Source organism: Mycolicibacterium sp. P4_G11 (assembly GCF_056555145.1).
This window is the reverse complement of sequence record NZ_JBFUJW010000001.1, coordinates 284505-342175: the sequence shown is the minus strand read 5'-3', so window position 1 is coordinate 342175 and position 57671 is coordinate 284505. Positions and strand designations below refer to the sequence as shown.

Sequence of the window (57671 nt, the reverse complement as noted above, 5' to 3'; positions counted from 1 at the left end):
TCGACTGCTCGCGCCTCTTCGGCGGCCGCCGTCGTCTCGCTCCGGTCGACGTGCTCGACGTCGAACATCGGCTCCTGCTGGGCATTGTGGAAGCGGTCTTCCAGTTCGGCCAGCTCGGCCAGCGTGCGGCCGCGCCCGGCCTCCAGCTCGTCGCGCTGCCGCGTCAGCTGCTGCCATTCCGCGTCAGCAGTCCGGGCCACGTGACCCAACCGACCCAGCTGTTCGTAGATCGCCGAGATGGCGGCGTCGGATTCGTGCAACGCCGCCAGCGCATGTTCGACCGAATCCCGCCGGGACGACTGTTCCGCGAGGGCGCCCGACAGTGCGGCAGCGTATTCGACGGTCTGGCGCTCCGCGTCGATCAACGCGGACTGGGCCTTGTCGATCTCCGCGGTGATCTCCAGCGCGCTGGGTTTGCGATCGGATCCGCCGCTGATCCAGCCGGCGCCCACGAGGTCGCCGTCGGCGGTGACCGCCTGCAACTCCGGACGTGCCGCCACCAGGTCCAGTGCGGCCTGCAGCTCACCGACCACAACGACCCTGGCCAGCATGGCGGTCATCGCGCCCGTCAGCCGCTTCGGTACCTCGACCAGATCCAGCGCCCACTGCGCGCCGGACGGCAATTCTCCACGCGGCGAAGCGGTTTCGCCGGGCCAGTCGCCCAGCACGATGGCCGCCCGGCCGCCGTCGCCTTTCTTCAGCGCGTCGACCGCGGACCGGGCCGCCTCGAAACTCTCGGCCGCCAGCGCGTCGGCGGCGGCGCCCAACACCGCGGCGATTGCCGTCTCATGCCCCGACCGCACCCGCAGCAGTTCCGCAATCGAACCGAAAAGCCCTGCGCCATCATGGTTTTCCTGCAGCCATGCCGAGCCGTCTTTGAGATCCAGCGTGACAGACAGCGCCTCTATCCGGGCCCGCAGCGAAGCCACTTGCCGTTCTGCGGCCCGCTCGGCGGCCTGCAGTTCGTCGACCCGTTCGTCGGCCTGACGCAGCGCGGTCGTGGTGCGGTGGTGATGCTCGTCCAGACCGACTTCGCCGGCGTCCAGCTCACCGACCTGCCCCTGCACGGTTTCGAACTCGGCCCACGTCTGTTGCGCGCGGGCGGCCGCCTCCTCGATGCTGCCGGTCAGCCGGGCCGCGCCCTCGTCGATCGATTCGATCCGGGTGCGCATGTTGTCGACCTGACCGGAAAGCCGGGCCAGTCCTTCACGACGGTCCGCCTCGGCTCGGGCCGCGGCCATCTGGGCCCGCTCCGCGTCGGCCGCGGCGCGTTCGCATTCGGCCAGCGCGCCACGGGCGGCCTCCAGCCGGGTCCGCGATTCGGCAAGTTCGGCGAGCAGTTGTTCTTCGTGCTCGGCGACGGCTTCGGCCTCGGCGTCCAGCGCGTCCGGGTCCGGCCCGGTCGACACCTCCAGATCCGAGTCCAGCAGATTGGTCCGCTCGGTGGCGATACGCACTGTGGCGCTGACCCGTTCGGCCAGCGCGGACAACCGGAACCAGGTCTGCTGGGCAGCTTCGGCCCGACCGGACAAACCCGACACCGCGGCTTCGTGTCCGGCCAGTTCCGCGGCGGCCGCTTCCAGACGCTCGGTCACCTCGCCGTGCTCGCGACGCAGCGCGGTCTCGGTCTGGTTGGTGTCGTCGAACTCGGCCTGCCGGGTCACCAGGTCGTCGGCGGCCAGCCGCAGCCGGGCGTCACGCAGATCGGCCTGGATGGTCTGCGCACGGCGGGCCATCTCGGCTTGCCGGCCCAACGGTTTGAGCTGACGACGCAGTTCGGTGGTCAGGTCGGTGAGGCGGGCCAGGTTGGCCTGCATGGCGTCGAGCTTGCGGACCGCTTTTTCCTTGCGGCGCCGGTGCTTGAGCACGCCGGCGGCTTCCTCGATGAAGGCGCGACGATCCTCGGGACGCGACTCCAGAATCTCCGAGAGCTTGCCCTGGCCGACGATGACGTGCATTTCGCGGCCGATGCCGGAGTCGGACAGCAGTTCCTGCACGTCCATGAGCCGGCAACTGCTGCCGTTGATCTCGTACTCACTGGCACCGTCGCGGAACACGCGGCGGGTGATCGACACCTCGGCGTATTCGATCGGCAGCGCGTTGTCCGAGTTGTCGATGGTCAGGGTCACCTCGGCCCGGCCCAGTGGGGCCCGCGTCGAGGTGCCGGCAAAGATGACGTCTTCCATCTTGCCGCCGCGCAGGGTTTTGGCGCCCTGCTCGCCCATCACCCAGGTCAGGGCGTCGACGACGTTCGACTTGCCCGAACCGTTCGGCCCCACCACACAGGTGATGCCGGGTTCGAAGCGAAGAGTCGTCGGCGACGCGAAGGACTTGAAGCCCTTCAGCGTCAGACTCTTCAGATGCATGGGGTGAAACCCTACCGTCGAGCCGGTTAAATGCAGGGGACCCCTGGGCTTCTATCTCTCGGAAAAACCCTCGATCGGGTCGCCAACCGCGGCCCAATCGTCAACGACGGTCGTCACCGTGCCCGGGGTGGTGCCGCCGCGCAGGAGGGCCAGCAGCTGTTCGCAGTCGGCGCGCGAACCCTGCGCCACGACGTGCACGCGGCCATCCGGCTTGTTACTGGCGTAGCCGGTGAGACCCAGCTCCAGCGCCCGGGCCCGGGTCCACCACCGGAACCCGACCCCCTGCACCTGGCCGTGCACCCAGGCCGACAGCCGGACTGTTTCGGTCACTTGTCGGCGAACTCGAAGGTGACCTCGGTCCCCGCCTTGAGCGTGCGGCCGACGGTGCAGACCTTGTCGATGGCCCGCTCGACGACGATCTTGAGTCGCTTGATCTCGTCCTCGGACAGGCTGGAGAGATCGAGTTCCATGGACTCCTGCAGCAGCGGGTAGACCTCGTTCTCCCGGTCCGGCGGTCCCGACACCCGGATGGTGGTCTGGTAGTCGTCGCCGAGTCGGGTACGCAGCGGCGCATCGCTGCTCATCCCGCTGCAGGCCGCCAACGCGATCTTGAGCAGTTCACCGGGAGTGAAGACGCCGTCGACATCCTCGGATCCGACGAGGACCTCTGCTCCTCGCGAGCTGTGCCCGCTGTAGCGGCGCACCCCGGTCCGTTCGACCCACAGTTCCGTCATGGCTCATTTGTACCGCGCCGACGCGCAATGTTCTGCGGGAACCCTGCTGGGCCCCAGGTAAACTCGGCATTCACGCACGACTCTCGGGGGGAGAGCTCAGATGACGTACCCACCTCAAGGTCCATACCCAGGCCCGCCCGGGTACCCACAGCAGGGTCCGTACGGCGCCGGCCAACCGGTTGTTCCTGGCTATCCCGGATACGGCCCGCCTGGATACGGTCCGGTACCCGGTCAGCCGATGCCTTACGGGTATCCCGGTGCCACACCGCCGAGCTCCGGCGGCCCGGGCAAGTGGCTTCTCATCGTCGGCGCGGTGGTGCTGGTACTGGTCCTCGGCGTCGTGGGGCTCTACGCGTTGGGCACTTCCTCGGATGACGACAAATCGACCTCCGCGAGCAGTGAGCCCGGAAGTAAGCGCAAGGGCGGAGCGGGCAGCACAGGTTCGACCGACGAGGCCGAAAAGCCTGGAGCGTCGAGTGGCGACGGCTCCGACGAGGATGAGATTCGCCAGTTTCTGGCCACTTTCGGTGGGGGCGACATCGCCTCGATCTCGTGCGCCAACGACCGCAAGTTCTTCGGGCAGGCGGGCGGCAACGCATTCGGCACCATGCCGGTGCCGAAGGTCGCAGGCGACCCGGAGAGCCTCAACGGTCTCGACATCACCGTCACCGGCGACCGGGCCACGGTGAAACCCCCCTCGTCGTCGCAGGTTGCGATCTGGCTGCGTAAAGAAGGCGGCGAGTGGAAGTTCTGCTCCACCGACAACCCGGTGTTCAAGAATCTGCCCGGCACCCGCTGAGCCGACGGCGCTGCTTGCCACCGCCCCGCCCGCCTGAGGTCGACCGACCCTCCTGCGCTAGCCGACGTATGGCGCCAACTTCGACGTCACGCACCACTTCACAAGGAGCGACCAGACCATGACCTATCCACCCTCCAACCCTGGGCCGGGGGCCCAGCCGTGGCAGCCGCCGCAGCAACCCGGATTCCCGCCGCCCGGGTATGGACAGGCACCGGGCTATGGGCAACCAGCCGGCTATGGCCCGGCACCTGGTTACGGACAGGCACCCGGTTACGGGCAGCCTCCTGGCTATCCAATGGGACCCGGCTGCGGGCAAGCACCGGGGTTTCCCCCGGGACCCGGCTATCCGGGCGCACCCACGCCGAACAACAACAAGAAGCTGCTGATCGGCGGGCTGGCATTGCTCGCGGTCATCGGCATCGTGCTCGGCGTGGTGCTGTGGACCTCGGATTCCGGTGGCGGGCTGAGCGCGTTGGGCGGCAACTCCGACGAGGACCAGATTCGCAGCCTGATGAGCGACCCGACGTCGTTGAAGGACCACCGGTGCGAGGCCGACAACAAATTCTTCAGCAAGTTTCCCGGCGGCGGCGATGGCAAGAAAGCCCCAGTCGGCCCCAAGGTGAAGGTCACTGTCAACAGCGTCGATGTGACGGGTGACCGCGCCACCGTGAACGTCACCACGCACGCGGAAAGCGGCAAAGAGGCAACCACCACCATCTACTTCCGCAAGGAAGGCGATGGGTGGAAGTACTGCCTCACCGACTCGCCGGAGATGAAGAAGCTGCAGCAGCTCCCCGGGATGAAGTAACGCCCGAGGCTGACCGGCGTTTCCGGTGGTAGGCGGCCCAACGGTGTTAACTTGGATTGCAAGCACAGTTCACAGGGAGCGACCAGACATGACCTATCCCCCGCTCGGGCCGCAGCCAGGCGGTCAGCCGTGGCAGCAGCCGCAGCAGCCTGCACCCGGGTTCCCGCCGAGCGGCTACGGCCAGCCGGGATACGGCCAACCCCAGCCCGCCTACGGACAACCCACGTACGGCCAGCCCGCCTACGGACAACCCACGTACGGCCAACCGGCCTACGGGCAGCCCGGGTACGGCCAGCCGCCGGGATATCCGACGGGACCCGGCTTCCCCGGCGCGCCGCAACCCAAATCCAACGGCCCGAAATGGGCGCTGATCGGTGGCCTGGCCGCCATCATCGTCGTCGGCATCGTGGTGGCCGTGGTGCTGGTCTCGAACTCCGGCGGTGGGCTCAGCGCCCTGGGCGGCAACTCCGACGAGGACCAGATTCGCAGCCTGATGAGCTCGGGACCGTCGGCGATCAAAGAACGGGCCTGCGCCAACGACCAGAAGTTCTTCAGCAAGTTCCCCGGCATCGCCGACAGCACGGGCACCAATCCGACGGGAGCCAAGGGCAAAGCCACCGTCGACAGTGTCAATGTGACTGGCGATACCGCCACCGCAGAAGTCACCGCGACGTCGAGCACCGGCCTGGAGCGTTCCGGCACGCTGTACTTCCGTAAAGAAAGCGGCGACTGGAAGATCTGCTTCACCGACTCACCGCAACTGAAGCAGCTACAGAACCTGCCCGGCATGAAGTGATCGACCTGTGACTTGCCCGCCCGCGGTTGGCATTTCGGGCAGTCGAGCCGGTGTTACGTTGGACACCAAGCACAGTTCACAGGGAGCGCGCAGACATGACCTATCCCCCGTCCGGCTCAGATCCGGGCGCTCAGCCCTGGCAGCCGCAGCAGCAGCCGCCCGAGGGATATGGCCAGCCTGCGTACGGTCAGCCCGCCTACGGCCAACCCGCTTACGGGCAGCCGGCTTACGGCCAACCCGCCTACGGGCAGCCCACGTACGGCCAACCTGAATATGGCCAACCCACCTACGGCCAACCCACCTACGGGCAGCCGGCGTACGGGCAGCCGGTTTATGGGCAGCCGACCTACGGGCAGACACCGGGTTTCCCGATGGGGCCCGGTTTCCCGGGCCAGCCCGGATTCCCGCCGCCGACTCCGCCCAACAACACCCGCAAGTTCGCGCTCATCGGTGCGGGGATATTCGCCGTCGTCCTCGTGATCGGGGTCGTCTTCGCCCTGGTGACGTCGCGCTCGGGCTCCGGCTCTGACTCGGCGTCCAGCGGTGGCGGGGTTACGATCGCCGGACCGGCGTCGGACGAGGAACAGATCCGCGACCTCATGACGGCGCAGATCGAGACCTTCGACGATTTCAAAGCGCACTCCTGCGCCAATGACGTGAAGCTGTATGACAAGGTGCCCTCGATCGCGGGCAAGTTCGGCAAGGGCAGCAGCACCGACGCCGGCCCCGGTTCGACCAAACGCGCCGAGATCACCGATATCAGCGTCAACGGAGATCGGGCGACGGTGAGCGTCAACTCGGCCTCCGGGGTCACGAGCGTTCCGCTCCGCAAAGAAGGCGGCGAGTGGAGGTTCTGCATGACCGATTCGCCGAAGTTCAAGGGCATCCCCGGGCTGAAGTAGCCCCGGGTGGTCAGACCCGACGCGGAATGCGTGGCCGCGGTTGGCATTTCGGGCAGTAGTACGACGAGCGGTTCATGAACTTCTCCCGCCGGATCGCCGTGCCGCMCCGGCGGCACGGCTCCCCCTCCTGGCCGTAGGCGTCCAGTGAACGGTCGAAGTATCCGGACTCGCCGTTGACATTGACGTACAGCGAGTCGAATGACGTACCGCCTTGCGCCAGAGCGGAATTCATCACATCGGCGGCGTGCGCAAGGAGTTCCCCGAGCTGACGCCTGGACAACGCCGATGCCGGCCGGAAGCCGTTGACCTGCGCCCGCCACAGCGATTCGTCGGCGTAGATATTGCCGACGCCGGACACCACCGTTTGATCCAGCAGCTGGCGCTTGATCTCAGAATCCTTGCGCCGCAATATCTTCACCACGGACTCCGGATCGAATTCGGGATCCAGCGGATCGCGGGCGATATGCGCCACCGGCACAGGCACGACGCTGCCGTCCACCTCGACCAGGTCGCAGACCTGCCAACCGCCGAAAGTCCGTTGGTCGACGAAACTCAGTTCAGTGCCGTCATCGAGCACTGCCGCGATGCGCAGGTGCGACGGCCGAGCGGGTGGCCCGATCAGCATCTGGCCGCTCATGCCCAGGTGCACCACCAGTGCCTCGTCACCGTCGAGGGTCAGCCACAGGTACTTTCCGCGGCGGCCCGTGCCGGTGATCCGGCGACCGGCCAGCCGGCCGGCCAGGTCCGCGGGACCGTTGTCGTGTCGCCGCACCGCGCGCGGATGCAGCACCCGTACGGTGGTGAAACCCTTTGCCACCACATGCGATTCGAGGCCACGGCGGACGACCTCGACTTCGGGGAGCTCAGGCATTGCTGACAGCGTCAGCGTCAGGGCCGACTGCGGGACTGGCCTCCAGCGCCTGGTACGCCGCCGCAGCAGCATGCTGTTCGGCTTCCTTCTTGGTGCGCCCAACGCCTTCGCCGTAGTCGACGCCGTTGACCACCGCGCGCGCGGTGAACTCTTTGTCGTGCTCCGGGCCGGTGGACGTCACCAGGTACGACGGGACACCGATCCGGCGGGCCGCGGACAGTTCCTGCAGGCTGGTTTTCCAGTCCAGACCCGCGCCCAGGCTGGCCGCGGTATCGAGCGCAGCGCTGAACAGTCCCATCACCACGGTTTGGGCCACCTCGTGCCCGTGCGCGACATACGTTGCACCCAGCAGTGATTCGAGTCCGTCGGCCAGCAGGTTGGCCTTCTGCGCGCCGCCACTGGCCATCTCGCCGCGCCCCAGCAGCAGGTAGCTACCCAGCCCGTCGGGCGGCAGACTGCGCGCGATCTCCGCCAACGCCTGAGTGTTGACGACCGCCGATTTGAGTTTGGCCAACTCGCCTTCGCTGCGGTCCGGGTAGCGCCGGAAGATCTCGGCGGTGATCACCAACCCGAGCACGGCGTCGCCCAGGAACTCCAGCCGTTCGTTGGTCGGCAGACCACCGGCTTCGTACGCGTAGCTGCGATGGGTCAGGGCCACAGTCAGCAGATCGTCGGGCAATGGCACGCCCAGCGCTGCCAGGAGCGGCGCACGATCTACCGTCACGTATGTTCCTCCGGCGCAATGCCGTCGGCCCCCGGGTTGTCCGACAGCATGGCCGACAACTTCGCCCACCGCGGATCGATCTTGTCGTGATGATGATCCGGCTCGGCATCGAGTAGGCGCACCCCACAGTCCGGGCACAGGCCCGGACAGTCCGGGGTGCACAGCGGCGCGAACGGCAACGTCAGCCCGACCTCGTCGATGATCGACTGCTCGATGTCGACGGTGTCGTCGATGACGTGGCCGACCTCGTCATCCTCGGTGGTGGCCTCGGTCGTGCTGTCGGGATAGGCAAACAGCTCGGTGAGGTCGACGGTGACGTCCCCGGTCAACGGGTTGAGGCACCGCGAGCACTCGCCGGTGGTCGGCGCGGACACCGACCCCGTCACCAGCACACCTTCGGACACCGACTGCAGTAGCAGGTCGAGGTCGATCGGCGCGCCGGGCGCGATCGCCATCAGATCCAGGCCGATGCGCGCGGGGCTGGGCACAGTTTCGACATGCGTGATCATCGACCCGGGCCGACGGCCCAATCGCGCAATGTCAATGATCAGCAGACCGGGACGAGACATTCGTCAATCCTACGTCGGCGCCGGTCACCGACCCGACGCCCTTCCGGCAAGTCGATTCAGCGCTGGGCGTAGTCGTGGGTGCCGGCCGCGGTACGCAGCTGGTGCCGGCCCCGGCTGACCGAACGCAGGGTGCCCTGGAGGTGCTCCTCGAACTCGGCGAGCTTGTTGTCGACGTAGATGTCGCATTCGCCCCGCAGGCGGTCGGCCTCGGCGTGCGCGGAATCGACCATGCGGGTGGCCTCGGCGTGGGCGGTCTGGACCACCTCGGTCTCCGACACCAGGCGCTGCTGCTCCTTGATGCCCTCCTGCACGGCCTTCTCGTAGGAGATGTTGCCGCTTTCCAGGAGCCGGTCGACCTCGGCTTTTGCCCGGTTGGTGCTGGCCTCGTACTCACGCTTGGCGGTGCTGGCGATCCGGTTGGCCTCTTCGCGGGCCTCACCGACCATGCGCTCGCTGTGCGCACGCGCCTCGGCGACCATGCGATCGGCCTGCGCCTTGGCATCGGCCAATAGCCGGTCCGCCTCGGAACGGGCGTGGTTGACCAGCGAATCCGCCTCGGCCGTGGCCGACGACACCATCGAGTCGGCGTGCTGCTTGGCCTCGCGCAGCATCCCGTCGCGGGCGTCCAAGACGTCCTGGGCATCGTCCAGTTCGCCTGGAATCGCGTCCTTGATGTCGTCGAGAAGTTCCAGGACATCACCCCGCGGCACCATGCAGCCTGCGGTCATCGGCACTCCGCGTGCCTCTTCCACGATCGCGCCGAGCTCGTCCAGCGCCTCAAATACTCGGTACACGGCAACACCCTCCAGGCGTAGTTGTTGTTACCAGTGTGCCTGTTGTTACTCGTGTGACTCCGCTTTGCCGGTCGGTGTGTCGCGCAGAACTATCCGGCGAGCTTTGCCTGCAGCCTCTTGTTCACCACCGCCGGGAGCAGGTCGGTGACGTCACCGCCGAGGGCCGCCACCTCCTTGGCCAACGACGACGACACGAACGAGAACTGCGGCTTGGTCGCCACGAAGAAGGTGTCGACGCCGGCGACGTGCCGGTTCATCTGCGCCATCTGCAGCTCGTACTCGAAGTCGGTGCCGGTGCGCAGGCCCTTGACGATGGCCGTCAGCCCACGGGACCGGGCGAAGTCAACGACGAGACCGGACCCGGCCTCGACCCGCAGGTTCGGCAGGTGCGACGTCGCCTCGGTGATCATCGCGATGCGCTCCTCGGCGGTGAACATCCCCTTCTTGTTGGGGTTCACCAGCACCGCCACCACGACCTCGTCGAACTGGGCCGCCGCCCGCTCGAAGACGTCGAGGTGACCAAGGGTTATCGGATCGAAGGATCCCGGGCAGACCGCACCACTCATAGCCAAAGACGGTACAAGGCGCGGCCGATTCGGACCCGACAGGTCAGCGGAGCCCGTTCAACCTGTCCACTCCGCCATTTCCAGCCGAGTGTCGCCGTACCGCCGCTCCCGCAGCACGGTCCAGCCGTCGGGCCAGACCAGTGCGGGGCCGGACGTCGGACGCTCGATCACCGCGATCGCGCCGTCGGCCAACCAGCCGCCCGAAACGAGTTGCCCGACAATGGCTTCCACGTCAGCGGCCGGCACGTCGTAGGGCGGGTCCGCGAACACCAGGTCCACCGGCCGGGGCGCCGACGTCCCCGCCACGCTGGACGCCGTGCCGCACCGCACCGTGGCGCCGTCGACCCCGAGCTCGGCGATGTTCCGTGAGATCACCGCCGCGGCGCGCCGATCGGCCTCGACGAACAGGGCCGACGCCGCACCGCGGGACAGCGCCTCCAGCCCGAGCGCACCCGATCCGGCGTACAGGTCGAGCACCCGCGCCCCGTCGAAGTCCAGCCGCGCTTCCAGCACGTTGAACAGCGATTCGCGCACTCGATCGGTGGTCGGCCGAGTCCCTTTGGCGGGCACCGAGATCCGGCGGCCGCCGTGGCGGCCGCCAATGATCCGGGTCAGCTGATCACCACGAGCAGATCGCCACCTTCCACACCCGCGGTGGGTGTGACGGCGATCCGCGCGACGGTACCGGCCTTGGGTGCGGTGATGGCCGCCTCCATCTTCATGGCCTCGATGGTCGCGATGGTCTGGCCTGCGTCGACCTCGTCACCGACCGCGACGCCGACGGTGACCACGCCCGCGAACGGGGCGGCAACATGGTCCGGGTTGTTGCGATCAGCCTTCTCGGCGGCCGGCACGTCCGCGGCGATGGCGCGGTCGCGCACCAACACCGGGCGCAACTGCCCGTTGATCAGGCACAGCACGGTACGCATGCCGCGTTCGTCGGGCTCGGAGATCGCTTCCAGTCCGATGAGTAGCTCGACGCCCTTCTCCAGGTGCACGCGATGCTCTTCCCCACGGCGCAGGCCGTAGAAGAACTGGTTGGCGCTGAGCCGCGACGTGTCTCCGTACTCCTCGCGGTGAGCCAGGAACTCCTTCGTCGGGCCGGGGAACAGCAGCCGGTTCAGCGCGCCCTGGCGCACCACACCGGGCTGCGCCAGCTGGGCCTCGTCCTCCTCGGTCAACTGCTGCTCCGGTCGGGCCGGGCCACGGCCCTCCAATGCCTTGGTGCGCAACGGCTCCGGCCAGCCGCCGGGCGGGTCACCCAGCTCGCCGCGGAAGAATCCGATGACGCTGTCCGGGATGTCGTAGCGGGCCGGGTCGGCCGCGAAGTCGTCGGCGGTGACGTGGGCGCCCACCAGCGACAGGGCCAGGTCACCGACCACCTTGCTGGACGGCGTCACCTTCACCAGGCGCCCCAGGATGCGGTCGGCGCCGGCGTAGGCGTCCTCGATCTCCTCGAACCGGTCCCCCAGGCCCAGCGCGATCGCCTGGGTGCGCAGGTTGCTGAGCTGACCACCCGGGATTTCGTGGGTGTAGACGCGGCCGGTCGGCGACGGCAGGCCGGACTCGAACGGCGCGTATACGCGGCGCAGCGCCTCCCAGTACGGCTCCAGGTCGCAGACCGCCTCCAGCGACAGCCCGGTGTCGTACTGGGTGTGTGCCGCCGCCGCGACGATGGACGAGAGCGCGGGCTGGCTGGTGGTGCCGGCCATCGGCGCGGAGGCGCCGTCGACCGCGTCCGCGCCGGCGTACCAGGCGGCCATGTAGGTCGCCAGCTGCCCACCTGGGGTGTCGTGGGTGTGCACGTGCACCGGCAGATCGAAGCGAGACTTCAACGCCGACACCAGCTTTGCCGCCGCCGGGGGCCGCAGCAGGCCGGCCATGTCCTTGATGGCCAGCACGTGCGCGCCGGCGTCGACGATCTCGTCGGCGAGCTTGAGCCAGTAGTCCAGCGTGTAGATCTTCTCGCCCGGGTTGGTCAGGTCGCCGGTGTAGGACATCGCGACTTCGGCTACCGCAGAACCGGTTTCACGCACCGCCTGGATCGCGGGGCGCATCGAGGACACATTGTTCAGCGCGTCGAAGATGCGGAAGATGTCGATACCGGTCGCCGTGGCTTCTTCGACGAACGCCGTCGTCACCAGTTCCGGGTACGGCGTGTAGCCGACGGTGTTGCGGCCGCGCAGCAGCATCTGCAGACAGATGTTGGGCAGCGCCTCGCGCAGTGCGGCCAGGCGCTCCCACGGGTCTTCCTTCAAAAAGCGAAGGCCCACATCGTAAGTGGCGCCGCCCCAGCACTCGACCGAGAGCAGCTGCGGGGTCGACCGGGCGATGTACGGGGCGATCTCCAGCAGGCCGGTGGACCGCACGCGGGTGGCCAGCAGCGACTGGTGCGCGTCGCGGAAGGTGGTGTCGGTGACCCCGACGGCCGGGGTGTCGCGCAGCCAGCGCGCGAAGCCTTCCGGTCCCAGTTCGACCAGCCGCTGCTTCGACCCGGCCGGCGGCGCCGCTTTGAGGTCGACGGCGGGCAGCTTGTCGCGCGGGTACACCGCCGACGGACGCGGCCCGTGCGGCTGATTGACCGTCACGTCGGCCAGGTAGTTGAGGATCTTGGTGCCGCGGTCGGCACTGCTGCGCGCGGTCAGCAGCTGCGGACGCTCGTCGATGAACGACGTGGTCACCTTGCCGGCGACGAAGTCGGGGTCGTCCAGCACCGCCTGCAGGAACGGGATGTTCGTCGAGACGCCGCGGATTCGGAACTCGGCCAGGGCACGCTTGGCGCGAGCCACCGCGGTCGTCAAATCCCTTCCGCGACAAGTCAATTTGACCAGCATGGAGTCGAAGTGCGCCGACACCTCGGCACCCAGGTTGGTGCCACCGTCGAGGCGGATGCCGGCGCCACCCGGGGTGCGGTACGCGGTGATCCGGCCGGTGTCCGGCCGGAAGCCGTTGGCCGGGTCCTCGGTGGTGATGCGGCACTGCAGCGCCGCGCCACGCGCCTGCATGGTCTCCTGGCTCAGTCCCAGCTGCTCGAGCGACCAGCCGGAGGCGATACACAACTGTGAGGCGACCAGGTCGACAGCGGTGATCTCCTCGGTCACCGTGTGCTCCACCTGGATGCGCGGGTTCATCTCGATGAACACATGCTGGCCGCGCTCATCGACGAGGAACTCGACGGTGCCGGCGCAGGTGTAGCCGATCTGCCGGGCGAAGGCCACGGCGTCGTTGCACATGCGTTCCCGCAGTGCGGGATCCAGATTCGGCGCGGGGGCCAGCTCGATGACCTTCTGGTGCCGGCGCTGGACGCTACAGTCGCGCTCGAACAGGTGCATGACGTTGCCGTGGGTGTCGGCGAGGATCTGCACCTCGATGTGCCGCGGGTTGACGACCGCCTGCTCCAGGAACACCGTCGGGTCACCGAAGGCCGAATCGGCTTCGCGGGACGCGGCTTCGATGGCCTCACGCAGGTCGGCCGGGTCGGCGACGCGGCGCATACCGCGACCGCCACCACCGGCGACGGCCTTGACGAACAACGGGAAATGCATCTGCTCAGCTGCCGCCAGCAGATCCGGGACCGACGACGACGGTTCCGACGAGGCCAGCACGGGCAGCCCCGCGGCGCGTGCCGACTCGATGGCCCGCGCCTTGTTGCCGGTCAGTTCGAGAATGTCGGAGCTGGGTCCGACGAATGTGATGCCCGCGGCGGCACACGCTGCCGCCAGTTCGGGGTTCTCCGACAGGAAGCCATAACCGGGGTAGATCGCGTCGGCGCCGCACGCCACGGCAGTGGCGACGATGTCGTCGATGTTCAGGTACGCCCGGACCGGATGGCCCTTCTCGCCGATCTGATACGACTCGTCAGCCTTGAGCCGATGCAGCGAATTGCGATCCTCGAACGGGTACACCGCCACGGTGGCGATACCGAGTTCGTTGGCCGCTCGAAAGGCCCGGATCGCGATCTCGCCGCGATTGGCCACCAGGAGTTTGGAAATCACCCAGTGACCCTAGCGGTTACGGCCAGATGAAGCACTAGATCAGCGTGGACCAATAACTCCAGAATCGATCAAGGATAAGCAAGGCTATCGCGGTGATCCACACGGCGTACAACGGCCACCGCCACTGGTACAGGGCGTCCACCACTTTGCTACCAGCAGCCAAGGGCCGCAACGCAATTGACGCCACGACGATCAGCAGGGCCATGGTGACGACCCAGACCACCATGCAGTACGGGCACAGGGCGCCGATCTCGTACAGGCTCTGGTAGATCAGCCAGTGCACGAACACCACGCCCAGCAGCGTGCCACCGGCCAGACCCGCCCAGTACCACCGCGGCAGCCGAACTCCGGCCACTGCCAGCACACCCGTCACGATCACCACGCTGAAGGCGGCGATGCCCAAGAACGGGTTCGGAAATCCGAACGCCGAGGCCTGCTTGCTCAGCATCACCGACCCGCACGCCAGCACCGGGTTGATGCTGCACGACGGGACGTACGACGGGTTCTGCAGTTGCCGGACCTTCTCGACCGCCAGCACGAATGCGGCGACCTCGCCGATGATGCCGGCGAGCAGGATCCAGACGGCTGCGGGGCGGCTGACCGCCACCCCCGCCCGCCGTTCGGAGGTCTCGACGTCGGTCACTGGTGCGGTGCCGGAGCGGGCTGCGGTGCCGGAGCGCCCGGGGCAGGAGCGGCGGGGGCCGCCGGGGCCGCGGGCAGGTTCGGCAGATCGGGAGCGATGGCCTTGATCTTCTCGATCAGGCTGTTCGGATCGCCGTTCGGGACCAGGCTGGTCTCGGTGCCGTTGATCTTGATGGTCGGGGTGCCCTGGATCTCCGAGTTGCGGGCCATGTTGTTGACCATCTCGGTGTAGACGCCGTTCTCGACGCACTTGCTGAGCGGGTCGTTCGGGCCGACGGCAACGCCGGACTGACGCGCGTACTCGAGCAGCTTGGCGTTGTCCGGGAAGCTGGCCGCGGTTTCCTCGGGCTGGTTCTTGTACAGCGCTTCGTGGAAGCGCCGGAACGCGGCCTTGTCCTCGTCGGCGACGCAGTACGCGATGGCGCCGGCGCGCGTCGAGTACGACTTCGGGTCACCACGGCCGATGATCGAGACGATGTTGTAGTCGACGGCGATGTCGCCGTTGTCGATCAGCTTGGCGATGGTCGGGCCGTAGGTCTTCTCGAAGACGCCGCAGACCGGGCAGAGAAAGTCCTCGTAGATCGCCAGGGTGACCTTCGGATCCTTGGTGCCGGGATTGGTGACGACGTTGCTCGCCGCGATCTGCACCGCCTGCACCTTGTGCGGGTCGGCCTTCGGCTTGCCGTTCATGACGATGTACGCCACCAGCACCACCGCGAAAACGATGACAAGCGCGGTCAGCCCGCCCTTGACCACCCAGTCGCGCTTGCGGTCCGCAGCCTTCAGGTCATAGCTGGCGTTCTTCGATGACTTCGACGATTTCGACGGCACGGCGTCAAGGGTACCGACGCCGACGGCGCAATCGGCCGGACCCGTGCCTCAGCGCGTGAGGTGGGCCCGAAATGCCGATACGAAGTCCGCCGTGGCGGTCGCGCTGTCGCCGCCGAGCGGGAAGAAATTCGCGAAGGCGTGAACCAGAGACCCATATCGGCGGTGATCGACCGGGACTCCGGCGGCGGCCAGTGCGACAGCGTAGGCCTCCCCCTCGTCGCGCAGCGGATCGAACCCACCGGTGAGCACGAGCGCAGGCGGCAGCCCCGACAGATCGTCGGCCAATAGTGGCGACACCCGAGGGTCCGACGGGGCGAGTGCCGATTCGGCCAGGTAGTTCGCCCGGAACCAGTCCATGTCGATCTTGCTCAGGAAGTAGCCCTCGGCGAACAGCACCTTCGACCGAGTGTCCCCGGCGAAGTTGGTCACGGGATAGATCAGCAGCTGCAGGGCCGGCAGTGGCGCGTGGTTGTCGCGGGCCCGCTGCGACACGACAGCCGCCAGGTTGCCGCCGGCGCTGTCGCCGCCGACCGCGATCTTCGTCGGGTCCGCGCCCAGGCGGCCGGCGTTGTCCACACACCAGAGGTAGGTGGCGTAGCAGTCGTCGGCAGCAGCCGGAGCCGGGTGTTCGGGAGCCAATCGGTACTCGACGGACACCACCTGCACTCCGGCGTCGCGGCAGATCAATCGGCACAACCCGTCATGCGACTCGATACCGCCGACGACGAATCCGCCGCCGTGGAAGAAGACCAGCATCGGGGTAGGGCCTGTGACGTCCGGCTGATAGTGCCGGGCACGCAGCGGTTCGGTCGGACCGGGCACGGTGAAGTCCGTCGTCGTCACGGCGATGGCCGGGTCGAGGTACCGCGACAGCGCGTTGAGTTGAGCCCGCGCGACCTCGATGTCACTGCTGACGATCAGGCCGCCGGCGCCACTGGCGTTCTGCGCCGTCAGCATCAGCTGAAGGGTGGTGTCCAGCGTGTTGCCGTCGATGGTCACCCGGCGTCCGCCGAGCAGCACCCGCTTCACCCGGTCGGGAATCTTGGGCAGCACTCGGAGGGCGACGCCGCCGATCTTGGTCAGAACCGTCAAGCGCAGCCGGCTGGGCCGTCCCGCAACCGGATGCTCCGGTCGGACGACCAGCTCGGTGTCACTCGTCGCCGCGGACTGGACCGCATCGCCTGGCATGCTCATGGTCATGGCTGATCCTTCAGGTGCTCCGAATCCGACACTGACGCTCAACGACGGTACGTCCATCCCCGTGGTCGGGCTCGGGGTGTGGCAGACACCGGCCGAGGACACCGAACGCGCCGTCACTGCAGCATTGCACGCCGGATATCGCCATATCGACACTGCCGCGGCTTACGGCAACGAAGCCGGTGTCGGGCGGGCGGTGGCCGCCTCCGGCATCCCGCGTGAAGACGTCTACGTCGTCACGAAGTTGTGGAACTCCGAACAGGGCTATGAGAAGACCCTCGCCGCGTTCGACGCGAGCATCGCGCAGCTGGGGCTCGACTATCTGGATCTGTATCTGATCCATTGGCCGACACCTGCGCAGAACCTGTTCGTCGACACCTTCAAAGCGTTCGCCCACCTGCGCGATCAGGGCCGCATCCGCGCTATCGGGGTCAGCAACTTCGAGCCCGAGCATCTCAAATTGCTCATCGACGCCACCGGGATCGTGCCCGCGGTGAACCAGATCGAGCTCCATCCGCGCCTGCCGCAGGCCGAGCTGCGCGAGACCCATGCCAGGTACGGCATCGCCACCGAGGCGTGGAGTCCGCTGGGACAGGGTTCCATGCTGCAGGACCCGATCATCACCGCGATCGCGGAGCGACACGGAAAAACGCCAGCGCAGGTGCTGATTAGGTGGCATATCCAGCTGGGTAATATCGTCATCCCGAAATCGGTGAACCCAGACCGGATTGCGAGCAATTTCCACGTGTTTGATTTCGAGCTGAGCGAAGCGGACATCGCGTCCATCGCGACCCTCGACAACGGCACCCGCCTGGGCCCCGATCCACGAACGTTCAACTTCACAGGGTAGGTGACATGGCCTCCGCAGAGATTCCCAATCTGGCGCTCCACGACGACAACACGATTCCGGCGCTCGGCCTCGGTGTCGGGGAACTGTCGGACGCCGACACCGAGCGGGCCGTCTCGGCCGCGCTCGAGATGGGCATCCGGCTGATCGACACCGCAGCCGTCTACGGCAACGAGGAAGCAGTCGGCCGGGCCATCGCCGCCTCGGGCATCCCGCGCGCCGAGATCTTCGTCACCACCAAGCTGGCCAATGCCGACCAGGGCTTCCAGGGCGGCCAGGACGCCCTCAAGGTGAGCCTGGACAAACTCGGTATGGAGTACGTGGACCTCTACCTGATCCACTGGCCGGCCGGCGACATCAGCAAGTACGTGGACAGCTGGGGCGCCCTGATCAAGGTGCACAACGACGGCACCGCCAAGTCGATCGGCGTCTGCAACTTCTCCGACGAAGACCTGTCGACCATCATCGACCTGAGCTACGTCAGCCCCGTGGTCAACCAGATCGAGCTGCATCCGCTACTCAACCAGGCGGCGCTGCGGGCGGTGCACGCCGAGCGCGGCATCGTCACGCAGGCCTACAGCCCGCTCGGTATCGGCGCCCTGCTGAGCAACCCGACCGTGGCGTCGATCGCCGCCGAGTACGGCAAGACCCCGGCGCAGGTGCTGATCCGGTGGAGCCTGCAGCTGGGCAACTCGGTCATCCCCCGCTCGTCCTCGCCCGAGCGCATCGCCGAGAACCTCGACGTGTTCGGCTTCGAGTTGGCCGCTGAACACATGGACGCCCTCGGCAGCCTCGACGACGGCACCCGCTACCGCCCGGACCCCGCCACCTACACGGGCATCTGAGGCCGGCTGCGGTTCAACTGATACAAGGCCCAAATGGCCGTTCTCCCATCAGGGAGGACGGCCATTTGTGTTTGGCGCGAGCGATTTCGGGTAGGCGGCGACTCCCCTGCCACAGATGTGTCCAGTGGGTCACGTGTGCCGATTGTCGACCAACTCGCAGCAATTGATTCGTGTTAACTATCCCACTATTACCTCTGGTGCGTTAATTTGGTATTGCGTCCTTTTATTCCGACGCAACCAGACATCATCGAGCAGGGGGTTCGAGAAATGGTTCATCCATTCGGAAGCAGTTCACAATTAACGATGCCGACAATTGGTCGCCTCTCCCAGCGCTTGCTATTGGGCGCGGCAACAATTGGACTGGGTGCATTGCTATTCACATTCGGAGCGGGCACCGCGCAGGCCGACACATCCACTTCCGGGGTCACCAGCCACGCCAACGCGCCCACCTCGAGCAGCCCGGTGGGCGGCATCGCGGGCGCGCTCGACGGCACGGTGAAAACGGTGGCCGGCGGCCTCCACAACACCACCAAGACCGTGGCCGGTGCACTCAACGGCACCACCAAGACCGTCGCCGCCGACCTCGACGGCACCACCAAGACCGTCGCCGGTGGACTGCACAACACCACCAAGACGGCCGCCGGCGCGCTCAACGGCACCACCAAGACGCTCGCCGCCGACCTCCACGGCACCTTGAAGACCATCGGCGGCATTTTCGGACGCCGCTGAACGGACCCCACGACGGGCAGGAGCGAATTTGGCATCAGGCTGCGGCGAAATATCGACAGTTCACTGAATCGACGGCATTCCGGCATCTAATTCAGTCGCCCCGCTATCGGTTATTTCGCCGTGGTCGCCGAATGGGATGAACAGATATTGGTTGCCGAGTTGCGATAGCTCGGCAACCAATATTTGCGCAATTTGCGCACTGCGCGCTCAAAATTAGCGGTGTCACCAACCCGAGGCATTCCAGCAAACATTCCAGCACCGGTTGTTGTGCGGCATTGTCGATACGGGCAACAAAATCGCCGAGATTCGGTTCTGTACTGACGATCAAGGTCGGCGTCGACCGCGTCGCGGAGCTCGCCCCGTCCGGCTCCTAGCCCCTCGGACAGGTGGCCGCCGCATCCCGGAGCACGGGTACCGACGGCTCGTCGACGGGAAGCCCATAACCCCGCAGCACCGCGATGTACTGCACGGCGTACTGGCACCAGAAGCCGTGGTTCGGCGGCATCCAGTCCGAGGGCTGCTTGTCCCCCTTGTCCTGGTTGGCCTTCCCGGACACCGCGAGCAGGTTCGCCGGATCGTTGGCGAACCTGAGCCGAAGCTCGTCATTCCAATCCTTCGCCCCGAGGTCCCAGGCCAGCGCCAATGGCACGATGTGGTCGATCTGCACCGCCGCGCCGATCTGGTTGCCGCGGGTGAACGCGATGGTGTCGCCCGAGTACGGGTCGCGCAGCACCCCGGTCTTCACCGCCTGCGGGCAGCGTTTGAGCGACACGATGGTCTTGTCGGTCAGGTCTCGGTTCAGGATGTCGTTGCGGGTGTCGCAGCCGTTGTGGCCGTCGGGCGCGGAGTTGTCGTCGGTCCAGGATTCGCCGTACGCCGCGCGCCGGTAGTTGGGGTCACGCACCCGCCGCGGAATGACGGCGACCCCGGCGAGGATGTCGGTACCGGGCGCGACCGTCGGTACGACAGCACCGTCGGCGCCATCGGCGACCGCTGCGGGTTCATCGGCCGTCCCCACTTGGATGGCGACCACCACCGCCAGCACCACAGCTGCGACGAGCCACAGCAGGCGCTTCACGCCTTGTCCAGGTACTCGACGCGATCGGTGTCGACGAACTGGGCGGCCAGCGCGGACATCCCCGGATCGTCCGGATTCTGCGCGTAGGCCGCCTGACAGAACGCGCGGGCCGACTCGATGACTTCCTGATGGTCGGCCAGCGACAGGAACCGCAGATACCCGGCCCGCCCAGACTGGTTGAGCCCCAGCACATCGCCCTCGCGGCGCTCCTGCAGATCCAGATCGGCCAGTTCGAAACCGTCGAGGGTGCCGGCCACGGCCTGCAGCCGGGCACCGGCCTTCGACCCTTCCGGCAGCTTGGTCGCGAGCAGGCAGAGGCTGGCGTGCGAGCCACGGCCGATACGGCCCCGCAGCTGGTGCAGCTGGCTGATCCCGAAGCGGTCCGCATCCATCACCACCATGACCGTCGAGTTGGGCACGTCGACGCCGACCTCGATGACGGTGGTGCACACCAGCACGTCGATCTGCCCGGCCCGGAAGGCCGACATGATGGCGTCCTTCTCATCGCCGGGCAGCCGGCCGTGCATGAGCCCGAGGCGCAGGTTCGTCAGCGGCCCGGCGCGCAGCTTGTCGTACAGCTCGACGACCGTCACCGGCGGCGGACCGGCCTCTTTGTTCTCGGTCTGCTTGTCGTTCTCGTCGATCCGGGAGGCCACCACGTAGGCCTGCCGTCCGGCTTGGACCTCTTCGCGGATACGGGCCCAGGCGCGGTCGAGCCAGGCCGGTTTCTGGCTGACGAAGATGGTCTTGGTGTCGATGGGCTGCCGGCCGCGCGGCAGCTCCCGCATGGTCGAGGTCTCCAGATCGCCGTACACGGTCAGCGCGACGGTGCGCGGGATCGGCGTGGCCGTCATCACCAGCAGGTGCGGCGTCAGTCCGTCAGGGGCCTTGGCGCGCAACCGGTCTCGCTGCTCCACGCCGAACCGGTGCTGCTCGTCGACCACCACCATGCCGAGCCGGTCGAACTCCACGGCGTCCTGCAGCAGGGCATGGGTGCCGATGACGATGCCGGCCCGCCCGCTCGACACTTCCTCGCGCACCTGCCGTTTCTGTTGCGCGGTCATGGATCCGGTCAGCAACGCAACCGCGGTCGCATCGTCGGGCGCACCGAGCTGGCCCGCCATAGCCAGCGGCCCCAGCACGTCGCGAACGGACCGCGCATGTTGCACGGCAAGCACTTCCGTCGGCGCGAGCAGCGCGCACTGGTAGCCGGCGTCGACCATCTGCAGCATGGCCAGCACCGAGACGATGGTCTTGCCCGAGCCGACCTCGCCCTGCAGCATCCGGTTCATCGGCCGAGGCTCGGACAGCTCAGCCGACAACACCTCGAGCACATCACGTTGGCCCGCAGTCAATTCGAACGGCAACCGGTCGCGCAGCGCGGCGGCCAGACCGTCGTCGATCGGCGGCGCCGGCGGACCGGATTGCGACTGCGCGCCGTGCCGACGGGCGGCCAGCGCCCATTGCAGCCCAGCGGCCTCGTCGAAAGTCAGGCGCTCCCTGGCCTGTTCGCGATCCGCTTCTCGCTCACCGAGGTGGATGTCACGCAGCGCCTGATCCTCGGAGATCAGACCACGCTGCGCCAGAATCGATTCCGGCAGCGGGTCGGATACCGGGTCCAGCACTGCGAGCACCTGCAGGATGCACGCGTAGATGTCCCAGCTCTGCACCTTGGCGCACGCCGAGTAGATCGGGAAGAACTCCCGCTCGAACGCCGACATCTGCAGTTCGCCGTGCATCTTCTCGGAGGCGTCGGCGATCTTCTTCAGCGCCGGGGACCCGAACGTGCGGCCCGCGCCGGAATCGAGGACCAGGTGCGCGGGATGCGTCAATTGCATTGTGCGCCCGTAGAATCCGACAACACCTGACAGCATCACGCGAGTCCCCTCGACGAGGGACTTCTTGAGGAATTTGGCGTTGAAGAAGGTTGCGGTGACCTTCGGATTGCGGTTGCCGAGCGTGACCACCAGGTATTCGCGTTTGGGCGCCCGATTGGTCCACCGCGTCTCCGCCTTGGTGATGACGTCTACGAACGTCACGTGGTCGCCTTCTTCCGGCAGCTCGGTGTCTTCACCCAGCACCGTCATACCCTGGCTGTACTTGCGCGGATAGTGCCGCAACAGATCGTTGACGGTGCGGATACCGAAGAATTCCTCCAGTGGTGCAGCGGATTTCGCACCCAGTACGTGCACCAGCGAGTCGGTCAGCGCGACCACCGCTACTCCACCCCGATCAGTAGTGCGTCCCCACGGTGGCCGGTGTGATAGGTCACCAACTCGGCCGCCAGATGCTCCTGGCGCACATGTTCGGCCAGCGCGACACCCACCTCCGGATCGACGCCTGCGCCGGTCAGCACCGTCACCAGTTCACCGCCCGACGACAGGAGCAGGTCGATCAACCCGCTGGCGGCACTGACCAGATCGTGGCCGACGATCAGCACCTCGTCACCGGCAATGCCCAAACCGTCGCCCGGACGGCACCTACCGGCCCAGGTCAACGCCGCCTCGGTGGCGATCCGCACCGATCCGTGCCGGGCGCCCGCCGCGGCACGGGCCATGGTGTAGCCGTCGTCGACGGCCTGGCGGTTGGCATCGTGCACGGCCAGCGCCGCCAATCCCTGCACCATGGATCCGGCCGGTACCGGCACCACGTCCATGCCCCAGCTGATTGCTGTGGCGCAGCCGGCCACCAATTCCTCCGCGGCCAGAAAACCGTTGGGCAGCACCATGATCTGCGCGGCACCGGTGCCGACGAGCCCGGCCAGGAACTGCTGCGCACTGATCGGTCCGTCGTCAGGCCGCAGCACGTGCGCGCCTTCGCTGCCGAACAACTCCCCGGCACCGTCACCGTCGACGATCGCCAGCACGGCGCGGTCCCGGCTCCAGCCGCCGGACGGCCGGGCGCCGGCAGCCCCGATCAGCGCGGTGACCTGAATCCTGCTGACCGTGCCGAGATCGAGGGCAGCCTCGATCGCGGCGCCGGCATCGTCGGCGTGTACGTGCACGCTGTACTGACCGCCGGCGATCGCCGCGGCGATCGCCACCGATTCACCGAGCCGCAGCAGCCGGGCGCGCAACACCTCGACGTTGTCGGGGTGGCAATCGCCGAGCAGGTACATCACCTCGAATTGTGGTGGCGTGCCGCTGATTTCGTGGTTGTTGTGGTTGTGTTCATGGTCGGCCCGGGGGTACGTGGCACCCGGTTGGTACTGGGGCCGGGGAGTCGAACCGCCCGAGAGCGTCGCGGTCAGCGCGTCGAGCAGGACCAGCAGGCCGCGCCCGCCGGCGTCGACGACGCCCGCCTCTGCGAGCACGTCGAGCTGATCGGGGGTGCGCTCGAGCGCCACTGCGGCGGCGTCCGAGACCGCGGCCGCCATGGTCGCGAGGTCGGTCACCCCGTTCTGGTTCTCGGCTTCCAGCGCGGCCGCCTGCAGCACCGACACGATGGTTCCGGGCACGGTCTGCCCGACGGACGCGACCGCGAGCACCTGGGCGTGATGCAGAGCCGCGGTGAACTCCGGCGCGGTGATCTCACCGCACTCTCTGTCCTCACCGCGTTGCGACGCGGCCTCGGCGACGACGTCGGCCACACCACGCAGGATCTGCGACAGGATGACGCCCGAGTTGCCTCGGGCGCCGTGCAACGCCCCGGCCGACAATGCGGCAGACACCGCCACCACGTCGTTGCCCGCCGCCTTCACGGCCTCGTCGGCCTGTGCCGCGGCGGCACGCATGGTGAACAGCATGTTGGTGCCGGTGTCGGAGTCGGCGACGGGATAGACGTTCAGCCGATTGATCTCGTCGGTATGGGCGATCAGATGCAGGACCGCGGTGTGAGCCCAGTCACGTAAGGCGATCCCATCCAGCGGACGGGGGATGCGACCCACGCCAGCTGACATGTGACCTCCATCGCGTTCGCCCGGGTTCTCCCCGATTCTCCAGTCGCCCGCCCGGTAACCCCTCGGTGCCCCGCCAGCCTAGCCAGTGGCCCCGACAAATCTCCTGACCAACTCCCATGGAACACCAGCCACCAGACCCATTTTGGTGATCGTCGGGCCGCCCGGTATCCTGGTCAGGTTGTCTGTTCGCGCCGCACAAGGCTGTGGCCGTCGGACTCAGACCCCAAGTACTGATTTCGAGGAGTTCTTCATGGCCGCCGTGTGCGACATCTGCGGAAAGGGACCGGGCTTCGGTATGTCCGTCTCGCACTCCCACCGTCGGACCAACCGCCGCTGGGATCCGAACATTCAGACCGTGCGTGCGGTCGACCGTCCGGGTGGCAACCGCAAGCGGATCAACGCCTGCACCTCCTGCATCAAGGCCGGCAAAGTCAGCCGTTAGTTCCGGCTCTCGGGTGGATTTACTCCGCCTACAACTGAAGTCTTACTCGAAAGCGCTGCGCGAAACCCGCGCAGCGCTTTCGTGTGTCTTCAGGTAGTGGCTGCGGCCGCTCACCAGCGGCGAGCGGCCGCACAAGGCACACCAAAACGGGCGTGTCGCCGTACAAACACGGCCTCTGGCGGGATTAGGGCAGGCGCCAGTCGATGGGGTCCGCACCGAGGCGGGTCAGCAGCTCGTTGGCCCGGCTGAACGGCCGGGACCCGAAGAATCCGCGGGATGCCGACAGTGGTGACGGATGCACCGATTCGATGCTCGCGCACCGCTCGCCGGTGAGCATGGGCTTGAGGGTCTGCGCGTCTCGGCCCCACAGCACGGCCACCAAGGGCTGTGGCCGGGCGATGAGCGCCTTGATGGCGCATTCGGTGACGGCCTCCCAGCCCTTCCCGCGATGCGAGGCGGGATTGCCCGGCCGGACCGTCAGCACCCTGTTCAGCATCATGACGCCCTGCTTCGACCACGGGCTCAGATCCCCGCAGCCCGGCTGCTCGTACCCCAGGTCTGCGGTGTACTCGGTGAAGATGTTGGAGAGGCTGCGCGGCAGCGGTCGCACGTCGGGCGCCACCGAGAAACTCAGGCCGACGGCATGCCCCGGGGTCGGATACGGGTCCTGGCCGACAATCAGCACCCGCACCTCGTCGAAAGGGAAGGTGAAGGCGCGCAACACATTCTCCCCGGCCGGCAGATAGCCGTGGCCGGCCGCGTTCTCGGCGCGCAGGAATTCGCCCATCGCAGCGATCTCGGAGGCGACTGGTTCCAGGGCCAGGGCCCAGCCGGGGTCGATCAGGTCTTGCAGGGGTCGGGCAGTCACGCCAGTACCTTACTGACCGAACGATTCCCAGCCGCCGGCTCCATGCCACGACGCGCCGTCGACGGTGACGCGCGGCGCTCCGGACAGCACGGTCCCGATGGCCCGCCAGCCGGCCGGCAGCGCGCCACCGAAGGTGCCGACCAGCACGTGGTCCTCGCCGCCGCCGAGCACCCAGTCGCGGGCGTCGCCGCCGACCATCGCGGCCGCCGGTGTCAGCGTGGCCACGTCGGCATCGAGCGCCACCGTCGACAGGTCGACGGCGACGCCCGAGGCCTCCGCAATGTGGCCGAGGTCGGCCACCAATCCGTCGGACACGTCGGTCATGGCCGTCGCACCGGCTGCCGCGGCMGCCGCCCCCTGCCCGTAGTGGACCCGCGGCACCAGGTGCCGCCTCCGCAGCTCGTCGAACTCGTGGATACCGCCGCGCCACAAGGAATATCCAGCACCGGACCAGCCCAGGTCACCAACCACCGCCACGGTGTCCCCCGGTTGCGCACCGGACAACAGCACGGGTGGACGGCCACCGAGGTCGCCCAGTACGGTCACCGAGATCACCCACTGCGGCGCGGCCACCAGGTCGCCGCCGACAATTCCGGCTCCGAATTTCGTTGCCTCCGACCACATTCCGTCGGACAGTCGCTGCGCATCCGCGGCCGCGGTGTCGGACGGTGCGCCGAAGCCGACGACGAACGCATACGCCCGCGCCCCCATCGCCTCGATGTCCGCGGCGTTCTGCGCAATTGCCTTGCGCCCCACGTCATGCGGCGTGGACCAGTCCAGCCGGAAATGACGCCCCTCGACCAGCATGTCGGTGGACACCACGACCCGGCCATCGGCGGCCGTCAGGAGTGCGGCATCGTCACCCGGGCCGACGACGACCTCGGCGGGCTGCCGGCGGCGGGCGGTCAACCGCCCGATCACCGCGAACTCGCCGAGCCCCGCCAGGGTCTCCCCGGATTCAGCGCTGGTCATGGTGGTGGAGTCTATGCAGGGTGACCGCTCTCGGCCTCCCGGGGCGAGCGGCGCTCTAGAGTTGCCGTCATGACCGAACCCGGTGACCATCGCGATCTGACGGGTGATCCAGATGGCCCACCCCGCGGCGCCATCATCGCGGCCATCGTGGTGGCGGTCGCGGCGATCGTCGGCCTGCTCGCATATGCGGCGCTGCGCCAAGCGCCTGAGGACAAACCGGTCGCGATCCCGCTGGCGAGCGCCCCGGCGCCGCAGGCCGACAGCGAGCAGTGCCGCGCGCTGCTCGCCGCACTGCCCGACACCATGGGCGACTTCCGCCGGGCGACGCTCGCCGACCCCGCCCCTGCGGGTGCCGCTGCCTGGCTGGGCCCGACCGGCATCGACGCGGTGGTGCTGCGCTGCGGCGTCGAGCGACCCGACGGTTTCGTCGTCGGAGCACCGCTGCAGATGGTCAACGCGGTGTCGTGGTTCGAGGCCAGCGGCCCGAGCGCCAGCACCTGGTACGCCGTCGATCACGGTGTGGTCGGCGACGGCAAAGGGACCACCTACGTGGCGCTGACGCTGCCGCAGGGTTCCGGCCCGACACCGATCCAGACCGTCTCCGAGCTCATCGAAAAGGTGATGCCGGCCCGTCCGCTGGACCCGGCGCCGGCCCGCTAGCGCAGGTCGGTCTTCCCCTGCGCGTCAGCGCAAACCAGTGCCTCTGCCGAGCGCGGTGTCCACCATGACGCTCAGCAGGGTGGCGTAGTCGACTCCGCTGGCAGCCCACATCTGCGGGTACATCGAGATGGTCGTGAACCCGGGCATGGTGTTGATCTCATTGATCACCGGCCCGTTCTCGGTCAGGAAGAAGTCGACGCGGGCCAGGCCCTGGCAGTCCAGCGCCTTGAACGCGCGGATGGCCAATTGCCTTATCTCATCGGCGATTTCGTCATCGACCTTGGCCGGCACATCGAGCTCGGCCGCGTCCTCGAGATACTTGGTGGCGAAGTCGTAGAACCCGCCACCGACGCGAATCTCGCCCAGCTCGCTGGCCGCGATGCGGCCGTCCGGGTACTCCAGCACACCGCATTCCACTTCACGGCCGGGCATCGCGGCTTCGACGATCACCTTCGGATCATGTTGGCGCGCATAGGCGATGGCCTGATCCAGCTCGTCCCACGAAGCGACCCGGCTCACGCCGATGGACGAGCCACCGCGGGCCGGCTTGACGAACACCGGCAGGCCCAGGCGCTCGCGGTCATCGAGGCTCAGCGTCACGTCGCGCGGCCGCAGCACCACCTGATCGCCGATCGGCAGCCCGTCGGCGGCCAGCAGCTTCTTGGTGAATTCCTTGTCCATCCCCGCCGCGCTGGCCAGCACACCCGCACCGACATACGGCACGCCGGCGAGTTCCAGCAGGCCCTGGATGGTGCCGTCCTCGCCGTAGGGGCCGTGCAGCACCGGGAAGACGACGTCGACGGCCGTCAGCACCTGTGCGACATCGTCCTGCAACGACAGCAGTTCACCGCGGCGGTTCGGGTCGGCGGCCAGCGTCAGCGCGGTGCCGGATGCGGCGGTGACGCCGGGCAGCTGCCCGTCGGTGATGGCCAGGGTCTCCGGACGGCCGTCACCGAGCACCCAGGAACCCTCCGGGGTGATACCGACGGCGACGACCTCGTAGCGGGCCGGGTCCAGGTTGCGCAGGATGCTCCCGGCCGAAACACAGGAGATGGCGTGCTCGGAGCTGCGTCCGCCGTAAACGACGGCGACCCGGGTACGACCGGCGGCTGCTGAGGATTGAGGGGCAGTCACAACCTAGAGAGGCTACCCGGCTACCCGAGCGCACCCGTGATGTCGGCCAGTAGGTCGTCGACGTCCTCGATGCCGAGTGAAATCCGCGCGAAGCCCGGCGACACCGCATCGCCCCAGCGTGCACGCCGGTCGACCGAGGTGTGGATGCCACCGAAACTGGTCGCCGCGACCAACAGCTGACTGCGGTTGACCAGGTCGTGCACGGCGGCGGCGTCCGCCAGCTCGATCGCGACGAGGCCACCGAAACGCCGCATCTGGTCCCGCGCCACGGGATGCGCGCGGTCGGTCGGCAGCCCGGGATAGCGCACGGACCGCACGGCCGGATGGGCATCGAGCGTCATGGCGAGCGCGAGGGCGTTGCCGCACTGCCGTTCGAACCGCAGACCGGCGGTGCCCAGGCTGCGCAGCGCCAGCCAGGCCTCGAAGTGCCCGAGGATCGCGCCGGCCAGCACCCGCTCGCGCTCGATGGCGGCCATCAGTTCCCGGTGACACCCCGCGACGTAGCCGGCCAGCAGATCGCTGTGCCCGGACAGCCCCTTGGTCGCGCTGGCCACCACCAGGTCGGCGCCAAGTGACAGCGGCTGCTGGCCGAGCGGGGTGGCAGCGGTGTTGTCCACCACCAGGGTCGCGCCGCGGGACCGGCAGATCGTGGACAACCGGTGCAGGTCGACGACGTCCAGCGTCGGGTTGACCGGCGATTCGGCGACCACCACGTCGGCATGGGAGAGATGCTCGGCCGCGCCGCAGATTTCCGCGGCGCTCGCCTCGATGACGGTGACACCGCGGGCCGCGAGATGCTCAGCCGCGTACCGGCGTACCTGGTAGTAGCCGTCGGCCGGGACCACCAGGGTGGTGCCCGGAGTCGCCAGCACCCGCAGCGCCGAGGAAATTGCGGCCATACCCGACGAGAACGTCAGCGCCGAGATGGCACCTTCCAGTTCCGCCAGCGCCGATTCCAGTTGGCGCCAGGCCGGATTCGAGTTGCGGCCGTAGAAGTCCAGACCGTCCGATTCGTCGTCGGACAGGTGATAGGCGGCCACCGGGACCGGGGGCGGCGCCACCGGCTGCCCTGGAACCCGTTGCGATGCAGTCGCTTTGACGCTACGAGTGGAATCGCCGAGCTGGCCGTCCATGGCTCACTCCGGCTTGGTGCTGCGGCCGAGCAACAGCGCGAACGCCTGGTCCACCGATAAACCCTTGTGGCACACCCGGTTCACCGCGTCGGTCAGCGGCATCTCGACGTCGTAGCTCTCGGCCAGCGCCAGCACCGACTGGCAGGACGTGACGCCCTCGGCGACCTTGCCGCTGGCCGCGGCCATCGCCGATTCCATGGTGCCGCCGCGCGCCAGGCGCTCGCCGAAACTGCGATTGCGGGACTGCGGCGAGGTGCAGGTGGCAACCAGATCGCCGACGCCGGCCAGCCCGGCCAGCGTTACGCCCTTGGCGCCGAGCGCGATTCCCAATCGCATGATCTCCGCCAGGCCTCGGGTGATGATCGCGGCGGCGGTGTTCTCGCCGAACCCGGCACCCGCCGCCATCCCGCAGGCCAAGGCGATGACGTTCTTGCACGCCCCGCCGACTTCGGCGCCGATCACGTCGGCGTTGGTGTACGGCCGGAAGTAGCCGGTCGCGAATGCGCGCTGCAACGCGACCGCACGTCCGGAATCGGTGCACGCGATCAGGGTGGCGGCCGGCTGCTCGTCGACCACTTCGCTGGCCAGGTTGGGCCCGCTGAGCACGGCAACCCGGCTCGGATCGGCACCCGTCACCTGGACGATGACCTGGCTCATGCGCAACAGGCTGTCGAGTTCGATGCCCTTGGCCACGCTGACCAACGTGGCGTCGGCACCGAGATGTCCGGTCCAGTCGGTCAGGTTGGTACGCAGCGTCTGGGACGGCACCGCCAACAACACGGTGCAGGCGCCGGTCAGCGCCTCGGCGGGGTCCGCGGTTGCCTTGATGGCCGCCGGAAGCGCCCGGTCACCGAGATATTTCGAGTTCCGGTGGGTCTCGTTGATCTCGCGCGCCACCTCCGCACTGCGCGCCCACAACGTCACGTTGCTGCCCGCGTCCGCCAGGACTTTCGCCAGTGCCGTCCCCCACGCGCCGGCACCCATCACCGCTGCCTCCACCACGGCGTCAAGACTAGTCCCGCCCAGGCTTTGGCAGTATGGCGGTCATGAGCAGCGACCCGAGTGTGGAGACGGTCGGCGATGCCGCCGGTGTCGGGTTGATCATCGCGGTGAAACGGCTGGCCGCGGCCAAGACCCGACTGGCCCCGGTTTTCGCCGGCGACCTGCGCGAGCAGGTGGTGTTGGCGATGCTCCTCGACACCATCACCGCCGCCCTGGCAGTGCCGGCCGTCGGCTCCGTGACTGTCGTCACCCCGGACGCGGACGCCGCCGCCGCGGTGCGCGAGCTCGGTGCCGACGTACTGCTGGACCCCACTCCGGCCGGACACCCCGATCCGTTGAATCACGCACTCGCCGCCACGGAGCAGGCCCTGCGGGGCCGGGTGACGAACATCGCGGTGTTGCAAGGCGACCTGCCCGCGCTCCGCACCGCGGAACTGGCCGAGGCCATCGCCGGTGCGCGTCAGCATGCCCGCAGTTTCATCGCCGACCGGCACCGCACCGGCACTGCGGCACTCTTCGCCTTCGCCGCGCCGCTCGGCCCCGAGTTCGGTGTCGATTCCGCACGGCGCCATGCCGATTCGGGCGCGGTGGAGCTGTCGGGCGAGTGGCCGGGGCTGCGCTGCGACATCGATACGCCGGATGATCTGGAGGCGGCGCGCAGACTTGGCGTCGGCCCCGCGACGACCCTGATCGTCGGCGCGTAGCGGTGAGGTCCCGACGCCGGTGTCCGGCGATCCGGGTTCACCAACCGTGTGGCCTGCGCCCTGTCGATAGGGAATGATCGTCGGGGTGACCGAAGCCGACACCAGATCAATACAGACCGAGCGGGCCTCAGTCGGCGGCCCGCCTGCGCGGGCGGCTGCCGACTCCGACCCGGAACCGCTGCCCGCGGCCACCGCGGATCCGACGGACAGCGCGCTCCCCGATGACCGGTACCTCAACCGGGAGCTGAGCTGGCTGGACTTCAATGCCAGGGTGTTGGCACTGGCCGCCGATACGTCACTGCCGCTGTTGGAGCAGGCCAAGTTCCTGGCGATCTTCGCATCGAATCTCGACGAGTTCTACATGGTTCGGGTGGCCGGGCTGAAGCGCCGCGACGAGACCGGCCTGTCGGTGCGGTCGGCGGACGGCCTGTCGCCGCGCGAACAGCTGCGCCGGATCGGTGAACGCACCCAGCAGATTTCCAGCCGGCAGGCCGCCGTGTTCGGTGATGTGGTGCGGCCCGCGCTGGCCGAGCAGGGCATCACCATCGTCAACTGGAGCGAGCTCGACGAGCACGAGCAGTCCAAGCTGTCCACCTATTTCCACGAGCAGGTGTTCCCGGTGTTGACGCCGCTGGCGGTCGACCCGGCGCACCCGTTCCCGTTCGTCAGCGGCCTGAGCATCAACCTGGCCATCACGGTGCGCAATCCCGACGACGGCACGCAGCACTTCGCCCGAATCAAGGTGCCGGACAACGTCGACAGGTTCGTGGAGCTGCATGAGTCGGGTGACACGGCTGAGGGCGCCAAACCCCGGGTGCGGTTCCTGCCGATGGAGGCACTGATCTCGGCGTTCCTGCCGGTGCTGTTCCCCGGGCTGGAGATCGTCGAACATCACGCGTTCCGGATCACCCGCAATGCGGACTTCGAAGTCGAAGAGGACCGCGACGAGGATCTGCTGCAGGCGCTGGAACGTGAGCTGGCGCGCCGCCGGTTCGGCTCGCCGGTGCGGCTCGAGGTCGCGACCGACATGACCGAGAACATGCTCGACCTACTCCTTCGCGAGTTGGACGTGCACCCCGGCGATGTCATCGAAGTGCCTGGGCTGCTGGACCTTTCGTCACTGTGGCAGGTCTACGGCGTGGACCGGCCCGACCTGAAGGACCGCCCGTTCGTGCCGGCCACTCCCCCGGCTTTCGGCGAACGGGAAACTCCGAAGAGCATCTTCTCGACGCTGCGAGACGGCGACGTCCTGGTGCACCATCCGTACGACTCCTTCTCCACCACCGTCCAGCGTTTCATCGAGCAGGCCGCCGCCGATCCGAATGTGTTGGCCATCAAGCAGACCCTGTACCGGACCTCGGGTGACTCGCCGATCGTCAACGCGCTGATCGACGCCGCCGAAGCCGGCAAGCAGGTGGTGGCGCTGGTCGAGATCAAGGCCCGCTTCGACGAGCAGGCCAACATCAAGTGGGCCCGCAAGCTGGAGCAGGCGGGCGTGCATGTGGTGTACGGACTGATCGGGCTCAAGACCCACTGCAAGACGTGCCTGGTGGTGCGGCGCGAAGGGTCGACCATCCGTCGGTACTGCCACATCGGTACCGGCAACTACAACCCGAAAACCGCACGCCTGTACGAAGATGTGGGCCTGCTGACCGCGTCGCCCGACATCGGCGCCGACCTGACCGACCTCTTCAACTCGCTCACCGGGTACTCGCGCAAGGTGTCCTACCGCAACTTGCTGGTGGCCCCGCACAGTGTGCGGCGCGGCATCATCGAGCGCATCGAGCGCGAGATCGAGGCCAAGCAGGCAGGCGGCGACGGCCGCATCCGGTTGAAGATGAACGCGTTGGTCGACGAGCAGGTCATCGACGCGCTGTACCGGGCGTCGCAGGCCGGGGTCCGCGTCGAGGTGGTGGTTCGCGGTATCTGCGCGTTGCGCCCGGGTGTCGCGGGATTCTCCGAGAACATCGTGGTGCGCTCGATTCTCGGCCGCTTCCTTGAACATTCACGGATTATTCACTTCAACGCCATCAATGAATTCTGGATCGGCAGCGCCGACATGATGCATCGTAATCTCGACCGTCGCGTCGAGGTGATGGCACAGGTGAAGGACCCGAGACTGACCGAGGAACTGGGCGGGATGTTCGACTCGAGCATGGACCCGGCCACCCGTTGCTGGGAGCTGGGCCCGGACGGGCACTGGACGGCGTTGCCCCGGGAAGGCGAGAAGGTTCGGGATCACCAGGTGTCGATCATGGAGCGGCACCGCACACCGTAGTTTTCGGTCGGCACCTCACGTAGCGCGAAAACCTGACCCCGACAACCACATCCAGGAGCACAGGTGCCGAACAAGACGGCGCACGACACCCCGGCGACGCCGGTGTTGGCCGCCGGGGCGGTGTTGTGGCGCCCCGGCGAGTCCGGAGAGCCGTTGATCGCCGTCGTCCACCGACCGCGCTACGACGACTGGTCACTGCCCAAGGGCAAGGTGGATCCCGGTGAGACTGAACCAGTTACCGCCGTGCGCGAAATCCTGGAAGAGACCGGGTACGAGTCGGTGCTGGGCCGGCGGCTGGCCTCCGTCAGCTATCCCCTGGAGCGCGGCACCAAGCAGGTCCGCTACTGGGCGGCCCGCAGCAGCGGCGGCGGGTTCAGCCCCAACTCAGAGGTGGACAAGCTCGACTGGCTGCCAGTGGCCGACGCCATGCTCCGGCTGCAGTACCCCCATGATCGAAAGGTGCTGCGACGGTTCACCCGTCGACCGGCCGATACCCGCACCGTGCTGATCGTCCGGCACGCCACCGCGGGGCGCAAAGCCCGGTACAAGGGCGACGATCGACTCCGGCCGCTCGACAAGAAAGGCCGGGCACAAGCGGAATCGCTTGTCGGCCAACTGCTCGCTTTCGGTGCCAGCGACGTCTTTGCGGCGTCCCGGACCCGGTGCCACCAGACCGTCGAACCGCTGGCGCAAGAGCTCGGTGTCCGCGTGCGGGACGAGCCGACACTCACCGAAGAGGCATACGCGGCCGACGCCGACGCGGCGCGCAAGCGGGTGCTGAAGATCGCCGCGAAAAGCGATGGCGAGACGGTGCCCGTCATCTGCACACAGGGCAAGGTGATCCCGGACCTGATTTCGTGGTGGTGCGAGCGCAGCGGAATCCGGCCCGACAAATCGCGTAATCGCAAGGGCAGCATGTGGGTGTTGACGCTGCACGGCGACGCGCTGGTCGCCGCGGACCACATCGGCAGCCCGCTGCCGACCAAGCGCTAGCGGCGGCCCGTTCCGTACGTCCAGCCCACACACAGACACGCCGTGGATCAGTTGATCCACGGCGTGTCCGAGTCGGACCTATCGGATAGGGCTTAGCGGCGGCCCTTCTTGGCGGGAGCAGCCTTCTTAGCCGGAGCGGCCTTCTTGGCCGGTGCGGCCTTCTTGGCGGGAGCAGCCTTCTTAGCCGGTGCCGCCTTCTTAGCCGGAGCCGCAGCCTTCTTGGCCGGAGCCGCAGCCTTCTTGGCGGGAGCAGCCTTCTTGACCGGTGCCGCCTTCTTGGCGGGAGCAGCCTTCTTGACCGGAGCCGCAGCCTTCTTGGCGGGAGCCGCCTTCTTGGCCGGAGCCTTGGTGGCGGCGGCCTTCTTGGCCGGAGCGGCCTTCTTCGCGGGGGCAGCCTTCTTGGCGGCGCCACGCTTAGCCGGAGCGGCGGTGGCACCGCGCTTCACGGCGGGACCGTCAGCCGAAAGACGCTGTGCGCCAGCGACAACGGCCTTGAACTGCGCGCCCGGGCGGAATGCCGGAACCGACGTCGGCTTCACCTTGACGGTTTCGCCGGTGCGCGGGTTGCGCGCGACGCGTGCGGCGCGGCGACGCTGCTCGAAGACGCCGAAGCCGGTGATGGTGACGCTCTCACCCTTGTGCACGGCGCGCACGATGGTGTCCACGATGTGCTCGACGGCCGCGGTGGCCTGACGACGATCGGTGCCCAACTTTTCTGTCAGGGCATCGATGAGTTCTGCTTTGTTCATCCAAAACCTCCGATTCAGTGGCCCTGGCTGGACCGACTACTGGACACGGTAAACCCAGTACCCGCCGATTTCCAAGAGCCACGCCCAATTTCGGGCGTTGCTATGACGGATTTCGGCAATCTGGTTGGCCCACTTGGGAGGTGTTGGCGGGTTTTTTGAACCTGGTTGCGGGGGCAGGGATTCGAGCTGCGCCCGAGTGCCGAAATGGCTCCGCAGACCCTCGGACAGGACCTGCGGAGCGACTCGGTCAGGCCGGCAGAGTCCGGGGTTTGTAGCTCGGCCGGCTCGCCTCGAATGCTTCGATCTCCGAGAGTTTCCGCAGCGTAAGGCCTATATCGTCAAGACCTTCGAGCAGCCGCCATGCGGTGTAATCGTCAATCTTGAAGGGCAGCACGACCGTTCCCGCGGTCAAATTCCGATCTTGAAGATTCACAGTGATTTCCAGCCCCGGATTCTGCTCGATGAGCTTCCAGAGCAGTTCGACATCGTCCTGCGCGACCTCCGCGGCGAGCAATCCGGCCTTGCCAGAATTGCCGCGAAAAATATCTGCGAAGCGCGACGAGATGACGACGCGGAATCCGTAATCCATCAACGCCCACACCGCATGTTCGCGCGACGAGCCGGTGCCGAAGTCGGGGCCGGCGACCAGAACTGAGCCCCGGTCGAACGGCGGCAGGTTGAGGATGAACGACGGATCGGTGCGCCACCCGGCGAACAGTCCGTCCTCGAAACCCGTTCGGGTGACCCGCTTCAGGTACACCGCGGGGATGATCTGGTCGGTGTCGACATTCGACCGGCGCAGCGGAACGCCGATTCCGGTGTGGGTGTGAAAAGCCTCCATTACAGTGCGCTCCTAGCTCAGATCGGCGGGTGAGGACAGGGTTCCGCGCACCGCGGTGGCGGCGGCGACGGCGGGTGACACCAGGTGGGTGCGGCCGCCCTTGCCTTGGCGGCCTTCGAAATTCCGGTTGGATGTCGACGCGCTGCGCTCACCCGGAGCCAGCTGATCGGGGTTCATGCCCAGACACATCGAGCAGCCAGCCTGCCGCCATTCGGCACCAGCGGCGGTGAAAACCTCTCCCAAACCCTCGGTTTCGGCCTGCGCACGCACTGCCATCGACCCGGGCACCACCAGCATCCGCACCCCGTCGGCGACCTTGCGACCACGCAGTACGTCGGCCACCACGCGCAGATCTTCGATCCGGCCGTTGGTGCAGGAACCGACAAACACGGTGTCCACGGCGATATCCCGCATCGGCATGTTGGCTTGAAGGTCCATGTAGGCCAACGCTTTTTCCGCGGCCTGCCGCTCGCCCTCATCGAACATTTGTTCTGGGTCAGGAACATTCGCCGACAGCGGCACGCCCTGTCCGGGGTTGGTACCCCACGTGACGAACGGGCTCAAGGTGGCCGTGTCGAGGTGCACCTCCGTGTCGAATTCGGCACCCTCGTCAGTACGTAACGCTGTCCACGCCGCCACAGCCGCGTCCCAGTCCGCACCCGTCGGCGCGTGCGGACGGCCCTTGAGGAACTCGAACGTCGTCTCGTCGGGGGCCACCATGCCGGCGCGGGCGCCGGCTTCGATGCTCATGTTGCAGATCGTCATCCGGCCTTCCATCGACAGCGATTCGATGGCGCTGCCGCGGTATTCGATGACGTGGCCCTGACCACCACCGGTGCCGATCTTGGCGATCACCGCGAGGATGATGTCCTTGGCGCTGACACCCGGCGGCAGCTCGCCGTCGACGTTGACCGCCATGGTCTTGAACGGCTTGAGCGCCAGCGTCTGGGTCGCCAGCACATGCTCGACCTCGGACGTGCCGATGCCCATCGCGATGGCACCGAAGGCGCCGTGCGTCGAAGTGTGGCTGTCACCACACACCACGGTCATGCCGGGCTGGGTCAGACCCAGCTGCGGGCCGATGATGTGCACGATGCCCTGCTGCGCGTCACCCATCGAGTGCAGGCGGATGCCGAATTCCGCGCAGTTGCGCCGCAGCGTCTCAACCTGGGTGCGTGACACGGGATCCGCGATCGGCTTGTCGATGTCGATGGTCGGGACGTTGTGGTCCTCGGTCGCGATCGTGAGATCCGGACGATGCACGGGCCGGCCGGCGAGGCGCAGACCGTCGAACGCCTGCGGGCTGGTGACCTCATGCACCAGATGCAGATCTATATAGATGAGATCGGGCTCGCGGGCGGCGCCAACACCTTTGCCCTCGACCACCACATGGTCCGCCCAGACCTTCTCCGCCATGGTGCGTGGCTTGTTCGTCATGACTGTGCAGTTCCTTCCGCGATACCCGGGGAGGCTGACCTACCGTCTCACGATGCGGGACGCTAGTATCTCCCTGTGAGACAGGATAGCGGCATCGGCGTCCTCGACAAAGCGGTGGGTGTGCTGCATTCAGTGGCTGAGTCACCGTGTGGACTGGCCGAACTGTGCACCCGCACCGGGCTGCCCCGGGCGACGGCCCACCGGCTGGCCGCGGGCCTCGAGGTCCACCGACTTCTGGCCCGCGACAACGAAGGACGGTGGCGGCTCGGCCCGGCACTGACCGAGCTGGCAGGGCAGGTCAACGACCCGCTGCTCAGCGCGGCAGGCGCGGTGCTCCCCCGGCTGCGCGAGATCACCGGCGAGAGCGTGCAGCTCTATCGCCGGGAAGGCCTGGCCCGGGTGTGCGTCATGGCCCTCGAACCGCCGTCCGGCCTGCGCGACACCGTGCCCGTCGGCAGTCGGCTACCGATGACCGCCGGCTCCGGCGCCAAAGTGCTGCTGGCATACAGCGATCCCGCAACCCAGCAGGCGGTGCTGCCGACTGCGAAGTTCACCGATCGGGTGCTGGCCGAAGTCCGCCGGCGCGGCTGGGCACAGAGCGCCGCCGAACGCGAACCCGGCGTGGCCAGCGTCTCGGCACCCGTGCGGGACAGCCGCGGTGCGGTGATCGCGGCAGTGTCGGTGTCCGGGCCGATCGACCGGATGGGCCGCCGCCCCGGCGTGCGCTGGGCCAGCGATCTGCTGGCCGCGGCCGAAGCGCTCACCCGCCGGCTCTGACGCAAACCAGCAAACCTTTGAATCCGCTGCATATGGCGGCAACGACAGCGCTGATCACCTAAGTTCGTAGTGGACCCGGCAAGGTCGGGCGCCCACTGCAGGAAAGTAGGTTCCATCGTGTCGCAGCCACCACAGTGGCTGGCAACCGCACGGATGCTGCGCCGCACGGGCTTCGGAACCACCGGAGCCCAGGTCGACGCTGTGGTCAAACAGGACTGGTCGGCCTATCTCGACTGGGTGCTGAGCCTCGATCCGAACGCCGACCCGGGCGCTGTGGCGACCCCGATGCCGAAATCCGCGATCCCGCAATACCCACCGTCAGGTGCGTCGGCCACCGAGATCGCCGCCTTCGGCCAGGAGCTCGTGGCGCGCATGCAGGTGCTGTCCGGCTGGTGGCTGCGCCGCATGGCCGCGGTGCAGCAGCCCATCCACGAGAAGCTGACACTGTTGTGGCACAACCACTTTGCCACCTCCGCGGAGAAGGTCAACGCCGCGCAGCTGATGGGTGAGCAGAACGAGAAGCTGCGGACCCTCAAACTCGGCGACTTCGGCAGCCTGGCGTGGGCCATGCTCACGGACGGTGCGATGCTGCACTGGCTGGACGGTGACGTCAACACCGCGGCGGCCCCCAACGAGAACCTGTCCCGGGAGTTCATGGAGCTCTTCACCATGGGACATGCCAACGGCTACACCGAGATCGACGTGAAAGAGGGCGCCAAGGCCCTCACCGGACGGCACCTGCGGCCCGACGGCAGCACCGCCGTCTACGCCGAACATCACGACGAGTCGGTCAAGACCGTGCTCGGTGTCACCGGCGACCTCACCGATACCGACTTCTGCAACATCGTGCTGCGTCAGCCCGCCTCCGCCGCTTTCGTCGCCGGAACCCTGTGGCGCCTACTGGCTTCGGACCAGCCGGCCTCCCCCGACACCGTGACCCGCCTGGTCGCCGCCTACGGCCCGAACCGAGATCTCAAGGCGCTCACCAAGGCCGTGGTGCTCGATCCCGAATTCACCAAGGCCGCGGGCACTGTTGTCAGCACTCCAGTGGAATGGTTGATGGGCATCGTGCGGTCGCTGGCGGTTCCGCTCGACGACGACCACGTCCTCGCCGACCTCGACCAGGTGCTCCGGGTGATGGGTCAGCGCCCCTTCTATCCGCCGGACGTCGGCGGCTGGCCGCGCGGACAGCTCTGGTTGTCGACGAACAGTGCGGCAGCACGGGTCTGGGCCGCGAACCGGCTCCTGGCCCTCAGCGACATCAGCGCGGTCGAGAAGATGGCATCCAGTGAACGGATCGACGGCGTGGGGTACCTGTTCGGCATCGGCGCCTGGTCGGATCGCTCGGCAGCCGCCCTCAAACCATTGGTCTCCGATCCACACCGGCTGGTGGCAGCGGCCGTCATCACCCCCGAATACGTGACGTCCTAAAGAGATCCGATGCCCGAGTTCAATCGCCGCAAGTTCTTGATCGCCAGCGCCGGGGTCGGCGCGGCCGGTCTGCTCGGCGGAGTCGCCGCGGTGACCCTGCCCGATCTGCTCCACGAAGCCCAAGACCGCCCGCTGCAGGCCAACCAGGGCATCCTGGTGATCGTCACGCTGTACGGCGGCAATGACGGCCTCAACACGGTTATCCCATACGCGGACAACGCCTATCACGATGCCCGCCCCGAGCTCGCCTACAAGCCGGAGGAAGTGCTCCGGCTCGACCCGGCGTTCGGGCTCAACCCCGCGCTCACCGGGATGTCGAAGCTGTGGCAGTCCAACAAGCTCGCGATCGTGCGCGGTGTCGGCTACCCGAAGCCGGACCGCAGCCATTTCCGCTCCATGGACATCTGGCAGACCGCCAATCCCGTCGACGCGGTCACCAGCGGCTGGATCGGCCGCTGGCTGGACACCACCGGTGACGATCCGATCCGGGCCGTCAACATCGGCACCGTCCTGCCGCCGCTGGCCGTCGGCCAAAAGCACGTCGCGGCATCGCTTTCCGACTTCGTCCCGGCCATCCCGCCCGACGTCGCGCGGACCTTGGCCGCGCTCAGCACCGACGACCCGAACGACACCACCGCCATGAGCCAGGTGTGCGAGTCCTATCGGGCCAACCACTCCACCAACACCCGCTTCGCACCGGTGATCAACGGCCGCCTGCAGACCATCGGCCAGGCCGACAACCAGTTGGCCAACGACCTCGAACTGGTGGCCCGCTGCATCCGGGCCGGCGTGCCCACGCAGGTGTACATGACGCAGCTGCTGGGTTTCGATACACACGCCGACGAACGCGCCCCTCAGCAGGCGTTGCTCAAGACTCTCGACGACGCCCTGACGCCCTTCTTCCACAAGCTCCAGGGCACGCCCTACGGCCGCAACGTCGTGGTGTTGATGTACTCAGAATTCGGGCGGCGGGTCGCCGCCAATGCCTCACAGGGCACCGACCACGGCACCTCGGGGCCGGTGTTCATCGCGGGCACTCCCGTCACGGGCGGGTTCTACGGCGACGAGCCGAGCCTGACCGACCTGACCGACGGCGACCTCAAGACGACCGTCGACTTCCGTGACGTTTATCACGAACTGCTGTCCCGCACCCTCGGCGCGGACCCGGAGCCGTCGGTCGGCCGCGGACGGCGGGACATCGGATTCCTGACCGGCGGTAGGTAATACCCCGGACAAGACAAAACGCCGGACCTGTTGTCAGGTCCGGCGTTCGTACGTACCCCCGATGGGATTCGAACCCACGCTACCGCCGTGAGAGGGCGGCGTCCTAGGCCGCTAGACGACGGGGGCTAGAACTTCCGGAGCGTCAGCTTAGCCTAACTGAGCTTGCTGACCTAATCGCTCCGGCAGCTGGGGTACCAGGACTCGAACCTAGAATGAGGGAATCAGAATCCCTAGTGTTGCCAATTACACCATACCCCATTTGATGCCTATCACCGCAGGTCACAGGCATCTTCGGACCGAATCGCCGAGCGGATGTTCGCCGCTTTTGCTTTCCGGGCCGACGAGCAGACTACCAAATAGTTGGCGCTGAATTAAATCGCCCGCTCACAGCCCATTCCGGGCCGCCTGCAGCCGCGCCAGACTGCGGTCACGGCCCAGCAGTTCCATCGACTCGAACAGTGGCGGGCTGATGGCCGCGCCGGTGACCGCCACGCGGATGGGGCCGAACGCCTTGCGCGGCTTGAGTTCCAGGCCGTCGAGCAGCGCGGTCTTGAGCGCGGCTTCGATGTTGGCGGTGTTCCATTCGGTGACGGCGTCCAAGGCACTCAGCGTGGCGTCCAGGACCTCCGCGGCCTCGGGCTTGAGTTCCTTGGCCGCCGACTTCTCGTCGATCGCGTAGGCGTCGTCGTTGAAGAACTTCACGAGGTCCCATGCGTCGCCGAGCACGACGATGCGGGTCTGGATCAACTCGGCCGCCGCGGCGAAACCCTTGTCGTCCAACGTGGTGTCGTGACCATGCGCGGCGAGGTACGCCTTGAGCCGCGCGGTGAAGTCCTCCGGGGCCAGCCGGCGGATGTGCTCGGCGTTGATGGCGTCGGCCTTCTTCTGGTCGAATCGCGCCGGGTTCGAGTTGACGTTGGCCACATCGAAGGCGGCCACCATCTCGTCGAGGCTGAAGATGTCGTTGTCGTCGGCGATGCCCCAGCCCAACAGCGCCAGGTAATTCAGCAGGCCCTCGGGAATGAAGCCACGATCGCGGTGCAGGAACAGGTTGGACTGCGGGTCGCGCTTGGACAGCTTCTTGTTGCCGTCACCGAGAACGCTTGGCAGATGGGCGAATTGGGGCACCGCATCAGCGACGCCAATCCGGATCAGCGCCTGGTACAGCGCGATCTGCCGCGGCGTCGACGGCAGCAGATCCTCGCCGCGCAGCACGTGGGTGATCTTCATCAGCGCGTCGTCGACCGGATTGACCAAGGTGTACAACGGATCTCCGCTCGCGCGGGTGATCGCGAAGTCCGGGACCACACCGGCGGCGAAGGTCGTCTCACCACGCACCAGGTCGGTCCAGGTGATGTCCTCGTCGGGCATCTTCAGACGCAGCACCGGCTTTCGGCCGTCCGCCTCGAAAGCGGCCTTCTGCTCGGCTGTCAGATCCCGGTCGTAGTTGTCGTAGCCCAGCTTGGGGTTGCGGCCGGCCGCGAGGTGCCGGGCCTCGACCTCCTCGGGCGTCGAGTAGGCCTCGTACACCTCACCCGCGGCAAGCAGTTTCGCGATGACGTCCCGGTAGAGGTCGCTGCGCTGCGACTGCCGGTACGGCTCGTACGGGCCGCCGACCTCGGGACCCTCATCCCAGTTCAGCCCGAGCCAGCGCAGTGCGTCGAGGATCGCGTTGTAGCTCTCCTCGCTGTCGCGCGCGGCGTCGGTGTCCTCGATCCGGAACACGAAGTCGCCGCCGGTGTGTCGCGCGTACGCCCAATTGAAGAGCGCGGTACGGACCAGACCGACGTGCGGGGTGCCGGTCGGCGACGGGCAGAAGCGGACCCTGACAGGTGTAGTCACGTTATTTCCCTTTGCGTACAACAGGATTGGAGAGCGTGCCGATGCCGTCGACGGTGATGCTGACGGTGTCGCCGTCCTCGATCGGGCCGACGCCCTCGGGCGTTCCGGTGAGGATGATGTCGCCGGGCAGCAGCGTCATGACGGCCGAGACCCATTCGATGATGGCGCCGACGTCATGCAGCAGCAGCGCGGTGTTGCTGTCCTGACGCTTCTGCCCGTTCACCTCGGTCCGGATGTCCAGATCCGCCGGGTCGACGGCCGTCTCGATCCACGGGCCGATCGGGCAGAACGTGTCGTGTCCCTTGGCCCGCATCCACTGGCCGTCCTTCTGCTGCTGGTCGCGCGCCGAGACGTCGTTGGCGATGGTGTAGCCGAGGATGAAGTCCTTCGCCTTGGCGGCCGGGACGTCCTTGCAGGGGCGCTCGATGACGACCGCCAGCTCACCCTCGTGGTGCACCGGGTTGGCGTCGGCGGGCAGCTGGATCGGGATGTTCGGCCCGATGATCGCGGTGTTGGGCTTGAGGAAGATCACCGGATCCTCGGGCGGCTCGCTGCCCATCTCGCGGGCGTGTGCCGCGTAGTTCTTGCCCATGCAGACCACCTTGCTGGCCAGGATCGGCGCCAGCAGCCGGACGTCGGCCAACGGCCACGACCGCCCGGTGAAGGTGGGGTTGCGGGACAGGTACTGCTCAGCGATTTCTTTGCAGACCGCATCGGAGTTCGGGTCGCCCTCGATCACCACAAAAGCGACGCCGTCTGGACTGGCAATTCGACCTAGGCGCATCCGCCCAGCCTAATGAGGCCCGCTGGTCAGCCCGCGAACTGGGCTTGCAGGAACGGCGTGGAGTCCGCCATCGAGGTCAGCACGGTGCTGGAGTGGTCGTCCTCCGGGTAGATCTTGAGCGTCACGTCCTGGCCGTTGGCCTTGAGCTGATCAGCGAACTTCAGCGTCGACGACGGCGGCACGTCACGGTCCTTGAGGCCCACCCCGAGGAAAATCGGCCGGTCGTAGCCGGCGACCGGCGTGCCCATGAAGTCGGCCAGCGCTCCGCGCATGCCAGGTAGCGACGCCAGCGGCGCGGAGAAGAACTGTGGTGGCGTCATACCGGTCACGGCCGCGCTCAGCTGTGCGGTGCACAGCGTTTCGGCCTGGTCGGCGGCGGTCAGACCAGCCGGGGTGAGCACACTGTTGACGTCGAGGTCGGGCCGCGCTTCCCGGAAGCCCGCCAGGATGTAGGCGGTGTAGGCCGATGCGATGGGCCCCAGCCCGGGCGGCAGCACCATGTCGGGACCGGCCGTGATGACGACGTCATCGATGTTCGCCGGTGTGCCCGTGGCCACGACGCCGCGGTAGTCCAGGCCCGTCCCCTTACTGAATTCGGTGGCCCACCGCGCGCTGGCCACCGCCGCCGCGCCGCCCTGCGACTGGCCCACCAGCGCCCACTTCGGGGACAGCGGCAGGTCCAGGTGATGCGCGGCGATCACCGAGTCGATGATGGCGTGCGCCGTGGCGACACTGTTGAGGTAGCTCATCAGACCCGGGGTGCCGAGACCCGTGTAATCGGAACCGACCACTACGTACCCCTGATCCAGCCAATGGGACAGGTACTCGTTGTCGCGCGCACTGCGCGGCTGCGCCGAGGGCGTGCAGTCGTCGCCGAGGCCGACGGTGCCATGCGCCCAGGCGATGACGGGCCACCCACCCTGCGGCGCTTGGCCTTTCGGGACAAACACCACTCCGGTACTGACTGCCGGCGAATTGTGTTGGTCAGTGGTCGAATACAGGATTCGGTAGGCGCGCGCCGCACCCCCGACCGACAGCGCGGGATCGAGCGGCACGGTCTGGATGAGCGCACCCGGCGGCGGCACCGGATCCGCAAATGCCCGGGCGTCCAAACCTGACCAATGTGGAGGCGCCGCCGATGCGGTGGGCATCGGTGCCGCGATGAATACCAGTGCAGCGGCCGTGACCGCCATCAATCGTGAAAGGTTCGCTCGCAGAGCCATGTCCAGACCCTAGTCGGTCTCATATTTTGAGATAATGATTCATATTTTGAGAATCACGGTGGCACCATGAAGCCATGGTCACCAACGTCTCAGCCGCCCGCCGCTGGTCGATGCTGGTGATCGCGCTCGGCTCGACGATGTGCGCCAACGTCTTCATCAACGGCGCCGCGTTCCTGATCCCGACGCTGCACGGCGAACGCGGGCTGGACCTGTCGCGTGCCGGACTGGTGTCTGCCATGCCGAGCTTCGGGATGGTGCTGACTCTGATCGCGTGGGGCTGGGTCGTCGACCGGGTCGGCGAGCGGTTGGTGCTCACGGTCGGCGCGCTGTTGACCGCGTTGGCCGCGTTCGCGGCGGCCTGGGCCGACTCGTTGGTGGCGGTGGGCGCGTTCCTGTTGCTGGGTGGCATGGCGGCCGCCAGCTCCAATTCCGCCAGTGGTCGATTGGTCGTCGGCTGGTTCCCACCGGAGCAGCGTGGCCTGGTGATGGGCATCCGCCAGACGGCGCAACCGCTGGGAGTTGGGCTGGGCGCCTTGGTGATTCCGCGTCTGGCCGAGTCGTCAGGCGTGTCCGCCGCGCTGTTGTTCCCGGCCATCGCGTGTCTGGTCGCGGCCGTGGTGACGGCCGTGGGCGTCATCGATCCGCCGCGTCCGCACCGATCCTCCGCCCCCGCAACCGATCTGGCCAACCCGTACCGCGGATCGTCGGTGTTGGCCCGTATCCACGCGGTGTCGGTCCTGCTGGTGGTTCCCCAGTGTCTGGTCTGGACCTTCGCACTGGTGTGGCTGATGACGGCGCACGGCTGGTCAGCCGGCGCGGCGGGCGTGATGGTGACCGTGGCCCAATTATGCGGGGCCGCAGGGCGAATCGCTGCGGGCCGGTGGTCGGACGTGGCCGGCTCACGGCTGGGACCGGTGCGGATCATCGCCGTCTTTGCCGGAGTTTCGATGGGCCTACTGGCATTGACCGACTATTTGCACTGGCCGGTGGCGGTTTTCGTGATGGTGGTGGCTTCGGTGGTCACGGTGACCGATAACGGGTTGTCCTTCACCGCGATTGCCGAAATCGCCGGGCCGTTCTGGAGCGGACGCGCACTGGGTGTGCAGAACACGTCGCAGTTGTTGACCACCGGCATCGTGCCGCCGGCGTTCGGGGCCCTGATCGGAGTCTTCGGTTTCCCGGCCGCGTTCGCGGTGTGTGCGCTGTTCCCGCTGCTGGCCGTGCCGTTGGTGCCGGTGGCCGCAGATCCGTTGCGCAACAAGCCAGTTTCCGCAGAAGCGAATAGTTGATCGTGCGCCTACGCTGTTCGCCACTCGCGGTTTGTCAGCGCTGACGCACGGTCAATCCGTGCGCCCCTTAGGCGTAGTCGGAAACGCGGCGCTCCTACGCCGAGCGGGAGCCCCGACGCGACGACACGCCGTGACTTACCCCGACAACCTTCACGCTGGGCGTAGGGCTACTGCCCGTCGGTCAGAACGTCCAACTGCCGGTGGGCTGTAGGACGAAGCCGTGGCTCGAGTGATTGTCGATGCACGTGACCAACTCACGTGTACCCGCGGCACAGGTGAATTGCCCAACTGCCGGACCCCAATCTGCAACGAGCTTGGTGCCTACCTCGAGGACCTGATCGGTCCGATCTGAACTACGTGCGCATTCGCCTTCGACATATTGAATGACATAGGTGTACGGCGGATGCGACGTCGCCTGATCTTTGGGTATCGCACTCATACATACTGTGTTCGCGGGTGTGTCCGGGTCGGGGAAGTTCGCGTAACAGCCCATCGCGTTGAGGTTGATCTCGCACCTGACTCCGGTGGCGGTCACAAACTGGTACGTCGGGCCACCGCGGAGCGGAACGTAGAATTTTTCAGCAACGACGGTCGCGAAGTCGTCGAACTTCGGAAGCGGTTGCGCTGGCTGCTTTTCCACCAGCGTCTTGGTCTCCGCTGGCTTCGCGACCTCCAGCTGAGGCTGAGACTGAGCCGTGCCACTGACGTGTTGAGCGCAGCCAACCAGCAGCACAAAGGCCGGAACTACGAACCCGATAGTGGACCGAGCGCGGCGTGCCGGCACGTGGGCAGGAGCGTGACCGCGATCCAGTTTCAATATCCACATCATTTCGCCGAGGGGAAGCAATCAGTGTCGAACGGTTCTGAAGCACGCCGGCCCGCTGGCCCCAGGCATCTGCGGCCTTCTCCAAATGCGTGGTGGTCCAGGCTTGAATCTGTTTCTCCGTCGGCATTTTCACCGTCGAAGCCCGCTATCCACCCGGCCTCATCGTGCGATCGATCCTCTCGGCGCCGGCCTTATCGCCTGCGTCGTAGGCGGCCGCAGCACGTCGAAACTTGACGCCGTACGCGTTCACCCTGAATCCCGCGACGCGAGTCGCGTGGTTCGTTGCGGCGACAACCCCATTGACCGCGTTGGTGGTGGGCTGAATGTCTGGTCCCGGCTCCACCGGCGCCACAGCTGCCTGGAGTTCGCTGCCCAGCGAATTGAACTGATTGCCGACGACGGTCAGTGCTGCAGTGTCGACCTCAAGCCGGGGTCCCATGTCCTGATCCTATGACCAGACGGAGGTACCACCCGACGCTGATCAGGCTCACACACCCGCTGTCTGAGCGATCCGGCGCCCGAGACGGCATTGTTCTCGACGTGCTGGAACAGCATCCGCCTGAGCTGTTGTTGGCGAAACAGGAGCGAAAGGCAACAATCAAACGCCAAGCTGGATGCCCGATGGACAACCGAAAGGACTCAATGACGATCGACATCCGACCGCTACGCGAGGACGATCTCGACACAGCCGATCACATCGCGCGCATCGCCTTCGGCACATTCGTCGGTCTCCCCGAACCCGAAACCTTCATGGGCGACGCCGATTACGTGCGTACCCGCTGGCGCACCGAACCGTCGGGTGCCTTCGCAGCCGAGTACTCCGGCGAGGTCGTCGGGTCCAACTTCGCGACGCATTGGGGCAGCGTCGGCTTTTTCGGCCCGCTGACCATCCGCCCCGACCTGTGGGATCGCGGCATTGGACGGCTACTGCTGGAACCGATCATCGACTGCTTCGACCGTTGGCAGACCACGCACACCGGACTTTTCACCTTCGCAGAGAGCCCGAAACACGTTGGGCTCTACCAGCGATTCGGCTTCTGGCCGCGGTTCCTCACCGCCGTGATGTCCAAGACCGTCGACCCGAACCACACGGCACCTACCGCCATCCGGTTCTCCGAACTCACTGCTGCTGAACAAGATTCAGCCGTGACTGAATGCCGGGAGCTGACCAGCGAACTGTTCGACGGTCTCGACCTCACCACCGAAATCCGTGCGGTCGCCGATCAGGGACTCGGCGAAACAGTCCTGCTGTGGGACGACGCCTCCGTCGCCGGTGTCGCGGTGTGCCATTACGGCGCAGGCACCGAAGCCGGTAGCGGCACCTGCTACATCAAGTTCGGCGCGGCGCGCCCCGGGCCCGGCGCCGAGACTGCGTTCTTCCAACTGCTCGACACCGTCGAATCACTCTCCGCCACAAACGGATTGGCCAGAATTGCCGCTGGTGTGAATACCGCCCGCCACGAGGCCTACAGCGGCATGCTGGCCCGGGGCTTTCGCACCGACATCCAGGGGGTCGCTATGCATCGGCCGAACTCCGACGGCTACAGCCGACCAGGAGCGTTCGTCATCGACGACTGGCGGTAGCCGAGACCCGACTGCGCGAACCGTGGACCTCGGTCAGTGCTGAGCGCCGACGAAGAACAGCACGAGCGTCGCCGCCAAACCGAACAGCGCCGCGAAGTACGCGCCGCGAGCCACGTCGTCAAACCGTGGCCGCACCGTCGCGACCAGCACGGCGACCGCGGCGACGAGCAGCGCGCCCGCCGGCGCGAAGAGCCAGAAATAGATCACCGGCGCCAGCGACATCGCGACCAGCCCGAGTACATAACCACCGAGCAGATACCGTGGATCGACCGTCTGGTCGGTGCGCGGATCGAGTGCGCTTTCATGCTCGTAGGACATGCTTACCCCCTCCGCTGACCGGCAAGCCCTCGCTCACCGCCATGTCGCCACAATCGCAAAGGTCTGCATGTACAGCAGACCCACAACGAACCAACCGCTTGTCGGTGCGACCACCAGCGCGATAGCGATCGTGCGCAGTGTCCCCACCTTGGGCAACACCACGGCAATTACCAGGCAGAGCAACGAAATACCCACCGAAACAGGTAAGTACGCTCCGTCGATCCGGCTCAAGTGCAAGTCGCCGCCGGACACACCTACCGCATCAACGGCCAGCAGGCCCCAGCCGATTCCCCCGAGTACCGCGCCGCCGAGCACGCCGCGGGTCCAGTCCGTACCAGTCAAACGTCCCCCCGATCCGGTGCGCTCATGTCCCCTGTTGCCGGCACACCCTCTGCCAACCCGTACTGCAGGTAGACGATTCCCGCAGGGCTGGACACTGGCGGCTTGAGCAGCGTCAGGTTCGACGGCACCGTGCCGCAGTCGAACACCTTCTTGCCGGCCCCCAGCACAATAGGATGCACCCAAAGGTCCATGCGATCAAACAGTTTTTCGCGCAACAGGGTCTGTACGAAATTCAAACTCCCGACCACCTTGACGTGGTCGTGGCGCTCCCGGATCTCGCGCACTTCGGCCACCAAATCCGAGCCGATCTGCTTCGAGCCGGACCACGACAGATCGGGCTTGCCACGGGACGCGACGTACTTGGGGATGCGATTGAACATGTCAGCGAATTCGTCGTCCTGGTGCGGCCAGTAGCCCGCGAAGATGTCGTACGTCCGTCGGCCGAGCAGCAGCGCATCGGTACCTTCGTATGCCGCGCCGACCTGCTCCCCTGACACGTCGTCGACCAACGGTGCCTGCCAACCTTCGAACCGAAAACCACCGTCCGAGTCTTCTCCGGGACCGCCAGGCGCCTGCCCGACGAGGTCGAGGGTGGCGAACAACGCGAGGTGAATCTGGCCCATTTCTAGCTCCTGACGAGTCGATGGTGTCTGTCAGTGAGGTAGACCACCGGACCCGGCGAAACTAATCGGAGCGGCCGGCTACTTTCCGGACAACACCCGGTACTGTGCCGAAATCTGTTGGTCCACAGCGGTTTCATCATCGGCGAACACCTGGAACACGAATCTGTCGGTGCGCGCGATGCAGCTGTAGTGCCACCCCAGGATGCGCCACGTCACCGTTGCGTCCGGGCGCGCATAGTCCTGCAGGTGCTCGAAACACCGCGCGCCGGGGAACCCCGGCACGGCGCCGGCCAGCTGCACATCCGAATTCTTCATCAGCGCGGCGGTGGTGAAGTCCAGCAGCTGTGCAGCCGAGTCGGGGTTGGGGGCCTGATACACCCGGCCCCACCGCTGGGTCACCCATTGGACGCCGGCACGCTCGAACTGGGTGGTCATGCTCACCGGATCGGATTCGAAGTGCAGCCACGCCCGCGGCCGCCAGGTCCCGATCAGCACCCCTTGCTGCCGATCAGGAGTGCTGATCGTCTTCGACAGCAATTGGTCGTCGCTCGGATCCTTGGGTAGATCAGCGAGTTTCGCCGGCTCTGTCGGCACAAAGCTCTTGATCAGCGCTTGCTGCCGACCGAGCAGGTCGGATGTGAGCAACTCAGCGCGCAGCGGCGCCCTGGTGGATTTGGTGGCCCTGGCGTTCACGAACTGGTACAGCACAAACCGCCCGTACGCGCTGTAGGCGGCGACGGCACTGACCCCGGTGCCGTAATCGACGCCAATCGCCGGCACCGAACTGGCGCCGACTGAGATCTGGACGGGATATGTCGGGATCCTATCGACGACGACGGGTCCGAACTGCGCGGTGAATTCACCCGCGGCCGCCGCAGCCTGTGCCTCATCGGGGAACATCAGGACCGCGTTCTGGATTTCCAGATCCGTATCCCGGGCCCCGGCTGACCGCGATGACCCGAATCCGGCGACCAGCTTGTGCGCTCTGGCAATGCCCTGCATGACATTGTCTTTGGACACGCCGAGAATGACGTCGACACCGAATTCCGATGTCATGGTGCCCGTTCCGAGCGCTCCCTGCTTGGTCACCGACGAATCGATTTCCCAAGGCCCGACGACATATTCGGCCATGCGGGTCGATTCGATGATCGACTGCGTGAGCGGATTTGGTCCGGCACTGAAGAACGGGGTACTCGGCTTGATCTGGTAGTTACCGGTCCTGAGTTGGCTGACGTCGGGTTCAGGATCGCTCAGTGAGCCGCCGAACCGCGCGGTGCCCGTCGTGGTCGTCGAACACCCCGCGACCACACACACGCACGTAACCACGGCCAATGCCAACTTCCGGATCCCCACGATCCAACACTAGCTGTGGCCGAGGCGTGCCAGCACTGATCGCACGCTCTCTGCCACCGCTTCGTTGAACGGCCCGGCGTCCCGCCGCAGGGTGCGCGTGCGGATCAGCACCGTGAGCATGACTCGCTCGCGTTTGGGCCCGATGAGCAAGCCGGCGTCGTTGGTCGACCCGTAGTCACCGCTGCCGGTCTTGTCCGCGCTGGTCCAGCCCTCAGGCAGACCTGCGCGAAAACGTCGGGTCGACGTCGTCGTCTCGGTCATCCACCGTTTCAGCTGGAATTGACCCGCACCGGACAACGCGTCGCCGACGAGAATGGCGCGATATCCACCGCACAGGGCCCTCGGCGTGGTGGTGTCGCGCAGGTCGCCGGGCGCCGCGTCGTTGAGGTCCGGTTCCCAGCGATCCAGCCGGGTCTGCGAATCGCCGATCGAGCGGGCGAAATCGGTGAGGGCGGACGGCCCACCGATGGTCCGCAGCATGATGTTGCCCGCCGCGTTGTCGCTCTGCGTCAGGGCCGCGGCGCAAATCTCTCGCAGCTCCATCCGGGTCCCCACGGCTGGGCTCAGTACCGGGGAGTTGACCACAATGTCCGCGGCGGTAATGGGCACCATGGCATCGAGATTCGCCTGACCGGCCTTGACCATCTGCAAGATGCGTGCCGCCGCATAGGCTTTGAAGGTCGAGCAGATCGAGAACCGCTCGTCGGCACGGTGCTCGACCGTCGCCGATGACTCCAAATCCACTGCATAGACGCCGATTAGCGCCTGATAGCGGTCTTCCAGTTCTTCAAATCTGGTTGGCTCGACCGGCTTGTCGGGCCGGCACCCAGCCAGCACACCGGTCGCGGCCAACCCGACGATGAAATCACGTCGGCTCAGCGATACCCCCACACATTCCAGCCAATCATGGATCGGTGCCGGATGCCAACGCGGGGTATTCGCCCGGCACTCCGTAGCCATGCAGTGCGTTGGGCCCCAACGGATCCCAGCAGATCAGCGCAGCTGGACGTCAGTCAATGTGCTTGTCGAACCAGTCGGTGGCCACCTCGGGGTGAACACCGAAATAGTTGTATCCGTCGAAGCGCCGGTCGGTGCTCGGCAACCTGGCGGCCACCAGACAATCAAGCCGCTGACCGGCGGGGCCGCACCATCAGGGCCGCGACCAGGAAGCACAATGCGCCGACGAAGGTCCCGAAGTTCGCCAGCCACTCGTCGACCGTCACGCCGGTCGTGCGGACGAAAGCCGCCAGCGCCGACACCTCGAACGCGACGCAGCCCATCATGTTGATCCAAGATGCCTGCCAGTCAACGGATTTCGGTGACCACAGACCGACGACCATGACTGCCAGCAGGCCACTGAGCAGGAAGGCCAGCGACCCGGCGGCGTCGGGCGCCCACACATAGCGGCGCTCGGCGAGCACGGCATGCGCCCACACCGATGCACCGGTGCTGACGTTGAACAGCACGGTGCCCATGAATTGGATTGCCGCCGACCACCATTGGATTCCCGGGGGCGCCAGCACATACTGCATGAGTGCCGCCGTGGTGAAGAACCATGACCCGACGAAGCACAGCAAGTTCGTCGCACCCGCCCCGGCCACCGAGGGAAACCCGGGAACCGTGGCGAGGGCGAAGAACGTCGAGCCGATGGCGAACAGCCAGCACTGCCTGGTGAGGGTGGCGATGCTGTTCACGGCGTCAGAGGAAGCTGCGAATCCGCTCGCCGGTCTCCGACGTCGACAGTTTGGCGTCGCCGCGCGTCGAAAGATGCTCGGCCACAGCCTTGTCCACGCGGGCCGCGGCCTCGGTCTCACCGAGGTGAGTCAGCAGCAGCGCCACGCTCATGATGGCCGCGGTCGGGTCGGCCAGACCCTTACCTGCGATGTCGGGCGCGCTGCCGTGCACCGGTTCGAACATCGACGGGTTGGTGCCCGTCGCGTCGATGTTGCCCGATGCCGCCAGACCGATACCGCCGGAGACGGCCGCTGCCAGGTCGGTGATGATGTCGCCGAACAGGTTGTCGGTGACGATCACATCGAAGCGGCCAGGGTCGGTGACCATGTAGATGGTCGCCGCATCCATGTGCATGTAGGCGGTTTGGACGTCTGGGTACTCGGCGCCGACCTCGTCGACCGTGCGCGTCCACAGCGAACCGGCATAGGCCAGCACGTTGTTCTTGTGCACGAGCGTCAGGTGCTTACGCCGCGCGCGGGCCTTCTCGAAGGCGTAGCGCACCACGCGCTCGACACCGAACCGAGTGTTGGTGGACACCTCGGTGGCCACCTCGTGCGGGGTGCCGACGCGGATGGCACCACCGGTGCCGGTGTACGGCCCCTCGGTGCCCTCGCGCACCACGACGAAGTCGATGGCCGGGTTGCCGGCCAGCGGGCTGTCGACGCCCGCGAACAGCCGCGACGGCCGCAGATTCACGTGGTGGTCCAGCGCGAACCGCATGGTCAGCAGCAGGCCACGCTCGAGCACGCCGCTGGGCACCGACGGATCGCCGATGGCGCCCAACAGGATTGCGTCGTGCGTCTTGAGCTCGTCGACCATGCCCGCGGGCAGGGTCTCCCCGGTCTCGTGGTAGCGCTTGGCACCCACGTTGTACTCGGTGCGCTCGACACCCGGCCGCACGACATCGAGGACCTTCAGTGCCTCGCCGATGACCTCGGGGCCGATGCCGTCACCGGCGATGACGGCGAGCTTCACGACAGATCCACCAGTTCCAGCGTGGTCGCGCCGACAGCGTCGCCGATCGCGCTGAGCACGTCGGCCGGCACCTCACGGTCGAGCCGCAGCATGACCGTCGCACCCGAACCGTCGGAGTCCTGCGACATCTGAGCGGCGAGGATGTTGACGTCGGCTCCACCGAGCAGGGTGCCGATCTTGCCCAGGGCGCCCGGCTGGTCGCCGTAGTTGAGGATCAGGTTGACGCCCTCGGCACGCAGGTCCAGGTTGCGGCCGTTGATCTGGACGATCTTCTCGACCAACTGCGGACCGCTCAGGGTGCCTGACACGTTGAAGACCGAACCATCGGCGGCCACGGCGCGGACGTCGACGACGCTGCGGTGGTTGGGGCTCTCCGACTCGGTTCCCAGGGTGGCCTCGACGCCACGCTCGGCGGCCAGCGCCGGCGCGTTGACGAACGTCACCTGGTCCTCGATGACGGCCGAGAACAGGCCGCGCATCGCCGAAAGCTTCAGAATCTCAACGTCTTCGGACGCCAGCTCGCCCAGGACCTGCACGTCCAGCGAGGACGGCAGCGCCGGCGACAGGGCACCGACCAGCAGGCCCAGCTTGCGCACCAGGTCGAGCCACGGCGCGACCTCTTCGCCGACGACACCGCCGCCGACGTTGACGGCGTCCGGCACGAACTCGCCGGCCAGTGCCAGCTTCACGCTCGCGGCGACGTCGGTGCCGGCGCGGTCCTGCGCCTCTTCGGTGGAGGCGCCCAGGTGCGGGGTGACGACGACCTGCGGCAGCTCGAACAGCGGGCTGTCGGTGCAGGGCTCGGTGGCGAAGACGTCGAGACCGGCGCCACGGACGTGGCCGCTGATGATCGCGTCGGCCAGGGCCTGCTCATCGATGAGGCCACCGCGGGCCGCGTTGACGATGATGACGCCCGGCTTGGTCTTGGCCAGCGCGTCCTTGTTGATCAGGCCGGCGGTTTCCTTGGTCTTGGGCAGGTGCACCGAGATGAAATCAGCGCGCCCCAAAAGCTCGTCGAGGGTCAGCAGCTCGATGCCCAGCTGCGCGGCACGGGCCTGCGAGACATAGGGGTCGTAGGCGACGATGTGCGCGCCGAACGCGGCGAGGCGCTGCGCCACGAGCTGGCCGATGCGGCCCATGCCCACGACGCCGACGGTCTTGCCGAAGATTTCGGTGCCCGAGAACTTCGACCGCTTCCAGGTGTGCTCGCGCAGCGTGGCGTCGGCGGCCGGAATCTGGCGGGCGGCCGACAGCAGCAGCGCCAGGGCGTGCTCGGCGGCACTGTGGATGTTCGAGGTCGGGGCGTTGACGACCAGCACACCGCGGGCGGTGGCGGCGTCGACGTCGACGTTGTCCAGGCCGACGCCCGCGCGGGCGACGATCTTGAGCTTGGGCGCCGCGGCCAGCACCTCGGCGTCCACCGTGGTGGCCGAGCGCACCAGCAGGGCGTCGGCGTCCGGCACGGCGGCCAGCAGCTTTTCGCGGTCGGGTCCGTCGACCCAACGGACCTCTACCTGGTCGCCGAGGGCGGCGACGGTCGATTCGGCGAGTTTGTCAGCGATGAGTACGACAGGAAGGCTCACGCGCACAGACTAGTGGGCGGCATGGCCGCGGCTCCAATCGCGGTTGCCTTGATCTGGGTTGTCCCGGCCCGTCACTACCATCAAGTGGTGGACGTCACCGTCGTCGGTAGTGGACCCAACGGACTGGCCGCGGCCGTCATCTGCGCCCGCGCCGGGCTGTCCGTCCGGGTCATCGAAGGCCAGCCGACCCCCGGCGGCGGCGCCCGCACCGCCCCCGACCCCGAATACCCAGGCGTTTTGCACGACGTCTGTTCGGCGGTGCATCCGCTGGGTGTGGCTTCGCCCTTCTTCGCGGAGTTCGACCTGGCCGCCCGCGGTGAGCGGATGGTCACCCCGGAGATCTCGTACGCCAATCCCCTGCCTGCCGGGGCGAGCGAAGCGACGGGAAAGGCCTCGGGCCGCGCCGCCATTGCGTACCACTCCCTGGATCGCACCTGCGCGGAGCTCGAACACGGCTCGTCCTGGCGGCGGCTGCTGGGCCCGCTGGTCGAGCACGTCGACGGCGTCCTGGCCTTCTTCCTCGGCGACAAGCGTTCCCTGCCGCCCGACCTGCCGAGCACCGTGCGTGCCGGACTGCGGGTGCTGACCCAGGGCAGCCCGGCGTGGAGCCTGCTGCGCGGTGACGACGCCCGGGCCCTGTTCACCGGCGTCGGCGCGCACGCCATCCATCCCATGCCGTCGCCCGTCAACAGCGGCGCGGGCGTCATGCTCAGCACCGTCGCGCACACGGCGGGCTGGCCGGTTCCGGTCGGCGGCACGCAGACGATCACCGATGCGCTGATCGCCGATCTACGCGCGCACGGAGGTGAGCTCGTCACCGGCTCCCCCGTGACGAGTCCGCCCGACGGAGTGGTCATCTACGACACCTCCCCGACCGCCTTGCTCGACATCTACGGGTCGGCGGTTCCGGACCGCTACGCAAAAGCACTGCGCCGCTACAAGTTCGGTCCCGGCGTCTCCAAGATCGACTTCGTGCTGTCCGGTGAGATCCCTTGGCGCGACCCGCGGATGGCGTCGTCACCGACCGTCCATCTCGGCGGCACCCGGGCCCAGATGGCGCATGCCGAACGGGAGATCTGGCAGGGGCGCCATGCCGAGCACCCGATGACGCTGGCCTCGCTGCCGCACCTCGCCGACCCGTCCCGCATCGACGCCCAGGGCCGACGGCCGCTGTGGACCTACTGCCACGTGCCCGCGGGCTCGACCGTCGACCAGACCGAGACGGTCATCGGGTTGTTCGAGGACGCCGCACCGGGTTTCCGCGATCTGGTGCTCGCGGCCCGCGCGGTGCCGGCCGCCGAGATGTCGCGCCACAACGCCAATTACGTCGGCGGCGACATCATCGTCGGCGGCGCGACGCTCAAGGCCGCGATGATCGGACCGACACTGCGGGCCAACCCGTGGACCACGCCGATCCCCGAGGCATACCTGTGTTCGTCGGCCACCCCGCCGGGCACCGGCGTCCATGGCATGGCCGGCCTGTATGCGGCCCGCACCGTGCTGCGTCGTGAATTCGGAGTGAAGACGCTGCCGTCGCTCGCGCCATAGTGTTGGCTTGGCTCATGGCCAAGCTTTCTGTGATCTTCTACTCCGCGACCGGGCATGGCACTTCCATGGCGCAGCGGGTCGCGAGCACCGCCGAATCGTTGGGTGCCGAGGTGCGGTTGCGGCCCGTCGCAGAGTCCGCGGACCCCGCGTCGTTTGCGCACAACCCGGCGTGGACCGCGAATTACGAAGCAACCAAAGACCTTCCGACCGCCACGGGCGACGACATCGTCTGGGCCGACGCCGTGATCTTCGGCTCTCCGACCCGCTTCGGTTCCGTCGCGTCGCAGCTGCGGGCGTTCCTGGACTCGCTCGGCGGCCTGTGGTCTCAGGGTGCCCTGGCGGACAAGGTGTACGCGGGATTCACCTCGACCAACACCGCGCACGGCGGGCAGGAGACCACGCTGCTGTCGCTGTACATCACCCTGATGCACTGGGGCGGCATCATCGTCCCGCCCGGCTACACCGACCCGCTCAAGTTCGCCGACGGCAACCCGTACGGCGTGAGCCTGCTGGCCAACCACGACAACATCCGCCAGTTCGACGACAACACCTACGCGGCATTGGACCACCTGGCGCGGCGGGTGGTCTCGGTCGCTGACCGGCTGGGCGGGTAGAAATTTGGCGTCGGGACACCTCGCCGGCCCGACTTAGCGTGATGGGGTGACGAAACGCCCTGAAATGCCGAAAGGCCAGTTATTGCACGCTTTTTCGTGAATCGCGTGCGATAACTGGCCAGTCGGCGGTTGGAGACTAGGCAGTCTCGGTGATCGGCCGGTCGACCCAGCTCATCAGGTCGCGCAGCTTCTTGCCGGTGACCTCGATCGGGTGCTCGGCGTTGGCCTGGCGCAGACCCTCGAGCTCCTTGTTGCCGCCCTCGACGTTGGCGACCAGGCGCTTGACGAAGGTGCCGTCCTGAATGTCCTTCAGGATGGCGCGCATGCGGTCCTTGGTGTCGGCGTCGATGACGCGCGGGCCGGACAGGTAGCCACCGAACTCAGCGGTGTCGGACAC

57 protein-coding genes and 2 tRNA genes (2 of these 59 cut by a window edge) are annotated in these 57671 nt (G+C 67.2%); 19 read left to right on the top strand and 40 right to left on the bottom strand.

The genetic code is table 11. The features are described from left to right. The 3 genes in view from smc to AC1U2B_RS01640 are tightly spaced (at most 51 nt apart) and all read right to left on the bottom strand, a layout consistent with a single transcriptional unit that may run on beyond the window. Positions 1–2366, bottom strand: the 5' portion of a protein-coding gene (gene smc / locus AC1U2B_RS01650) for a chromosome segregation protein SMC (protein WP_480215430.1). The gene continues 1219 nt to the left of window position 1, outside the view; only the first 2366 of its 3585 coding nucleotides appear in the window; the start codon lies at positions 2364–2366; the stop codon falls past the left edge of the window. Between the two features lie 51 nt (positions 2367–2417). Then, positions 2418–2696, bottom strand: coding sequence for an acylphosphatase (locus tag AC1U2B_RS01645; RefSeq protein ID WP_480215429.1), 279 nt, complete (start codon positions 2694–2696; stop codon positions 2418–2420). Then, the gene (locus tag AC1U2B_RS01640) at positions 2693–3100 is read right to left on the bottom strand and encodes an OsmC family protein (RefSeq protein ID WP_260941440.1); all 408 of its coding nucleotides are present in this window, start codon (positions 3098–3100) and stop codon (positions 2693–2695) included. Before AC1U2B_RS01640 ends, AC1U2B_RS01645 begins: the two co-directional genes overlap by 4 nt. A 238-nt stretch (positions 3101–3338) precedes the next feature. Here AC1U2B_RS01640 and AC1U2B_RS01635 point away from each other — a divergent pair, with 238 nt between their 5' ends. The 4 genes from AC1U2B_RS01635 to AC1U2B_RS01620 all read left to right on the top strand — a co-directional run bounded on the left by AC1U2B_RS01635 (position 3339) and on the right by AC1U2B_RS01620 (position 6405). Beyond that, positions 3339–3899: a hypothetical protein gene (locus AC1U2B_RS01635; RefSeq protein WP_480215428.1), complete on the top strand. Its 561-nt coding sequence runs from the start codon at positions 3339–3341 to the stop codon at positions 3897–3899. Between the two features lie 118 nt (positions 3900–4017). Beyond that, positions 4018–4707, top strand: a complete 690-nt coding sequence (locus AC1U2B_RS01630; RefSeq protein ID WP_480215427.1) for an Rv0361 family membrane protein — start codon at positions 4018–4020, stop codon at positions 4705–4707. A gap of 88 nt (positions 4708–4795) precedes the next feature. After that, entirely contained in the window at positions 4796–5503 is a 708-nt protein-coding gene (locus AC1U2B_RS01625; protein ID WP_480215426.1) for an Rv0361 family membrane protein, read from the top strand. Positions 5504–5598: 95 nt separating this feature from the next. Next, a complete protein-coding gene (locus tag AC1U2B_RS01620) occupies positions 5599–6405 on the top strand; it encodes an Rv0361 family membrane protein (RefSeq protein WP_480215425.1) in 807 nt (268 codons plus the stop codon). 10 nt (positions 6406–6415) lie between these two features. Here the strand turns inward: AC1U2B_RS01620 and mutM are convergent, their stop codons facing one another. From mutM to AC1U2B_RS01570, 10 genes are all read right to left on the bottom strand, one after another. Further along, complete coding sequence (gene mutM, locus AC1U2B_RS01615; RefSeq protein ID WP_480215424.1) at positions 6416–7276, bottom strand: bifunctional DNA-formamidopyrimidine glycosylase/DNA-(apurinic or apyrimidinic site) lyase; 861 nt, start codon at positions 7274–7276, stop codon at positions 6416–6418. Next, positions 7269–8000 carry a ribonuclease III gene (gene rnc / locus AC1U2B_RS01610; protein ID WP_480215423.1) on the bottom strand — a complete coding sequence of 244 codons (732 nt, stop codon included), beginning with the start codon at positions 7998–8000 and terminating at the stop codon, positions 7269–7271. Before rnc ends, mutM begins: the two co-directional genes overlap by 8 nt. Then, the gene (locus AC1U2B_RS01605; RefSeq protein ID WP_480215422.1) at positions 7997–8569 is read right to left on the bottom strand and encodes a YceD family protein; all 573 of its coding nucleotides are present in this window, start codon (positions 8567–8569) and stop codon (positions 7997–7999) included. Before AC1U2B_RS01605 ends, rnc begins: the two co-directional genes overlap by 4 nt. Before the next feature lie 56 nt (positions 8570–8625). Beyond that, positions 8626–9363, bottom strand: coding sequence for a cell division protein SepIVA (gene sepIVA, locus AC1U2B_RS01600; protein ID WP_043393386.1), 738 nt, complete (start codon positions 9361–9363; stop codon positions 8626–8628). Positions 9364–9452: 89 nt separating this feature from the next. Continuing rightward, positions 9453–9929: a pantetheine-phosphate adenylyltransferase gene (coaD, locus tag AC1U2B_RS01595; RefSeq protein WP_133762532.1), complete on the bottom strand. Its 477-nt coding sequence runs from the start codon at positions 9927–9929 to the stop codon at positions 9453–9455. A gap of 57 nt (positions 9930–9986) precedes the next feature. Further along, complete coding sequence (gene rsmD / locus AC1U2B_RS01590) at positions 9987–10544, bottom strand: 16S rRNA (guanine(966)-N(2))-methyltransferase RsmD (protein WP_480215735.1); 558 nt, start codon at positions 10542–10544, stop codon at positions 9987–9989. Continuing rightward, positions 10541–13924 carry a pyruvate carboxylase gene (locus AC1U2B_RS01585; RefSeq protein WP_480215421.1) on the bottom strand — a complete coding sequence of 1128 codons (3384 nt, stop codon included), beginning with the start codon at positions 13922–13924 and terminating at the stop codon, positions 10541–10543. The genes rsmD and AC1U2B_RS01585 overlap by 4 nt, the downstream gene beginning before the upstream one ends. Positions 13925–13958: 34 nt before the next feature. After that, positions 13959–14567, bottom strand: coding sequence for a vitamin K epoxide reductase family protein (locus AC1U2B_RS01580; protein WP_480215420.1), 609 nt, complete (start codon positions 14565–14567; stop codon positions 13959–13961). Continuing rightward, positions 14564–15397 (bottom strand): DsbA family protein, encoded by an 834-nt coding sequence (locus AC1U2B_RS01575; protein WP_071286000.1) that lies wholly within the window; start codon positions 15395–15397, stop codon positions 14564–14566. The genes AC1U2B_RS01580 and AC1U2B_RS01575 overlap by 4 nt, the downstream gene beginning before the upstream one ends. A 48-nt stretch (positions 15398–15445) precedes the next feature. Continuing rightward, positions 15446–16597: an alpha/beta hydrolase gene (locus AC1U2B_RS01570; RefSeq protein ID WP_480215419.1), complete on the bottom strand. Its 1152-nt coding sequence runs from the start codon at positions 16595–16597 to the stop codon at positions 15446–15448. Here AC1U2B_RS01570 and AC1U2B_RS01565 point away from each other — a divergent pair. The 3 genes from AC1U2B_RS01565 to AC1U2B_RS01555 all read left to right on the top strand — a co-directional run bounded on the left by AC1U2B_RS01565 (position 16590) and on the right by AC1U2B_RS01555 (position 19015). Further along, complete coding sequence (locus AC1U2B_RS01565; RefSeq protein WP_418005970.1) at positions 16590–17444, top strand: aldo/keto reductase; 855 nt, start codon at positions 16590–16592, stop codon at positions 17442–17444. The two genes, AC1U2B_RS01570 and AC1U2B_RS01565, sit on opposite strands and share 8 nt — an antisense overlap. Positions 17445–17449: 5 nt before the next feature. Next, entirely contained in the window at positions 17450–18286 is an 837-nt protein-coding gene (locus AC1U2B_RS01560) for an aldo/keto reductase (protein WP_480215418.1), read from the top strand. Positions 18287–18655: 369 nt separating this feature from the next. Further along, positions 18656–19015 carry a hypothetical protein gene (locus tag AC1U2B_RS01555; protein ID WP_043393362.1) on the top strand — a complete coding sequence of 120 codons (360 nt, stop codon included), beginning with the start codon at positions 18656–18658 and terminating at the stop codon, positions 19013–19015. A 370-nt stretch (positions 19016–19385) separates the two neighbouring features. Here AC1U2B_RS01555 and AC1U2B_RS01550 read toward each other — a convergent pair whose 3' ends face one another. Genes AC1U2B_RS01550 through AC1U2B_RS01540 form a run of 3 tightly spaced genes read right to left on the bottom strand, consistent with a single transcriptional unit; the run spans position 19386 to position 23991 of the window. Beyond that, entirely contained in the window at positions 19386–20093 is a 708-nt protein-coding gene (locus AC1U2B_RS01550; RefSeq protein WP_480215417.1) for an HNH endonuclease family protein, read from the bottom strand. Further along, positions 20090–22309 (bottom strand): ATP-dependent DNA helicase RecG, encoded by a 2220-nt coding sequence (gene recG / locus AC1U2B_RS01545; RefSeq protein ID WP_480215416.1) that lies wholly within the window; start codon positions 22307–22309, stop codon positions 20090–20092. The genes AC1U2B_RS01550 and recG overlap by 4 nt, the downstream gene beginning before the upstream one ends. A gap of 2 nt (positions 22310–22311) precedes the next feature. Continuing rightward, the gene (locus AC1U2B_RS01540) at positions 22312–23991 is read right to left on the bottom strand and encodes a fatty acid kinase ATP-binding subunit FakA (protein ID WP_480215415.1); all 1680 of its coding nucleotides are present in this window, start codon (positions 23989–23991) and stop codon (positions 22312–22314) included. A gap of 250 nt (positions 23992–24241) precedes the next feature. On the opposite strand from AC1U2B_RS01540, the gene rpmB reads away from it, so the two are divergent. After that, entirely contained in the window at positions 24242–24433 is a 192-nt protein-coding gene (gene rpmB, locus AC1U2B_RS01535; protein ID WP_043393352.1) for a 50S ribosomal protein L28, read from the top strand. A gap of 184 nt (positions 24434–24617) precedes the next feature. On the opposite strand, the gene AC1U2B_RS01530 is transcribed toward rpmB, so the two are convergent. After that, entirely contained in the window at positions 24618–25301 is a 684-nt protein-coding gene (locus AC1U2B_RS01530) for a uracil-DNA glycosylase (protein ID WP_480215414.1), read from the bottom strand. Between the two features lie 9 nt (positions 25302–25310). Then, entirely contained in the window at positions 25311–26273 is a 963-nt protein-coding gene (locus AC1U2B_RS01525; RefSeq protein ID WP_480215413.1) for a thiamine-phosphate kinase, read from the bottom strand. A gap of 69 nt (positions 26274–26342) precedes the next feature. Here AC1U2B_RS01525 and AC1U2B_RS01520 point away from each other — a divergent pair, with 69 nt between their 5' ends. After that, positions 26343–26933 carry a DUF3515 domain-containing protein gene (locus AC1U2B_RS01520; protein WP_043988236.1) on the top strand — a complete coding sequence of 197 codons (591 nt, stop codon included), beginning with the start codon at positions 26343–26345 and terminating at the stop codon, positions 26931–26933. Positions 26934–26957: 24 nt separating this feature from the next. Here the strand turns inward: AC1U2B_RS01520 and AC1U2B_RS01515 are convergent, their stop codons facing one another. The 3 genes from AC1U2B_RS01515 to AC1U2B_RS01505 are packed head-to-tail and all read right to left on the bottom strand — an operon-like array spanning position 26958 to position 30184. Beyond that, positions 26958–28067 (bottom strand): D-alanine--D-alanine ligase family protein, encoded by a 1110-nt coding sequence (locus AC1U2B_RS01515; protein ID WP_043393341.1) that lies wholly within the window; start codon positions 28065–28067, stop codon positions 26958–26960. A gap of 20 nt (positions 28068–28087) precedes the next feature. Continuing rightward, complete coding sequence (locus AC1U2B_RS01510) at positions 28088–29200, bottom strand: cystathionine gamma-lyase (protein ID WP_480215412.1); 1113 nt, start codon at positions 29198–29200, stop codon at positions 28088–28090. A gap of 3 nt (positions 29201–29203) precedes the next feature. Next, positions 29204–30184, bottom strand: a complete 981-nt coding sequence (locus AC1U2B_RS01505; protein ID WP_418005971.1) for an NAD(P)H-dependent glycerol-3-phosphate dehydrogenase — start codon at positions 30182–30184, stop codon at positions 29204–29206. 53 nt (positions 30185–30237) lie between these two features. On the opposite strand from AC1U2B_RS01505, the gene cofC reads away from it, so the two are divergent. The 3 genes from cofC (at position 30238) to mutT1 (ending at position 34177) form a co-directional block, all read left to right on the top strand. Further along, positions 30238–30906 carry a 2-phospho-L-lactate guanylyltransferase gene (cofC, locus tag AC1U2B_RS01500; RefSeq protein ID WP_480215411.1) on the top strand — a complete coding sequence of 223 codons (669 nt, stop codon included), beginning with the start codon at positions 30238–30240 and terminating at the stop codon, positions 30904–30906. A gap of 85 nt (positions 30907–30991) precedes the next feature. Continuing rightward, entirely contained in the window at positions 30992–33184 is a 2193-nt protein-coding gene (locus AC1U2B_RS01495) for an RNA degradosome polyphosphate kinase (RefSeq protein WP_260941420.1), read from the top strand. Between the two features lie 63 nt (positions 33185–33247). Then, a complete protein-coding gene (mutT1, locus tag AC1U2B_RS01490; RefSeq protein ID WP_480215410.1) occupies positions 33248–34177 on the top strand; it encodes an 8-oxo-(d)GTP phosphatase MutT1 in 930 nt (309 codons plus the stop codon). Positions 34178–34269: 92 nt separating this feature from the next. Here mutT1 and AC1U2B_RS01485 read toward each other — a convergent pair whose 3' ends face one another. From AC1U2B_RS01485 to leuC, 3 genes are all read right to left on the bottom strand, one after another. Continuing rightward, positions 34270–34926 carry an HU family DNA-binding protein gene (locus AC1U2B_RS01485; protein ID WP_480215409.1) on the bottom strand — a complete coding sequence of 219 codons (657 nt, stop codon included), beginning with the start codon at positions 34924–34926 and terminating at the stop codon, positions 34270–34272. Positions 34927–35173: 247 nt separating this feature from the next. Then, entirely contained in the window at positions 35174–35767 is a 594-nt protein-coding gene (gene leuD / locus AC1U2B_RS01480; protein ID WP_043393330.1) for a 3-isopropylmalate dehydratase small subunit, read from the bottom strand. Between the two features lie 12 nt (positions 35768–35779). Further along, positions 35780–37204 carry a 3-isopropylmalate dehydratase large subunit gene (gene leuC / locus AC1U2B_RS01475; protein ID WP_480215408.1) on the bottom strand — a complete coding sequence of 475 codons (1425 nt, stop codon included), beginning with the start codon at positions 37202–37204 and terminating at the stop codon, positions 35780–35782. Positions 37205–37279: 75 nt separating this feature from the next. Between leuC and AC1U2B_RS01470 the strand changes: the two genes are divergently transcribed. The 3 genes from AC1U2B_RS01470 (at position 37280) to AC1U2B_RS01460 (ending at position 40636) form a co-directional block, all read left to right on the top strand. After that, a complete protein-coding gene (locus tag AC1U2B_RS01470; RefSeq protein WP_043393323.1) occupies positions 37280–37981 on the top strand; it encodes an IclR family transcriptional regulator in 702 nt (233 codons plus the stop codon). Positions 37982–38098: 117 nt separating this feature from the next. Next, positions 38099–39412: a DUF1800 domain-containing protein gene (locus AC1U2B_RS01465; RefSeq protein ID WP_480215407.1), complete on the top strand. Its 1314-nt coding sequence runs from the start codon at positions 38099–38101 to the stop codon at positions 39410–39412. Between the two features lie 9 nt (positions 39413–39421). Then, positions 39422–40636, top strand: coding sequence for a DUF1501 domain-containing protein (locus AC1U2B_RS01460; protein ID WP_480215406.1), 1215 nt, complete (start codon positions 39422–39424; stop codon positions 40634–40636). A gap of 53 nt (positions 40637–40689) precedes the next feature. Here the strand turns inward: AC1U2B_RS01460 and AC1U2B_RS01455 are convergent. The 5 genes from AC1U2B_RS01455 to AC1U2B_RS01435 form a co-directional block, all read right to left on the bottom strand. Then, positions 40690–40762: transfer RNA gene (locus tag AC1U2B_RS01455), tRNA-Glu, on the bottom strand. Positions 40763–40822: 60 nt separating this feature from the next. After that, positions 40823–40894, bottom strand: a tRNA-Gln gene (locus tag AC1U2B_RS01450). A 126-nt stretch (positions 40895–41020) separates the two neighbouring features. Next, positions 41021–42478 (bottom strand): glutamate--tRNA ligase, encoded by a 1458-nt coding sequence (gltX, locus tag AC1U2B_RS01445; RefSeq protein ID WP_480215405.1) that lies wholly within the window; start codon positions 42476–42478, stop codon positions 41021–41023. A 1-nt stretch (position 42479) separates the two neighbouring features. Continuing rightward, positions 42480–43262 carry a fumarylacetoacetate hydrolase family protein gene (locus AC1U2B_RS01440; protein WP_043393311.1) on the bottom strand — a complete coding sequence of 261 codons (783 nt, stop codon included), beginning with the start codon at positions 43260–43262 and terminating at the stop codon, positions 42480–42482. Positions 43263–43288: 26 nt separating this feature from the next. Beyond that, positions 43289–44455, bottom strand: a complete 1167-nt coding sequence (locus AC1U2B_RS01435; RefSeq protein WP_480215734.1) for an alpha/beta hydrolase family protein — start codon at positions 44453–44455, stop codon at positions 43289–43291. A 104-nt stretch (positions 44456–44559) separates the two neighbouring features. On the opposite strand from AC1U2B_RS01435, the gene AC1U2B_RS01430 reads away from it, so the two are divergent. Further along, complete coding sequence (locus tag AC1U2B_RS01430; protein ID WP_480215404.1) at positions 44560–45774, top strand: MFS transporter; 1215 nt, start codon at positions 44560–44562, stop codon at positions 45772–45774. Positions 45775–45955: 181 nt separating this feature from the next. Here the strand turns inward: AC1U2B_RS01430 and AC1U2B_RS01425 are convergent, their stop codons facing one another. Then, positions 45956–46603: a hypothetical protein gene (locus tag AC1U2B_RS01425; protein ID WP_480215403.1), complete on the bottom strand. Its 648-nt coding sequence runs from the start codon at positions 46601–46603 to the stop codon at positions 45956–45958. Between the two features lie 142 nt (positions 46604–46745). After that, complete coding sequence (locus tag AC1U2B_RS01420) at positions 46746–47039, bottom strand: WXG100 family type VII secretion target (protein ID WP_480215402.1); 294 nt, start codon at positions 47037–47039, stop codon at positions 46746–46748. 203 nt (positions 47040–47242) lie between these two features. Here AC1U2B_RS01420 and AC1U2B_RS01415 point away from each other — a divergent pair, with 203 nt between their 5' ends. Further along, positions 47243–48184: a GNAT family N-acetyltransferase gene (locus tag AC1U2B_RS01415; RefSeq protein WP_480215401.1), complete on the top strand. Its 942-nt coding sequence runs from the start codon at positions 47243–47245 to the stop codon at positions 48182–48184. A 33-nt stretch (positions 48185–48217) separates the two neighbouring features. Here AC1U2B_RS01415 and AC1U2B_RS01410 read toward each other — a convergent pair whose 3' ends face one another. The 8 genes from AC1U2B_RS01410 to serA all read right to left on the bottom strand — a co-directional run bounded on the left by AC1U2B_RS01410 (position 48218) and on the right by serA (position 55112). Further along, positions 48218–48502 carry a hypothetical protein gene (locus tag AC1U2B_RS01410; RefSeq protein ID WP_480215400.1) on the bottom strand — a complete coding sequence of 95 codons (285 nt, stop codon included), beginning with the start codon at positions 48500–48502 and terminating at the stop codon, positions 48218–48220. A 33-nt stretch (positions 48503–48535) separates the two neighbouring features. Beyond that, complete coding sequence (locus AC1U2B_RS01405; RefSeq protein ID WP_480215399.1) at positions 48536–48844, bottom strand: hypothetical protein; 309 nt, start codon at positions 48842–48844, stop codon at positions 48536–48538. Continuing rightward, a complete protein-coding gene (locus AC1U2B_RS01400) occupies positions 48841–49467 on the bottom strand; it encodes a dihydrofolate reductase family protein (protein ID WP_480215398.1) in 627 nt (208 codons plus the stop codon). The genes AC1U2B_RS01405 and AC1U2B_RS01400 overlap by 4 nt, the downstream gene beginning before the upstream one ends. Before the next feature lie 78 nt (positions 49468–49545). Continuing rightward, on the bottom strand, positions 49546–50820 hold the full coding sequence (locus AC1U2B_RS01395; RefSeq protein WP_480215397.1) for a DUF7373 family lipoprotein: 1275 nt from the start codon (positions 50818–50820) through the stop codon (positions 49546–49548). Between the two features lie 9 nt (positions 50821–50829). Beyond that, a complete protein-coding gene (gene bla / locus AC1U2B_RS01390) occupies positions 50830–51711 on the bottom strand; it encodes a class A beta-lactamase (protein ID WP_480215396.1) in 882 nt (293 codons plus the stop codon). A gap of 230 nt (positions 51712–51941) precedes the next feature. Further along, a complete protein-coding gene (locus AC1U2B_RS01385) occupies positions 51942–52514 on the bottom strand; it encodes a hypothetical protein (RefSeq protein ID WP_480215395.1) in 573 nt (190 codons plus the stop codon). Between the two features lie 4 nt (positions 52515–52518). Then, positions 52519–53529 (bottom strand): 3-isopropylmalate dehydrogenase, encoded by a 1011-nt coding sequence (locus tag AC1U2B_RS01380; protein ID WP_480215394.1) that lies wholly within the window; start codon positions 53527–53529, stop codon positions 52519–52521. Continuing rightward, positions 53526–55112 carry a phosphoglycerate dehydrogenase gene (gene serA / locus AC1U2B_RS01375; protein WP_043986588.1) on the bottom strand — a complete coding sequence of 529 codons (1587 nt, stop codon included), beginning with the start codon at positions 55110–55112 and terminating at the stop codon, positions 53526–53528. The genes AC1U2B_RS01380 and serA overlap by 4 nt, the downstream gene beginning before the upstream one ends. A gap of 87 nt (positions 55113–55199) precedes the next feature. Here serA and AC1U2B_RS01370 point away from each other — a divergent pair, with 87 nt between their 5' ends. Next, the gene (locus tag AC1U2B_RS01370; protein ID WP_480215393.1) at positions 55200–56660 is read left to right on the top strand and encodes a phytoene desaturase family protein; all 1461 of its coding nucleotides are present in this window, start codon (positions 55200–55202) and stop codon (positions 56658–56660) included. 14 nt (positions 56661–56674) lie between these two features. Next, a complete protein-coding gene (gene wrbA, locus AC1U2B_RS01365) occupies positions 56675–57274 on the top strand; it encodes an NAD(P)H:quinone oxidoreductase (RefSeq protein ID WP_260941390.1) in 600 nt (199 codons plus the stop codon). Positions 57275–57410: 136 nt separating this feature from the next. On the opposite strand, the gene ilvC is transcribed toward wrbA, so the two are convergent. Continuing rightward, positions 57411–57671, bottom strand: partial view of a ketol-acid reductoisomerase gene (gene ilvC / locus AC1U2B_RS01360; protein ID WP_260941556.1) — the 3' end only. It continues 741 nt past the right edge of the window; the window shows 261 of its 1002 coding nt (coding positions 742–1002); the start codon falls outside the window, past its right edge — the gene reads right to left on this strand; its stop codon occupies positions 57411–57413.

Coding starts and splice junctions, on each gene's coding strand:
- AC1U2B_RS01420 (WP_480215402.1), bottom strand. CDS start 47,039: ATGGGACCCCGGCTTGAGGTCGACACTGCAGCACTGACCGTCGTCGGC.
- AC1U2B_RS01605 (WP_480215422.1), bottom strand. CDS start 8,569: ATGTCTCGTCCCGGTCTGCTGATCATTGACATTGCGCGATTGGGCCGT.
- wrbA (WP_260941390.1), top strand. CDS start 56,675: ATGGCCAAGCTTTCTGTGATCTTCTACTCCGCGACCGGGCATGGCACT.
- AC1U2B_RS01510 (WP_480215412.1), bottom strand. CDS start 29,200: ATGGACGGCCAGCTCGGCGATTCCACTCGTAGCGTCAAAGCGACTGCA.
- AC1U2B_RS01435 (WP_480215734.1), bottom strand. CDS start 44,455: ATGGCGGTCACGGCCGCTGCACTGGTATTCATCGCGGCACCGATGCCC.
- AC1U2B_RS01415 (WP_480215401.1), top strand. CDS start 47,243: ATGACGATCGACATCCGACCGCTACGCGAGGACGATCTCGACACAGCC.
- AC1U2B_RS01620 (WP_480215425.1), top strand. CDS start 5,599: ATGACCTATCCCCCGTCCGGCTCAGATCCGGGCGCTCAGCCCTGGCAG.
- AC1U2B_RS01410 (WP_480215400.1), bottom strand. CDS start 48,502: ATGTCCTACGAGCATGAAAGCGCACTCGATCCGCGCACCGACCAGACG.
- leuC (WP_480215408.1), bottom strand. CDS start 37,204: ATGACGAACAAGCCACGCACCATGGCGGAGAAGGTCTGGGCGGACCAT.
- AC1U2B_RS01630 (WP_480215427.1), top strand. CDS start 4,018: ATGACCTATCCACCCTCCAACCCTGGGCCGGGGGCCCAGCCGTGGCAG.
- AC1U2B_RS01485 (WP_480215409.1), bottom strand. CDS start 34,926: ATGAACAAAGCAGAACTCATCGATGCCCTGACAGAAAAGTTGGGCACC.
- rpmB (WP_043393352.1), top strand. CDS start 24,242: ATGGCCGCCGTGTGCGACATCTGCGGAAAGGGACCGGGCTTCGGTATG.
- AC1U2B_RS01400 (WP_480215398.1), bottom strand. CDS start 49,467: ATGGGCCAGATTCACCTCGCGTTGTTCGCCACCCTCGACCTCGTCGGG.
- AC1U2B_RS01565 (WP_418005970.1), top strand. CDS start 16,590: ATGGTCATGGCTGATCCTTCAGGTGCTCCGAATCCGACACTGACGCTC.
- AC1U2B_RS01440 (WP_043393311.1), bottom strand. CDS start 43,262: ATGCGCCTAGGTCGAATTGCCAGTCCAGACGGCGTCGCTTTTGTGGTG.
- AC1U2B_RS01635 (WP_480215428.1), top strand. CDS start 3,339: ATGCCTTACGGGTATCCCGGTGCCACACCGCCGAGCTCCGGCGGCCCG.
- coaD (WP_133762532.1), bottom strand. CDS start 9,929: ATGAGTGGTGCGGTCTGCCCGGGATCCTTCGATCCGATAACCCTTGGT.
- AC1U2B_RS01570 (WP_480215419.1), bottom strand. CDS start 16,597: ATGACCATGAGCATGCCAGGCGATGCGGTCCAGTCCGCGGCGACGAGT.
- AC1U2B_RS01460 (WP_480215406.1), top strand. CDS start 39,422: ATGCCCGAGTTCAATCGCCGCAAGTTCTTGATCGCCAGCGCCGGGGTC.
- AC1U2B_RS01425 (WP_480215403.1), bottom strand. CDS start 46,603: ATGATGTGGATATTGAAACTGGATCGCGGTCACGCTCCTGCCCACGTG.
- AC1U2B_RS01505 (WP_418005971.1), bottom strand. CDS start 30,184: ATGGGTGCCGGCGCGTGGGGGACGGCACTGGCGAAAGTCCTGGCGGAC.
- AC1U2B_RS01520 (WP_043988236.1), top strand. CDS start 26,343: ATGACCGAACCCGGTGACCATCGCGATCTGACGGGTGATCCAGATGGC.
- AC1U2B_RS01540 (WP_480215415.1), bottom strand. CDS start 23,991: ATGTCAGCTGGCGTGGGTCGCATCCCCCGTCCGCTGGATGGGATCGCC.
- leuD (WP_043393330.1), bottom strand. CDS start 35,767: ATGGAGGCTTTTCACACCCACACCGGAATCGGCGTTCCGCTGCGCCGG.
- AC1U2B_RS01625 (WP_480215426.1), top strand. CDS start 4,796: ATGACCTATCCCCCGCTCGGGCCGCAGCCAGGCGGTCAGCCGTGGCAG.
- AC1U2B_RS01430 (WP_480215404.1), top strand. CDS start 44,560: ATGGTCACCAACGTCTCAGCCGCCCGCCGCTGGTCGATGCTGGTGATC.
- cofC (WP_480215411.1), top strand. CDS start 30,238: ATGGCGGTCATGAGCAGCGACCCGAGTGTGGAGACGGTCGGCGATGCC.
- AC1U2B_RS01560 (WP_480215418.1), top strand. CDS start 17,450: ATGGCCTCCGCAGAGATTCCCAATCTGGCGCTCCACGACGACAACACG.
- AC1U2B_RS01640 (WP_260941440.1), bottom strand. CDS start 3,100: ATGACGGAACTGTGGGTCGAACGGACCGGGGTGCGCCGCTACAGCGGG.